This window comes from Streptomyces cylindrosporus (assembly GCF_022698165.1).
Classification (GTDB): domain Bacteria; phylum Actinomycetota; class Actinomycetes; order Streptomycetales; family Streptomycetaceae; genus Streptomyces; species Streptomyces cylindrosporus.
This window is the reverse complement of the sequence record NZ_JALDAY010000015.1, coordinates 114583-166320: the sequence shown is the minus strand read 5'-3', so window position 1 is coordinate 166320 and position 51738 is coordinate 114583. Positions and strand designations below refer to the sequence as shown.

At 71.4% G+C, this 51738-nt stretch carries 66 protein-coding genes, 1 tRNA gene and 1 pseudogene (2 of these 68 cut by a window edge); 13 read left to right on the top strand and 55 right to left on the bottom strand.

Going from position 1 to position 51738, the window contains the following annotated elements:
- From MQP27_RS41160 to MQP27_RS40960, 42 genes are all read right to left on the bottom strand, one after another.
- Positions 1 to 476: the 5' portion of a hypothetical protein gene (locus MQP27_RS41160; RefSeq protein WP_242775265.1), read on the bottom strand. It extends 436 nt beyond the left edge of the window; 476 of the gene's 912 nt are visible here — the first part of the coding sequence; the start codon lies at positions 474 to 476; the stop codon falls past the left edge of the window.
- Positions 476 to 862: a hypothetical protein gene (locus tag MQP27_RS41155; RefSeq protein WP_242775263.1), complete on the bottom strand. Its 387-nt coding sequence runs from the start codon at positions 860 to 862 to the stop codon at positions 476 to 478. Before MQP27_RS41155 ends, MQP27_RS41160 begins: the two co-directional genes overlap by 1 nt.
- A 95-nt stretch (positions 863 to 957) precedes the next feature.
- Positions 958 to 1029, bottom strand: a tRNA-Ile gene (locus MQP27_RS41150).
- A gap of 109 nt (positions 1030 to 1138) precedes the next feature.
- A complete protein-coding gene (locus tag MQP27_RS41145) occupies positions 1139 to 2344 on the bottom strand; it encodes a DUF932 domain-containing protein (RefSeq protein ID WP_242775261.1) in 1206 nt (401 codons plus the stop codon).
- A 125-nt stretch (positions 2345 to 2469) separates the two neighbouring features.
- Complete coding sequence (locus tag MQP27_RS41140) at positions 2470 to 3057, bottom strand: hypothetical protein (RefSeq protein WP_242775259.1); 588 nt, start codon at positions 3055 to 3057, stop codon at positions 2470 to 2472.
- Positions 3044 to 3487 carry a helix-turn-helix domain-containing protein gene (locus MQP27_RS41135; RefSeq protein WP_242775257.1) on the bottom strand — a complete coding sequence of 148 codons (444 nt, stop codon included), beginning with the start codon at positions 3485 to 3487 and terminating at the stop codon, positions 3044 to 3046. The genes MQP27_RS41140 and MQP27_RS41135 overlap by 14 nt, the downstream gene beginning before the upstream one ends.
- A complete protein-coding gene (locus MQP27_RS41130; RefSeq protein WP_242775255.1) occupies positions 3474 to 3842 on the bottom strand; it encodes a DUF6085 family protein in 369 nt (122 codons plus the stop codon). The genes MQP27_RS41135 and MQP27_RS41130 overlap by 14 nt, the downstream gene beginning before the upstream one ends.
- Positions 3843 to 3844: 2 nt before the next feature.
- On the bottom strand, positions 3845 to 4303 hold the full coding sequence (locus tag MQP27_RS41125) for a hypothetical protein (RefSeq protein WP_242775253.1): 459 nt from the start codon (positions 4301 to 4303) through the stop codon (positions 3845 to 3847).
- 5 nt (positions 4304 to 4308) lie between these two features.
- Positions 4309 to 4689: a hypothetical protein gene (locus MQP27_RS41120; protein ID WP_242775251.1), complete on the bottom strand. Its 381-nt coding sequence runs from the start codon at positions 4687 to 4689 to the stop codon at positions 4309 to 4311.
- Positions 4682 to 4861 (bottom strand): hypothetical protein, encoded by a 180-nt coding sequence (locus MQP27_RS41115; RefSeq protein WP_242775250.1) that lies wholly within the window; start codon positions 4859 to 4861, stop codon positions 4682 to 4684. The genes MQP27_RS41120 and MQP27_RS41115 overlap by 8 nt, the downstream gene beginning before the upstream one ends.
- Positions 4851 to 5258, bottom strand: a complete 408-nt coding sequence (locus MQP27_RS41110; RefSeq protein ID WP_242775248.1) for a hypothetical protein — start codon at positions 5256 to 5258, stop codon at positions 4851 to 4853. The genes MQP27_RS41115 and MQP27_RS41110 overlap by 11 nt, the downstream gene beginning before the upstream one ends.
- Positions 5255 to 5551, bottom strand: coding sequence for a hypothetical protein (locus tag MQP27_RS41105; RefSeq protein WP_242775245.1), 297 nt, complete (start codon positions 5549 to 5551; stop codon positions 5255 to 5257). The genes MQP27_RS41110 and MQP27_RS41105 overlap by 4 nt, the downstream gene beginning before the upstream one ends.
- Positions 5548 to 6051 carry a hypothetical protein gene (locus MQP27_RS41100; RefSeq protein ID WP_242775243.1) on the bottom strand — a complete coding sequence of 168 codons (504 nt, stop codon included), beginning with the start codon at positions 6049 to 6051 and terminating at the stop codon, positions 5548 to 5550. Before MQP27_RS41100 ends, MQP27_RS41105 begins: the two co-directional genes overlap by 4 nt.
- A complete protein-coding gene (locus MQP27_RS41095) occupies positions 6048 to 6272 on the bottom strand; it encodes a hypothetical protein (RefSeq protein WP_242775241.1) in 225 nt (74 codons plus the stop codon). The genes MQP27_RS41100 and MQP27_RS41095 overlap by 4 nt, the downstream gene beginning before the upstream one ends.
- Positions 6269 to 6535 (bottom strand): hypothetical protein, encoded by a 267-nt coding sequence (locus MQP27_RS41090; protein WP_242775239.1) that lies wholly within the window; start codon positions 6533 to 6535, stop codon positions 6269 to 6271. Before MQP27_RS41090 ends, MQP27_RS41095 begins: the two co-directional genes overlap by 4 nt.
- Positions 6536 to 6537: 2 nt before the next feature.
- Complete coding sequence (locus MQP27_RS41085) at positions 6538 to 7653, bottom strand: hypothetical protein (protein WP_242775237.1); 1116 nt, start codon at positions 7651 to 7653, stop codon at positions 6538 to 6540.
- Positions 7650 to 8264 carry a hypothetical protein gene (locus MQP27_RS41080; RefSeq protein WP_242775235.1) on the bottom strand — a complete coding sequence of 205 codons (615 nt, stop codon included), beginning with the start codon at positions 8262 to 8264 and terminating at the stop codon, positions 7650 to 7652. The genes MQP27_RS41085 and MQP27_RS41080 overlap by 4 nt, the downstream gene beginning before the upstream one ends.
- The gene (locus MQP27_RS41075; protein ID WP_242775232.1) at positions 8261 to 8617 is read right to left on the bottom strand and encodes a hypothetical protein; all 357 of its coding nucleotides are present in this window, start codon (positions 8615 to 8617) and stop codon (positions 8261 to 8263) included. The genes MQP27_RS41080 and MQP27_RS41075 overlap by 4 nt, the downstream gene beginning before the upstream one ends.
- Positions 8617 to 8862: a hypothetical protein gene (locus tag MQP27_RS41070; RefSeq protein ID WP_242775229.1), complete on the bottom strand. Its 246-nt coding sequence runs from the start codon at positions 8860 to 8862 to the stop codon at positions 8617 to 8619. The genes MQP27_RS41075 and MQP27_RS41070 overlap by 1 nt, the downstream gene beginning before the upstream one ends.
- A gap of 33 nt (positions 8863 to 8895) precedes the next feature.
- Positions 8896 to 9378 (bottom strand): WhiB family transcriptional regulator, encoded by a 483-nt coding sequence (locus MQP27_RS41065; protein WP_242775227.1) that lies wholly within the window; start codon positions 9376 to 9378, stop codon positions 8896 to 8898.
- Between the two features lie 3 nt (positions 9379 to 9381).
- On the bottom strand, positions 9382 to 10050 hold the full coding sequence (locus tag MQP27_RS41060) for a hypothetical protein (RefSeq protein WP_242775225.1): 669 nt from the start codon (positions 10048 to 10050) through the stop codon (positions 9382 to 9384).
- The gene (locus MQP27_RS41055) at positions 10047 to 10412 is read right to left on the bottom strand and encodes an HU family DNA-binding protein (protein ID WP_242775223.1); all 366 of its coding nucleotides are present in this window, start codon (positions 10410 to 10412) and stop codon (positions 10047 to 10049) included. The genes MQP27_RS41060 and MQP27_RS41055 overlap by 4 nt, the downstream gene beginning before the upstream one ends.
- 66 nt (positions 10413 to 10478) lie before the next feature.
- Entirely contained in the window at positions 10479 to 10928 is a 450-nt protein-coding gene (locus tag MQP27_RS41050) for a hypothetical protein (RefSeq protein ID WP_242775221.1), read from the bottom strand.
- Complete coding sequence (locus tag MQP27_RS41045) at positions 10925 to 11173, bottom strand: hypothetical protein (protein ID WP_242775219.1); 249 nt, start codon at positions 11171 to 11173, stop codon at positions 10925 to 10927. Before MQP27_RS41045 ends, MQP27_RS41050 begins: the two co-directional genes overlap by 4 nt.
- On the bottom strand, positions 11173 to 11646 hold the full coding sequence (locus tag MQP27_RS41040) for a hypothetical protein (RefSeq protein WP_242775217.1): 474 nt from the start codon (positions 11644 to 11646) through the stop codon (positions 11173 to 11175). Before MQP27_RS41040 ends, MQP27_RS41045 begins: the two co-directional genes overlap by 1 nt.
- Positions 11646 to 11987, bottom strand: coding sequence for a hypothetical protein (locus MQP27_RS41035; RefSeq protein WP_242775214.1), 342 nt, complete (start codon positions 11985 to 11987; stop codon positions 11646 to 11648). The genes MQP27_RS41040 and MQP27_RS41035 overlap by 1 nt, the downstream gene beginning before the upstream one ends.
- Positions 11984 to 12403 (bottom strand): hypothetical protein, encoded by a 420-nt coding sequence (locus MQP27_RS41030; RefSeq protein WP_242775211.1) that lies wholly within the window; start codon positions 12401 to 12403, stop codon positions 11984 to 11986. The genes MQP27_RS41035 and MQP27_RS41030 overlap by 4 nt, the downstream gene beginning before the upstream one ends.
- A 21-nt stretch (positions 12404 to 12424) precedes the next feature.
- Entirely contained in the window at positions 12425 to 12736 is a 312-nt protein-coding gene (locus tag MQP27_RS41025) for a hypothetical protein (protein WP_242775208.1), read from the bottom strand.
- Positions 12733 to 13971: a hypothetical protein gene (locus tag MQP27_RS41020; protein ID WP_242775205.1), complete on the bottom strand. Its 1239-nt coding sequence runs from the start codon at positions 13969 to 13971 to the stop codon at positions 12733 to 12735. The genes MQP27_RS41025 and MQP27_RS41020 overlap by 4 nt, the downstream gene beginning before the upstream one ends.
- Positions 13972 to 14038: 67 nt before the next feature.
- Entirely contained in the window at positions 14039 to 14548 is a 510-nt protein-coding gene (locus MQP27_RS41015) for a hypothetical protein (RefSeq protein WP_242775202.1), read from the bottom strand.
- A complete protein-coding gene (locus MQP27_RS41010) occupies positions 14545 to 15030 on the bottom strand; it encodes a RusA family crossover junction endodeoxyribonuclease (RefSeq protein ID WP_242775200.1) in 486 nt (161 codons plus the stop codon). Before MQP27_RS41010 ends, MQP27_RS41015 begins: the two co-directional genes overlap by 4 nt.
- Positions 15027 to 15296 carry a hypothetical protein gene (locus MQP27_RS41005; RefSeq protein WP_242775198.1) on the bottom strand — a complete coding sequence of 90 codons (270 nt, stop codon included), beginning with the start codon at positions 15294 to 15296 and terminating at the stop codon, positions 15027 to 15029. Before MQP27_RS41005 ends, MQP27_RS41010 begins: the two co-directional genes overlap by 4 nt.
- Entirely contained in the window at positions 15293 to 15655 is a 363-nt protein-coding gene (locus tag MQP27_RS41000) for a hypothetical protein (RefSeq protein WP_242775196.1), read from the bottom strand. The genes MQP27_RS41005 and MQP27_RS41000 overlap by 4 nt, the downstream gene beginning before the upstream one ends.
- A 425-nt stretch (positions 15656 to 16080) precedes the next feature.
- Complete coding sequence (locus tag MQP27_RS40995; RefSeq protein ID WP_242775194.1) at positions 16081 to 16395, bottom strand: hypothetical protein; 315 nt, start codon at positions 16393 to 16395, stop codon at positions 16081 to 16083.
- Positions 16392 to 16859 carry a hypothetical protein gene (locus MQP27_RS40990; protein WP_242775191.1) on the bottom strand — a complete coding sequence of 156 codons (468 nt, stop codon included), beginning with the start codon at positions 16857 to 16859 and terminating at the stop codon, positions 16392 to 16394. The genes MQP27_RS40995 and MQP27_RS40990 overlap by 4 nt, the downstream gene beginning before the upstream one ends.
- 2 nt (positions 16860 to 16861) lie before the next feature.
- Positions 16862 to 17191, bottom strand: a complete 330-nt coding sequence (locus MQP27_RS40985; RefSeq protein WP_242775188.1) for a hypothetical protein — start codon at positions 17189 to 17191, stop codon at positions 16862 to 16864.
- A complete protein-coding gene (locus MQP27_RS40980; protein ID WP_242775186.1) occupies positions 17188 to 17865 on the bottom strand; it encodes a helix-turn-helix domain-containing protein in 678 nt (225 codons plus the stop codon). The genes MQP27_RS40985 and MQP27_RS40980 overlap by 4 nt, the downstream gene beginning before the upstream one ends.
- A complete protein-coding gene (locus MQP27_RS40975; RefSeq protein ID WP_242775183.1) occupies positions 17855 to 18244 on the bottom strand; it encodes a hypothetical protein in 390 nt (129 codons plus the stop codon). The genes MQP27_RS40980 and MQP27_RS40975 overlap by 11 nt, the downstream gene beginning before the upstream one ends.
- The gene (locus MQP27_RS40970; protein ID WP_242775181.1) at positions 18237 to 18488 is read right to left on the bottom strand and encodes a hypothetical protein; all 252 of its coding nucleotides are present in this window, start codon (positions 18486 to 18488) and stop codon (positions 18237 to 18239) included. Before MQP27_RS40970 ends, MQP27_RS40975 begins: the two co-directional genes overlap by 8 nt.
- Positions 18489 to 18569: 81 nt before the next feature.
- Positions 18570 to 18758, bottom strand: coding sequence for a hypothetical protein (locus MQP27_RS40965; RefSeq protein WP_242775179.1), 189 nt, complete (start codon positions 18756 to 18758; stop codon positions 18570 to 18572).
- Positions 18758 to 18883 (bottom strand): hypothetical protein, encoded by a 126-nt coding sequence (locus MQP27_RS51245; protein ID WP_278197149.1) that lies wholly within the window; start codon positions 18881 to 18883, stop codon positions 18758 to 18760. Before MQP27_RS51245 ends, MQP27_RS40965 begins: the two co-directional genes overlap by 1 nt.
- A complete protein-coding gene (locus tag MQP27_RS40960) occupies positions 18883 to 19122 on the bottom strand; it encodes a helix-turn-helix domain-containing protein (RefSeq protein ID WP_242775177.1) in 240 nt (79 codons plus the stop codon). The genes MQP27_RS51245 and MQP27_RS40960 overlap by 1 nt, the downstream gene beginning before the upstream one ends.
- Before the next feature lie 156 nt (positions 19123 to 19278).
- Between MQP27_RS40960 and MQP27_RS40955 the strand changes: the two genes are divergently transcribed.
- Entirely contained in the window at positions 19279 to 19773 is a 495-nt protein-coding gene (locus tag MQP27_RS40955; RefSeq protein ID WP_242775175.1) for a helix-turn-helix domain-containing protein, read from the top strand.
- Positions 19774 to 19914: 141 nt separating this feature from the next.
- A complete protein-coding gene (locus tag MQP27_RS40950; protein WP_242775173.1) occupies positions 19915 to 20793 on the top strand; it encodes a hypothetical protein in 879 nt (292 codons plus the stop codon).
- Here the strand turns inward: MQP27_RS40950 and MQP27_RS40945 are convergent.
- Together MQP27_RS40945 and MQP27_RS40940 are read right to left on the bottom strand one after the other, a co-directional pair.
- Complete coding sequence (locus MQP27_RS40945) at positions 20779 to 22314, bottom strand: recombinase family protein (RefSeq protein ID WP_242775171.1); 1536 nt, start codon at positions 22312 to 22314, stop codon at positions 20779 to 20781. The two genes, MQP27_RS40950 and MQP27_RS40945, sit on opposite strands and share 15 nt — an antisense overlap.
- 59 nt (positions 22315 to 22373) lie before the next feature.
- Positions 22374 to 22985 (bottom strand): annotated as a pseudogene (locus MQP27_RS40940) (M15 family metallopeptidase); the annotation flags it as partial.
- Between the two features lie 99 nt (positions 22986 to 23084).
- On the opposite strand from MQP27_RS40940, the gene MQP27_RS40935 reads away from it, so the two are divergent.
- From MQP27_RS40935 to glpK, 5 genes are all read left to right on the top strand, one after another.
- On the top strand, positions 23085 to 23510 hold the full coding sequence (locus tag MQP27_RS40935; RefSeq protein WP_242775547.1) for a Zn-ribbon domain-containing OB-fold protein: 426 nt from the start codon (positions 23085 to 23087) through the stop codon (positions 23508 to 23510).
- Entirely contained in the window at positions 23507 to 24697 is a 1191-nt protein-coding gene (locus MQP27_RS40930; protein WP_242775169.1) for a lipid-transfer protein, read from the top strand. Before MQP27_RS40935 ends, MQP27_RS40930 begins: the two co-directional genes overlap by 4 nt.
- A gap of 219 nt (positions 24698 to 24916) precedes the next feature.
- Positions 24917 to 26542: a GGDEF domain-containing protein gene (locus MQP27_RS40925; RefSeq protein WP_242775167.1), complete on the top strand. Its 1626-nt coding sequence runs from the start codon at positions 24917 to 24919 to the stop codon at positions 26540 to 26542.
- A gap of 366 nt (positions 26543 to 26908) precedes the next feature.
- Positions 26909 to 27634 (top strand): MIP/aquaporin family protein, encoded by a 726-nt coding sequence (locus MQP27_RS40920; RefSeq protein ID WP_242775164.1) that lies wholly within the window; start codon positions 26909 to 26911, stop codon positions 27632 to 27634.
- Positions 27635 to 27692: 58 nt separating this feature from the next.
- The gene (gene glpK, locus MQP27_RS40915; protein ID WP_242775161.1) at positions 27693 to 29204 is read left to right on the top strand and encodes a glycerol kinase GlpK; all 1512 of its coding nucleotides are present in this window, start codon (positions 27693 to 27695) and stop codon (positions 29202 to 29204) included.
- A gap of 93 nt (positions 29205 to 29297) precedes the next feature.
- On the opposite strand, the gene MQP27_RS40910 is transcribed toward glpK, so the two are convergent.
- From MQP27_RS40910 to MQP27_RS40890, 5 genes are read right to left on the bottom strand one after another with little or no spacing between them, the layout of a single operon-like run.
- Positions 29298 to 29903, bottom strand: coding sequence for a GTP-binding protein (locus tag MQP27_RS40910; protein ID WP_242775158.1), 606 nt, complete (start codon positions 29901 to 29903; stop codon positions 29298 to 29300).
- The gene (locus MQP27_RS40905; protein WP_242775155.1) at positions 29884 to 33519 is read right to left on the bottom strand and encodes a hydantoinase B/oxoprolinase family protein; all 3636 of its coding nucleotides are present in this window, start codon (positions 33517 to 33519) and stop codon (positions 29884 to 29886) included. The genes MQP27_RS40910 and MQP27_RS40905 overlap by 20 nt, the downstream gene beginning before the upstream one ends.
- 24 nt (positions 33520 to 33543) lie before the next feature.
- Positions 33544 to 33939 carry a DUF742 domain-containing protein gene (locus tag MQP27_RS40900; protein WP_242775152.1) on the bottom strand — a complete coding sequence of 132 codons (396 nt, stop codon included), beginning with the start codon at positions 33937 to 33939 and terminating at the stop codon, positions 33544 to 33546.
- Positions 33940 to 33948: 9 nt separating this feature from the next.
- Positions 33949 to 34386 (bottom strand): roadblock/LC7 domain-containing protein, encoded by a 438-nt coding sequence (locus tag MQP27_RS40895; RefSeq protein ID WP_242775150.1) that lies wholly within the window; start codon positions 34384 to 34386, stop codon positions 33949 to 33951.
- Positions 34383 to 37277 (bottom strand): nitrate- and nitrite sensing domain-containing protein, encoded by a 2895-nt coding sequence (locus tag MQP27_RS40890; RefSeq protein ID WP_242775148.1) that lies wholly within the window; start codon positions 37275 to 37277, stop codon positions 34383 to 34385. The genes MQP27_RS40895 and MQP27_RS40890 overlap by 4 nt, the downstream gene beginning before the upstream one ends.
- 419 nt (positions 37278 to 37696) lie before the next feature.
- On the opposite strand from MQP27_RS40890, the gene MQP27_RS40885 reads away from it, so the two are divergent.
- Positions 37697 to 38227: a hypothetical protein gene (locus MQP27_RS40885; RefSeq protein WP_242775146.1), complete on the top strand. Its 531-nt coding sequence runs from the start codon at positions 37697 to 37699 to the stop codon at positions 38225 to 38227.
- Positions 38228 to 38239: 12 nt separating this feature from the next.
- On the opposite strand, the gene MQP27_RS40880 is transcribed toward MQP27_RS40885, so the two are convergent.
- The 4 genes from MQP27_RS40880 to MQP27_RS40865 form a co-directional block, all read right to left on the bottom strand.
- Positions 38240 to 42868, bottom strand: a complete 4629-nt coding sequence (locus MQP27_RS40880) for a hypothetical protein (RefSeq protein ID WP_242775144.1) — start codon at positions 42866 to 42868, stop codon at positions 38240 to 38242.
- A 37-nt stretch (positions 42869 to 42905) separates the two neighbouring features.
- Positions 42906 to 43796 (bottom strand): hypothetical protein, encoded by an 891-nt coding sequence (locus MQP27_RS40875; protein ID WP_242775142.1) that lies wholly within the window; start codon positions 43794 to 43796, stop codon positions 42906 to 42908.
- Positions 43797 to 43827: 31 nt separating this feature from the next.
- Positions 43828 to 45357, bottom strand: a complete 1530-nt coding sequence (locus MQP27_RS40870; protein ID WP_242775140.1) for a hypothetical protein — start codon at positions 45355 to 45357, stop codon at positions 43828 to 43830.
- Between the two features lie 84 nt (positions 45358 to 45441).
- Positions 45442 to 46191 carry a GntR family transcriptional regulator gene (locus tag MQP27_RS40865; protein ID WP_242775137.1) on the bottom strand — a complete coding sequence of 250 codons (750 nt, stop codon included), beginning with the start codon at positions 46189 to 46191 and terminating at the stop codon, positions 45442 to 45444.
- A 128-nt stretch (positions 46192 to 46319) separates the two neighbouring features.
- Between MQP27_RS40865 and MQP27_RS40860 the strand changes: the two genes are divergently transcribed.
- From MQP27_RS40860 to MQP27_RS40840, 5 genes are read left to right on the top strand one after another with little or no spacing between them, the layout of a single operon-like run.
- A complete protein-coding gene (locus MQP27_RS40860; RefSeq protein ID WP_242775134.1) occupies positions 46320 to 47615 on the top strand; it encodes an MFS transporter in 1296 nt (431 codons plus the stop codon).
- Positions 47612 to 48451 (top strand): putative hydro-lyase, encoded by an 840-nt coding sequence (locus MQP27_RS40855; protein ID WP_372511433.1) that lies wholly within the window; start codon positions 47612 to 47614, stop codon positions 48449 to 48451. The genes MQP27_RS40860 and MQP27_RS40855 overlap by 4 nt, the downstream gene beginning before the upstream one ends.
- Before the next feature lie 51 nt (positions 48452 to 48502).
- Positions 48503 to 49261 carry a LamB/YcsF family protein gene (locus tag MQP27_RS40850; protein WP_242775131.1) on the top strand — a complete coding sequence of 253 codons (759 nt, stop codon included), beginning with the start codon at positions 48503 to 48505 and terminating at the stop codon, positions 49259 to 49261.
- A complete protein-coding gene (gene pxpB / locus MQP27_RS40845; protein ID WP_242775128.1) occupies positions 49258 to 49875 on the top strand; it encodes a 5-oxoprolinase subunit PxpB in 618 nt (205 codons plus the stop codon). The genes MQP27_RS40850 and pxpB overlap by 4 nt, the downstream gene beginning before the upstream one ends.
- A complete protein-coding gene (locus MQP27_RS40840; protein WP_242775125.1) occupies positions 49872 to 50741 on the top strand; it encodes a 5-oxoprolinase subunit C family protein in 870 nt (289 codons plus the stop codon). Before pxpB ends, MQP27_RS40840 begins: the two co-directional genes overlap by 4 nt.
- A 53-nt stretch (positions 50742 to 50794) precedes the next feature.
- Here MQP27_RS40840 and MQP27_RS40835 read toward each other — a convergent pair whose 3' ends face one another.
- Entirely contained in the window at positions 50795 to 51637 is an 843-nt protein-coding gene (locus tag MQP27_RS40835; protein WP_242775122.1) for an SGNH/GDSL hydrolase family protein, read from the bottom strand.
- On the bottom strand, positions 51634 to 51738 hold the final stretch of the coding sequence (locus MQP27_RS40830; protein WP_242775119.1) for a glycosyltransferase. 1053 nt of this gene lie beyond the right edge of the window; 105 of the gene's 1158 nt are visible here — the last part of the coding sequence; the start codon falls outside the window, past its right edge; its stop codon occupies positions 51634 to 51636. The genes MQP27_RS40835 and MQP27_RS40830 overlap by 4 nt, the downstream gene beginning before the upstream one ends.

Sequence of the window (51738 nt, the reverse complement as noted above, 5' to 3'; positions counted from 1 at the left end):
TGGGCGGCTCCCCACAGTTCGGACTGTGAGGTGTAGCCGCGGCAGGAGAAGTAGTCGACGTCGTACCTATTGCAGACTCCGGCGATCACGCCGACGAGCGCGTCCTTCTCGATCCACACCTCGACGCGGTGCGGCTGGTCGGCCCATCGCTCGGTGCGGTAGCTGGACGCCGCGGACCGGATGACCGAGTGGGGGTTGTCCCAGTGCGGCAGGCCGCGCAGGTTGCGGGTGCGGTCGACGATGTAGTCCCAGTCGAGCAGTCCCGCCAGGCGCGCGTCGTTGATGATGCCGCCGAGGCGCTTGTACTCGGTCTGCTTGTTCGCGATCACATCGCGCGCGACGAACTGGTAGTACAACTGTCGCAGCGTCAGGTCGAATCCCTGCGCGGCGTACTCGCGGCAGATCCGGTCGGCCATCTCGATCAGCCGCTGGTGAGCGGCGGTGAACGTCTTCGGGACGTAGGCCTCGCGCGGCATCAGACCTCACCGTCCTCGGCGAACTCCGGCATGCCACGGGTGTCGAGGCCGAGTGGGGAGACGGCTGCGTGCATCTGGTCCATGGACCGGCTCAGCGACCGCGCGAGGCCGGCGGCGGTGGCGACGGCCGCACCCAGCTCGGTGACGGCCCTCTCGGGATCGCCGCCGCCGTCGACTGCGACGCGACCGTGTTCGTGGGTCCGCTTCACGGGCAGCAGGGTCTGCTCAATGGCCTGGGGCAGCATGCCCACCAGGTAGGCGAGGGAGCCGATCGCGTCGTACGCGTGCGGCGGGTACTGCCAGCCGTCGCCGGTGGTGATCGTGTCGTGGTTGAACTGGCGGATGAGGTCGCCGGCCTTCGAGGCGGTCCGGCCGGGTGTCGTCACGGCGTTCTCCAGGGGTGGGATAGGCCCGGCGGCCGGAAGCGAGTCTGTGCGCCGTGGCGCTGGTCGCGTGTCCGGCCGCCGGACGTTGGGCGAAGTGGCGGCGACGGGACTCGAACCCGCGACCCAGGACTTATAAGATCCGCGCTCTACCAACTGAGCTACGCCGCTTCGGTGTTGAGTTGTGGGGTGGGCCGCGCCCCGCTCGGGGGAAGCACGGGGCGCGGCCCCGGGGTGGCGACTGGGCTGGGGGGAGTCAGTCCGGCCGCCGGTCTGTGGTCAGCGGCGAGTGAGGAGCATCAGCCGCTTGTGGGCGCGAGACTTGAGGTCGTCGTCGGCTCCTTCGAAGGCAGCCGTGGCGCGCGCGATCTCCTCGGTCATGGACTTGGCGGGACGGCGGGGCGCGAGGTGGTCGACGTAGCCGGTGATGGCGCGCTCGGCGGCGTAGGCGGTGAAGCCGAGGCGCTCGCCCTCGGCGCGGAATCCGGCGTCCAGGAGGCCGAGCCGTGCCGCGAAGTTGTTCTTCTTGGCGTCGGTGGCGTCGTCGTCGAGCGGGTAGAGGTCGCCGATCACCTTGTGGAACTCGCTGATGGCGAGGTCGGTGCGGGCGAGGGCGGTCTCCTCTTCGGCGAAGCGCTCGAAGTACTGGGCCGACAGGCCGAGAGTGCGGCGCGCCTCCCTGATCTGGGAGGTGGCGCCCGCCGTGTGCCGGACGGCCCAGCGGGTGACGGCGTCGCGGACGGCGAAGCGTTCGGTGTTGGCGCAGACGGGGCGCCAGGGGGTGACGACGCACTGGAACTGGCCGTTGCCGGAGTGGTCGTTCATGACGGCCACGTATGGCACCACGATGTCGTTGATGCCGTCCGCGTCGACGGTGACGGTCTCGGGCAGGCGGATGGAGACGAAGACGCGCTTGCCGCCCCGGATGACTCCGGCGGATTCCCAGATGACGTCGAAGCGGCCGACGAGTTCCTGGAGGAACTCGAATGCCTGCCGGTTCTGGATGGGCTGGTAGCGGCGGCCGACGACGCCGAGCGGGGCGCCGGTGTCCGTGCGGACGGTGTGGAACTGGTCCTCGTGCTGGCGCAGTTCGCCGTTCCACTCGTAGAGGGCGGGGACGGTGGTGACGGTGAAGTCGAGGCCCCCTGCGCCGAGCACGGTGTCGATGTCGGTGGTGCCGCCGGGGATGATCTGCCCGAGGTCGTGCCAGGCCGGAGAGGCCGCGTAGAGGGCGATCGTGCCGTCCGCGCGGGAGTCCAGTCCGTGGTTGGCGATGATGGCGTCGATCTCGCCCTTGGTGTTGCGGGTGACGGTGAAGACCTCGCCCCGGTCCCAGCCGGTGAGGACCTCGTACCGGTCGCCGCCGATCATGCGGATCTCGCCCCGGTCGATGCGGCTCTTGAACGCGCGGTCCCGGCTGCGGGCGGCCTCGATCTGGCTGGTCTTCTCGGCGGCGAACGCGATGTTCACGTCGGCGGTCGGCATGGCACCCCCTCGGAGTTCGGTGGGGCTTTGTGCCCCGACCTCTGTAACCAGAGTACGAGAAAGTACTAGTTGCCACAAGTGGTTAGTCGTACTTTCTCGCCGAACTTCCTGGGTTCCCGTCCCCTTCACACCTGGGCTTCAGGCGCTCCAGACGTCCGGTTCTCCGTCAGCAGGTACAGCCGCGGCCCCTCGTAGCGCGCGGGCTGCCCGGTGTCGCCGTCGTCGCACGCGTCGTTGATGCACCAGGCGCGCGGCCGGTCGTCGTCCGCCCGGCCGTACACGGTGCGCTCCCCGCAGGCCAGGCAGAGAGCGTGCCGGAAGTGCACGCTGGGCCCGCGCAGCCCGAGAACGGTGAGCACCGTCCCGTGCCAGCGACCTACCGTCCGGATCACCTCGGGCACACGGCCAGCGGCCTCGGCTCCGGGCGGGATCGCCTTGAGCGCCCGGTACCAGGCCTGTGTGCGCGCCGAGCCGCGCAGCCGCATGTCCAAGTCGATGGCTTCGATCTTGATGCGCTGCGACCACGACGCGGCGTCCAGGGGCATCGGGGGCCGGGAGCCGGGCGGAGCGTGTCCGCCGTCGCTCGGCTGCCGGGAGCGCAGGCCGAGGGTGTCGAGGCGGTGGATGAGGCCGGGGCCGCCGTCGCCCGGGTGCTCCTTGTCGCCGGTATAGCGGTCGACGAGGTCGGCGACCAGCTCGTCAAGCGTCTGCATCGGTGGTCTCCTTGGCTTTCCTGACCTGGCTGCGCTTGGTGGCAACTGCCGTGTACGAACGGCCGAGTTGGACGGCGATCTCGCTGTTCGTCAGCGCATCGCTGAGCAACAGACGCGTCTCCTGCGGGGTCCACCGGGTGTACCGATTCGGCGCCTCGGTGCCGGGGTGTTTCGCTGCGAACCGCTGGACGGCCCCGCGGCCGGCCGCAGTGTTGGCCTTTGTGCAGACGGGGCATCGGCAGCCCCAGTTCTTGTAGCCGCTGGCCCCGTGCTCGAAGTCGGCGTCAGCGGCTTTCGCGACGCGACGTTCGTGTCCCTGCTGGCATTTCGCGGTGTTCGCGGCCCGGCACCCCTGGCACCGGCACCCCCGCCGGTAGGCGGAGATGCCGGGCTGCGCGCACGGGGCCGGGTTGTCCTCAGACGCCGTCATGGGTGGACCGTCGGACTTCAAGCAGATGAAAGATCCAGTGCCCGTCGTCCGAGAGCACGGCCCGGTATCGGCCTGGAGGATCCAGCGGCCCGGACATGTGGGAACAGTGGCTGTGCAGGCCGCACCGCATCAGCTCGTCGTCCAGGCGCTCGCGGAGGGGGTGCCGGATGGTGAAGCCTGCCGTGTCGAACTGGACGACGTGCTCGGTCTCACGGTCGGCCAGGAGGTCGCGGACGGCGTACGGCCTGGGGCAGTTCGTCGCCTGGCACAGGATCGCCCCGTCGGTGCCGCGGCACTCCAGAGTCCGGCCGCAGCCCATCGGGCAGTAGCCGGGCACGCGCAAGTTGTCGGGCATGATCAGAGGTCCTCCCCTACGTTCCAGCGCACGTTCCGGATGCCGTGCGCGAGGACCTCCATGCCGAAACGATCCGGGGGTAGCTGCACCCGGGCGCGCGGGTATGTACGGAAGCGCTCCAGGTCGAAGGTGCAGACGGCGTCGGTGCCGCGGCCGTCCGGGTCGGGCTCGTAGCGGACCGGCCAGCGGGCGACCAAGCGGCGCGCATACCAGCGTTGGGCGTGACGTTTTTTCCATATCTGCCAGGTGGAGGCCGGCACCTCGTACGTGACCCTGGTCCGCTGGGTGAGCTGCTGGGGTGGAAGGTCGTCGGCCAGGATCTTCGTGCGCAGTTGGAAGAGGTACTGGCCGAATATCTCGCGCTGCACCGAGACGTCGAGGTCGAGCATGAGTTCCTCGCCGACCAGGAATTGCTGTGCGTACCGCTTGAAGACGAGTACGACACGGTCCTCGTTGAGCAACGTGCTTAGGCCTTTCCGTGGGTGAGGATCCGTTCCGCAGCCGACCATGTGGCGCACGGCCACGCGACGATGGAGCCGTGGACGGAGCAGGCCGCACACAGGGCCCCGGGTTTCGTGGGGTCGGCGTGCGGCTGCGGCCGGTGGCCATCGCGGAGCACCGTGAGCTCGCCGCGTATGCGGGTGACCTCGGAGCAGGCGGCGGAGCCGGCCGTGAGGGCACCTCGCAGGCTCTCCATGAACGCTCGCCCATCTGCCGCGCTCGGGAGGGTTCCGGGCTCCCGGAACGTCAGCTTGACGAGCCTCAAGGTGGCTTCGCCGATGGCGTTCGAGGCGGTGTCCAGGTCGAAGGATTGCGGGTCCGTGGCGGGGAAAGGCAGTTCAGGCATCGGTGGCCTCCGTCTGCTGGTCGTCGTCGAGTTCGAAGCCGTGCCAGCTCGCGCCGGTGAGTCGCTCGACCACCTCGGCGACGACGATTTCGACCACGCGGGCGCCGACGGCGGCCGGGTCTGCGTCGGTGACGAAGTCGAGGCTGACGTTTACGTGCCTCTCAGTGCTCATGGGACTGCTCCGTTCCTTCGGCTGCCTCGGCGGCCAGCCGGGCGCGGATGCGCTGCTGGACGTCGGTGGGCAGGGTGTTAAGGATTTCCTCGGCGTCCGGGTCGCGGGGGTAGTCGAACTCCGGCATCGCGACGGCGCGCGGTTCGACGCTTCCGGGTTCGATGGCGAGGTCGCGGTGTCCCCAGTCCGGCGCGCCGCCGTGGGTGACCTTGTCCCAGCCGGAGCCGTCCTCGTCGTCGAGGTAGAAGGTGTGGTCGCCGTACTCGACCTCGACCGCTTTGCGGCGGGTGCCGACGAACTCCCGGGCCCAATAGGCGGGGAAGAATCCGTTGTCAGCGACGGTGACAGTGACTTGCGTGGCCGTGCACGGCTCGCCGTTCCACTGGGTGTTGGTCATGATCGGTCCTTGTTTCGTCGTGCACGCCAGACGCGGCAGCACCAGCCGCACACGTCGCCGGCGTCGGGGTACAGGGCGCCGCTGCCCTGCTGTGGGTCGGCTCCGCGGAGGGAGCGGAGCAGGTGCGGGCAGTTCGGGTAGATGTGGTCGGTGGGGCCGAGGGGCGCCATGTACCAGGGCTCGACGCCGTTCTCGGGCCCGTACCGGTCGCGAAGGTCGGCGTCCGCCAGGGCGAGCGCCGTCTCCACGACGGTCGGGTGCTCGACGATCACGTCGCCGGGGTGCGCGCTCACCGGTGCGACTCCCCCGGCTCCCGGCCGCGGCAGGTCACCTGCTCCGGGTTCGAGGTCACCCGGTTCGTGGTCGGGACCTCTCGACGCGTACGCCCGCAACAAGGCATCGGAGCGTCCTCGTTGGAGACCCACGCGTGCACCGCGTACACGGCAGCGTCCAGCGCGTCAGCGGCGCGCCCGACCACGTCGTAGCCGAGGTACGTGGTCAGCCGACCGAGGACGTTCCTGGCGCGTCGAGGGTCGGCCATGGCCCCCGACTGGGCCATGGCGGCGATTTCGACGAGCTCCTGGAAGAGCATGGTGGGCACGAGCAGGTCGCCGGGCCACTCGACGCGTGCACCGTGGTAGCTCTTCAGCAGGTCTTCCAGCGACAGCGCGGCCGTCCCGAGCCCGTACTGAGGGTCGTCGGCGACGATGACCTCCCCGTCGGGGAGCTCGGCGCCGTGGATGATCCGGCCGTTGTGGTGCAGGCGGAAACCGCGAGTGAAGGTCGGTCTCACAGTGCTTCCTGCTCGTACACGGAGTCGATGGGCGAGCCACATACGGGGCAGGCCTCGAAATCGAGGCAGACGACGCAGTCGATAGGCACGTCTTCGGTGACGTAAGGCTCACCGCTTACGTCGGTACCGCAGAGGGCGATGTCCTCCTTGCAGCAGACGAGGTGCGTGATGCCGTCATCGACGGTGTCTGTCGATATGGGTTCGGGCGCGAGCATGGTCACGGCCGGGTCACCTCCAGGCGCCGACGCCCACTGCGGTCCTGCTGGGTGGCGACCACGTGATACCCGGCGGCGCGGAGCTCCGTGGTGATGGCTTCGAGCTGTTCGGCCTCGCCGGGACCGTCGTAGAAGACGAACACGTAGCGGGTGCCGCCCTGGGCAACGCGGAACCCGGGGTCCCACTCCCCTCCCTCGAACTCGGAGAACTTGTGGCCCTGGTCGATGAGGAGCCGCTCGACCGACGCAGCCTTGATACGGCGTGCCACGATCAGGCCTCCATCTCGTGCGGGCAGCCGCAACAGCCGCCGGGCTTCGCGCAGTTGACGGGCACGCCGTCGAGGGCTGCGCGCCACCGGTTGAAGTTGCTGGGATGGATGCCGTAGGAGGCCTCGTGCACGATGACGGTGCCGCTGAGCCCGGTCTTCACTTCGTGGAAGGCGGCGAGGGCTTCTCGGAGTGCCTGAGCTAGTGCATCGCGCTGCCGCTGTGCTGGCTCGGCGCGGTCGACGCCCCCCTCGTCCGACGAGGATGCGACGTGATGCTTGTAGTCGTACATGCCGCAGCGGGCGCACAGGCCGGTCTCGGCGGCTGTGGCGGGCGTCCGGTAAGCCTCGCAGGTGGGAGGCTCCGTCGGTGCCGAACTGCCGTTCTCGTGGCTGGCGATGGCCACGTCCGGATGGTGCTCGCGCACGTGATCGTCCAACAGCGTGCGCGGAATGAGCGGGCAGCTCTCGCAGTACGGGCACGGATCCCGTACCTCGATGCCTGTCAACAGGCCCTGGTTCGTCGGCTGCTGGTCATCGACGACGGGGTAGGCGGCCACCGTGTCGGACCAGTGGAAGCCATGCTCGTCGATGTGGTCGCCGTGGTGTTGGGCCGCTCGGATGCACTGACGCGCGGGGCCGAAGTTGGCCTTGTAGTACTGGGCGGAACACTCGGCCGCGACCGGCATTTCGTCCACCCTGTGCAGCTGGCTGGCCTGGCCGTTCGGCTCGGGGTGGACAACTCCCCGCTCTTGGGCGCCGGAGTCGTCCAGTACGTCGAGCAGCTCGGCGCCGGCGGCCCGGACGAGGAACATCGCTGAGCCGTGGGCGCGCTGCCATGTGCGGGCCAGTCCGTACGCGCGGCCGTTGGGGCGCAGGGCCGAGTCGCGCTGCTCCTGGAGCTGGCCGACGATGGGCATGACCGCATCGACGATGTCCGAGCGGGCCTTCTTCGCCAGCTGGTGTGTCTCCGCACCCTTCTTCCACGCCTCGGCGACGGCCTGAGTGAGCCAGTGGTGCAGGTACACCCGTTCGCTCTCGGTGCCGAGCAGGGCCACCGGGACGTCGTACGCCTCGGCGACGTCGGCGAGGACCTTGCGGCGCTGCTCGTCGGCGCTCACTTCGTCACCGGCCCGTACTCGGCTTCGAGCGCGATGAACTTGTCGCGCATCGCGGTGTACTCCGCGACGTAGCCCGGGTTGGAGAGCTCCGTCCACGTGTCGATGTCGTCCTGGGCCTGCTTGGCGCAGCTCTTCGCAGCCGCGGTGAGGGCCTCGCGGGTGGCCCAGTTGTCGTCGGGCACAACCGGCTGGCCGCGCTGCACGCAGCCGTATACGTAGCTGAAGTGGCTGGTCAGCGTCATGTGTGCGCTGCGGTCGTAGTACGCGGCCTTGTAGAAGATGGACACGCGCTGCCGGCCGTGCTCGTCGACGATGTACGAGCCCATCGGGTGATCGGACGCCTGGCGCGTCCACCCGTCGGGCAACGTCGCCTCCATGAAGAGATGGTCGCCCGGCGTGGGTTCGCCGAACTGGAAGCCGACGGCCTCGAAGTCCTCGCGGCTGCCTCCGCGCAGGTCGGTGGGCAGCTGTGTGGAGTTGACGAGCTGGGCCTGGCCAGCGCGCTCCTGTTCGTCGACGGCCTGGGCGACCCCGCCGGGGCCCATGCTGGCGGCGAGGAAGAGCATGCTGTCGCCCGGGTTCTGCGCGTCGTGAGTGGTGTTCCGGATCATCGGAGGGTTCCTTCGGACATGACCGGGCCAGTGCGCTGGCGCGGTAGCGGCGTGCTGAGGGTGGTCTCGGTGTCGGGGTCGAGCAACTTCGCGACGGGGAGGCGCGGGATCTGGACGGTGTCGTGGTCGATGTCCGGGGCATCAGCCGAAGCCTCAATGCGCGCCGGGTCGGATCGGGTTGCCCGGTGCCTGCCGGTACCCCTCCAGGGAAGGAGTGCGAGCGCCAGGCAGGCCATCGCCGCATTGGCGCAGATCCCGATGACGGTGAGGACGGAGACGCTGTCCCCGGTATGAACAGGGCCGATGTTCACGGGTTGGTCCTTGAGGTCTTCGATGGTGGAAAAGGTGGCCATCAGCTGCCGCTTTCGTGGGCGGCCGTGTTGGCGAAGAGGGCGTGGAAAGCCGCGCCGGCGAAGAAGGCTGCGGCCACGAGGCAGCCGAGGGTGGGAAAGCGGTGTTCCTGGTAGGCCTCGCTGGCTCCCTGAAGAAGGCAGGCGAGGGACAGCAGGGCGTAGAACCAGGAGGCCCGTGCGCCGAGCAGCAGTGCGAGCGCGGCAAGGGCGGCGACCGCGAGCACGGCGGGGCCGATGTGGTGCATCAAGGTCCTTGCGGGGATTCGTAGTTGTCGAGGTCACGAAGCAGCCTTCAGCGGTTCTTCGCCTGGTCCGTCTTCCTCGTCCCTGCGCGCGGCTGTGACCCGGTCCAGGCGGTCGCGGCGCACCTCCGCGCTCCAGCACTCGGGGTCGATGCGCTCGCCCCTCCAGAGGTGGCCCAAGAGCGCGTTGTGCGTGCCGCAGGGTTCGGTGCCGTCGAGGATGAGGGGGGCTGGGTCGTCCTTGCCGCGGGTGGCGTCGAGGTCGAGTCGCCAGCGTTCGTTGTGGGCGAGGCCGGCGGCGACGCCGTCGCGATAGGCCCTGGGGGTGCCTCGCTCCGCTGCTTTCACGTTGGCCAGGCACTCGGCCCGGACGGTGCAGCGCACGGCGCACACGAGGCGCGCCTCATGCGTCTTGGTCTTGTCGAAGAACAGGTCGGGGTCCTCGTCACGGCAGGCCATGCGCGCCATCCAGTCGAGGGGGCGCGCGGCCGTGTCGGGGGTGGATCCGGTGTAGGTCATGGCTCACTCCGCGGCCGTCTCGGCGGGAAGCAGTTCGAGGGCGCGCGCGTACTGGCTGTCGAGGTGGGCGAGCGCGGCTTCCGGGTCGGTGTCGGCGTCGGCGGCCTCGCGCAGGATCGGCATGCCGGAGTCGATGGCGGCCAGGGCCTCGTCGCGGGTCGCGGGTCGGCCCTCGCGGAACCACAAGGCGGTCGCCGGCTCGCCGATGTTGAACAGCTGGTGGCCGGCCACCATGCGCCAGGTGTTCGTCACCCACACCAGGGCGACGCCCGGATTGCGGAGGATCATCTCCCCGTCCGGCTTCACGAGGTCCGGTAGGTCGATGGGCCGCCGCTGCATGTGCGGCGTCGTCAGGAACGGGCAGGCCAAGGCCGCGTAGATGGCGCAGTCGCGGTGGGCGGGCGGCTCGGAGCTGACCCGGTTCACGGCGCACATGGGTCCGACCACGTACGCGCACTGGGTGGCGGCCGGGCCGAGCGTGAAGTTCCGGAGCGTGTGGCCGCAGAGCCAGCAGCAGCGGAAGGCGATCGCGTCGTGGAGCTTGCGGGTGTCGGCCAGGCGGAAGTCGGGCTGTCCGTTCACGTAGTCCACGAACCAGGGGATCGGCCTGCCGTGCCGGTCGCGCGGGAGCCGGGCCATGCGGGGCGGCGGGGCAAGCAGGGTGCTGGTCACTTCGCACCGCCCGCGGTGCCCTTGGCCGCCTTACTGATGGTGACCTTGCGGTCCTGGCGCCGGACGGCGTCGGCGAGGTGGTCGGACACCCTGAACCGGACGACCTGGTGCGCGGGCGACATGATCATCTCGCCGGTCCGCGGGTTGCGGCGCTTGGCGCGCTTCAGCTTGCGGGAGAAGAACGTGACGAAGTTGGTGATGGCCACGTCGTAGCCGGAGGCGTTGGCGCGGGCGATGGCGTTGAAGGTGGCCATCACCATCGGCCGTACGGCGGCCGGGGTGGTGTCGAGGTCGGCGGCCACGACCTCGATCAGCTTGGTCGTGTTCAGGCGCTCGGTGATGCGGGTGGGCTTCTTCTTCAAGATGGTTCTCCTTGATCTGCCGCCCGCCGCCCGGCCGGTGACATCCGGGCGGCGAGCGGGGCTCTTTCAGGCGGTGGCGCGCCAGGCGGAAGCGGTCTGGTCGACGAAGTCCTGGAGCTCGTCGGGGAGCGCGCTCGCGTCGTCGGCCGGGCTGGGACCGGGCAGCATCTGACGCACGGCGGTCGCGTTGGCGAGGCGGGCCCGCAGTTCCGTGTTCTCGGCACACAGCGCGTCGAAGGCCTTCAGCTGCTCTTCGAGGTCCGCGACCTGCTGCTCGGCCTTCTCCTTGCCGGTCAGCGCTTCGCGCAGCTCTTCGTAGGCGCCGTCCACCTCCGCAGCGAGGCCAATCAGCTTGCACACGAGCTCGTCGTTCTCGTTATCGCAGAAGACGATCTGCGCGCGCAGCTGGGAGCGGGGCACGACGTACCGGTGCAGGCCTCGCCCGGTGGGTGCCACGCAGTAGGCGACGGCCGCCGTGCCGGCCGAGCCGATCGCGAGGAAGACGTAGCCGATCACGGGCGGCTGCCCTTCATGAAGAGCGTGCCGAGCTTCCGCTTCGGGTCGGTGCCGAACGGCTGCGCGGGGTCGAAGCGCGGGCCCCCGGTCGCGATCGAAAGTTCCTTGTAGGCGCCCTCGTTGGCCGTCTGGAGCATGTCGAGCCGGTCCGTGAGCTTGGCGACGAGCTCGCGCAGGTCCCGGTTCTCGGCTTGGAGTTCCTTCTCCCTCGACGAGGGGACGGCGCACTCAGAGGTGTTCAGCATCAGGGCCTCCGTGTGGTGTCGGCTGCGGTGACACGGCGCTCGAAGGCGTCGAAGTCCTCGGTCAGGCCGGACTCGATGGACGCGGCGAAGTCGCGGCCCCCGCGGTCTTGCCAGTTGAGCGGTGTGAGGACGCGGTGGCCCTCGTACGGCTCGCGGGGTACGAGCTCGCCCTGGCCGTCCGGGGTGGGCACGGGGTGCGGCTCCGGGTCGGAGTCGTTCTCGTCGCGGAACTCGGTGCAGGTGTAGTCGGCGTGGACTTCCTGCTGCTCGGTCTGCGTGAGCCACTCGGCCGGGCGTCTGCCCTCCAGGGCGATCAGGATCAGCGGGCAGCCGTTCGCGGCGTCGCCCTGGCGGCCCGGCTCGTCGTGGACGCAGCGGTCGCAGTTCTTCGCCGACCAGACCTCCCACTGGGAGCTGTTCGAGAACGTTCCCTCGGGGAGCGCCTCCTTGGAGGCTTCCTCATACGTGCGCATCAGGTGTTCCGCGCCTTCCTCGCGCTGGCGGGCTGCCGTACGACGTGCTCGCGCAGGACCCCGGTGGTGACGTCGTAGTTCTGGCCGCGGCCCCAGTTCGCCTGCGGGAAGGCCTCCTTGAGGACGAGGGCCGCCTGGACGTGCAGGCCGCTCCCTCGCACGGGGGGGACCTCCTTGTCGCCGGGGCCGAGCACCATGGCCACCCAGCGGTGTCCCTCGGGCCAGGTGACGCGGGTGATGCGGACCTCGCTCACGCGGCGCCCGAACAGCGTGTAGAGCCGCTGGTGCAGCAGGGACCGTGTGGTCGCGTCCGCCTGGAATTCCTTCGCCGCGGCGCTCATGAGTCGCCGCCGGGGTGGAAGCAGGCGTGGACGTCGGCGATCAGGCGCTGATGGGCGGCGACGACCTCCGGGGACCAGCCGTGTTCCGGCGTCGGGTGGGCCTCGCGGAACGCGTGGTCGCGCAGCGCGATGAGCAGCTGCTCGCGGTCGGCCTCGCGGGCCGCGCTGCCGCCGTCGGCCGGGGTGACCGTGTCGGGGTGGTCGGCGGCCAGGTCCGCGAAGGCGCTCTCAAGGGCCGGGGCGTCCAGCGCGTGCCGGTCCATGTTGTCCAGGGGCAGCGCGTCGTGGAGCCGCTGAAAGGTGGCGGTCTGCACGCGGCGGGAGCGCTTCAACTGGAAGGTCTCCCAGCGGGCGCGCAGGCCGGTGAGCGGGTGGTGCGGGGTGGTGCGACGGCCGATGTGCAGCGTTGCGGTCATCGCCATCGCCTCCCTTCGGGTTCAGTCGGTTTCGGTGTGGTGCAGGGCCGCGCGTACGGCGGCGGCTCCGCGGTGGTAGGTCTCGGGTCCGGGCGGGCGCCGACGGTGGCGCCACGGCTCCGGCAACTCGGCGAGCAGGTCCCCGGGTTGGGCCATGGGGTCGGCGATCATCTGCGCGACGACGACCAGGGCGCGGCCGAAGGTCATGCCGGCCGTGCGGGCCTGGGCGATCGCGTCGCGCAGCTGGTCCAGGGGCCAGTCCGGTCGAGCGGCGGTGGCGAGGGCCAGGAGCTGGCCGGTGGCCGGGCGGGGCAGCTCGGAGTCGTCGTTCATCTCCGCCTCCCCATCGGGAGCGCGGAGGGCTGCGGGCGCCCCGGGGGAAGCTGGTACGGGGTGCGGATGCCCATGTCGCGCTCGCGCTGGTCGAGTTCGCGTTCGATGCGGCGCAACCGCTCCGCGGACGACCAGGTGGCGACGCAGCTGGAGCACAGGCGGCCGGTGTGCCAGATCAGGCCGGACTCGCACGCGGCCAGCCCGCAGCCGCGGCGGACGATGCCTGCGCCGAGCAGCCACCGGCCGGGGTCGCGGATCGTGTCGGTGGACGCGAAGCGGAACTCCAGTCGGCTGCGCAGCCGTTCAACCTCCTGGCCCTCGTCCAGCTGGCGGCCGATCTCCCTGGCGAGCTCCCGCACGACGTACGGCGACAGGCCGGGCAGCAGCGTCTTCACCGGTTCGAGGACTCGCCAGATCCGCGGAGCGAGACTCAGCTGAGGCCCCCCGTACGGGCGGCGAACTGCGGCGGGAAGCGGAGGGTTTTCCACAGGGCCGCCCGCTACTACCTGCTCTCGCCTACGGCGGAAGTCCAAGGCGGCAGTGGGCGGTTGATCATCGGGTGAGTCAGTCTGGTGGTGATCCACTGTTAGCGATCCCTCACCAAGATCCCCACCCGATCCCTCTCCAGAGTCCGCAGTGAGCACGGCCTGGACCGGCTCGTCGTGGACGGTGTAGATGTGGCGGCCGCGGTACCCGGCGCGCGGCTCGACGGTGATCCAGCCGAGCTGCTCCAGGTCGCGCAGGATGCGGCGCACCGAGCGCACGGCCAGGGGCTGGCCGGCCTTCTGTCCGGAGCGGTGGCGCAGCACGCGCGCCAGCTCGGCGAGCGTGGCGTGCACGCCGGTCGCGGTGGCGTACGCCAGAGCCGCGTAGCAGCGCAGCTGGCGCGGGCTGAGACTCTCGGCGGCGCGCGACGGAACCCAAGCCCCGTGCTCACGCTGCGGGTTGGTGGCGCGGACCCGGCGCACAGCCGTCCAGCCCTCGCCGCCCTGCCGGGTGCGCCGCTGGCTCGTCAGCTCCACTATGTCGTCGTCCGGCGCAGGCCTCATCAGCTGCGTCAGCGCGCGTTCGACCGTGGAGCGCGCCAGGCCGAGCAGGCCGGAGAGATAGGCGACCCCTGCCTCGCAGCCGCTGTCGCGCCGGTCGAGCGCGGCGATCTTCACGTACACGCTGACGGTCGCGTCGGCGTAGTGGCCGACGACGACGCGCAGGGGTACACGGACGCGTTGAGGCATAGGGGTCACCTCCCTTCAGGGCCTGGTCGGGTTGAGTCACGCGCGCCTCATGGGCGCGTGATGGGTGTCAGGAGTCGTCGTCTCCGAGCGCGCCGTCGAGGGCCGCCGTGAGTCCGTCGGCGACGGTCTTGATCTCGTGCATGGCCTCGGTGACGGTGATGTTCGAGGTGTGCAGGACGCGTCGGGCGTACGCCGCCCAGTGCATGAGGCCGGCCCGCAGGCGTGCGGTCTCCATGTAGGCGAGTTGGCCGCCGGTCAGGCGCAGCGTGCTCTCGTCGAGCTCCAGCTGGCCGTCGTCGTCGAGGGTTCCGCGGGCCGTGCGCTGGAGGTGCAGGAAGCGCAGGGCCTCGCGGACGTAGCCCTCCTGGGACTCGTTCGGCAGCTCCAGGGCGACGATGCGGACCTTGACGGACGCCTCCTTCTCCGAGCCCGGTGCGGGCTCGGTCCGCTCGATCGCCGCGAACTCCCCGATGAACAACCGGCGGGAGGCGGGCGTGGCGTACACGGGCCGGACGTGCGGCTCCAGGGCCTCCTGTGCCGACGCGGAGACTTTCGGGTCGAACTTCAACTGGGTCACGGCGTGGGCTCCTTGGGCTCGTTCAGGCGCCACACGCGGATGACGGCGCCGGGGTGCGAGAGGGTGTCGTCGGTGGTGAGCACGTAGCGCTTGGCGGCGACCGTGTCGGTCACGACGGAGTCGTCCAGGAGCACGCCCGCGTCCTTCAGGGCGTCCTGGGTGGAACGGAGCAGCTTGTCCGTGTCGGGCTTCCCGGTGGGGAAGCGCGGAGCGGACGGCTTCACCAGGCCAGCGTTCTTGCCCGTGCCGAAGTGGCTCTTCGGACGCCCGAGGGTGAACACGACCTCCAGCCGGACCGCTTCGCGAAGCGGCTGCCACTCTGTGTCGAGGACGAGCTTGTCGAGGGCGGCCGACTTGACTGCCTCGCGCCACGGCTTGACCTTCGCGGACGACTCGTAGAGCGCTCCGGCGGCGTTCCGGGTCTTCGATCCCTGCGGGCCCGGGGTGCCATGCACGGTGATCGTCAGGGCGAGTCGGGTCATGGCTTCTCACCGCCGTCTCCGCGCGAGCCCTTCTGGGCCTGCCACTCGGCCTCGGTGAGGTAGCCGGTGCGTCCGTAGCGGCGCTGGTCGTAGGCGTCTCGTACGGCCTGGCGGCAGCGGGGGCACAGCCGTTCCTCGCGGTGGCGGTGCTGAAGGGCACCCTTTTCTGTGCCGTGCTCGATGGCCCCGTGTTCGAGGTCCTCATCAGGCCTTTTCAGGCCGATGTCCTCGATCAGCTGGTCCAGTTCAGCGTCGGTGAGCGTCATCCCTGACCGCCCTCGGTGGCACGCCGGTCCAGTTCCGCGCCAGTCACCTGGAGGATCTCGGAGATGACCGGGCCGGGTAGGGAGTGCATCAGGGCGAGGGCACCGACCGACGCGCCGGCCGCCAGGAGCACGGTGGCCATGTCCGCTGCGGGTACGTCCACGTACTTGGTGAGGCGATCCGCAAGCCTGGAAGCGATCTCGTCCAGGCTTCGGACGCGCGGATCGTCGGCGTTCCGTCGCCGCTGCTCACGGATGACGTCGAGGGCGCCTTGGCGGCTCCACTGCTCGGTCGTCATGGTCCGGTAGCCACGCGCGCTGAGCGCTTGCGCGATGGCCTCTTCGGTCAGTCGTTCGTTCATGTCTGCTCACTGGTCTCGGCTGGCATCGGCGGCCAGCGGCAGCCGTGCGGTGGGGTGCTCGCCCGGAGCAGGTCGGGTCATCGGCGCCGGATCTGTCAGCGGCGCCTCCCCGGCCTTGGCTCCCGATCGGGGCAATCCGGACTCGTCGGGTGACGTTGACTCCGGGCGAGCGGTCTGGGACCCGTTCCGCGCAGGGAGGGTCTCCGGCGCCCAGGTAAGTCGCGGCCCCTCGCCTCCCTTCGCTCCCGATGCGGCTGAACGGAGACCGCGGGTGGGTGACGTTGACGCGGAACGGGTGGTCTGGGGCCCGCCCGGCGCAGGCAGCGTCACAGGAGCGGCACGGTGCACCTCTTCTGCCTTGGCTGCTGCCGGGGCCGCCATCCAGTCGGCGGGGGCAGTCGACTTTGACGCCGGGCGGGTGGTCTTCATGCGGGCGGCACCTCGCTGGTCGCGGCCTCGGCGGCGTCGCCCATGTAGCGGACGTAGACGCGGTGCTCCCCGATGACGGTCTTGCAGTCGGTCTCGAAGAGGCTGCCGGGCAGATAGGTCCAGGGGCTCAGCGAGTTCCGAAGGGCGTAGGCCGCCTGCCGTGCCGCCCCTGGCGACCGGTTCTGGCCTATGAGGGCCCACTCCCCGGGACGCGTGCGCAGGGCGGCGATGAAGGCGTCGCGCATCTCCGCTGACGGCAGCGGCAGGTGAGGCGCCGGGGACTCGAAGCGGATGTGGTCGGCGGCCGTCACAGTTTCACCGCCCGGATCGTGATGCCCTGCGTGGGCGCGGTGCGGGCGTGCTCGGCGATCTCGCGCATCTGCTCCGCCCAGCTCGGGGTGAAGTCCCGCGGCGTCTGGCCGTCGAGGGCCTTGAGCACGGCGCCGTGCACCATGTCGAGGGCTTCCACGGGCTGCGGCAGGGGCTCGATCTCCGACAGGCCGAGCCCGGTGTTGGCCGGGTTCCAGCCGGTGAACACGATCGGTCCGGCGTACGGCTGCACGCGGGCGCCGAAAGCGGCGAGCACGCACGATGCGGTGATGTTGCGCGGGTACCGCTTCGGGAAGAGCAGTCCGACGTCGGACGCCCAGGCGGCCACGGCGAGGCCGGGAAGGTGAACGCGCGACTTTCCCTCGGGGCCGATGAGGGCGTCCCAGTCGGGCTCGTCGGCCGCGTGTGTGAGCTGGCCGTCGGTGGCGATGATCGCGTAGCGCATGCTCAGTACCTCCGCCCGCAGGTGCGGATGCGGCGGGCGGGGACCCAGCAGCGCAACGGGAAGGCGCCGCCCGGGTTCCAGACGACGGACACCCAGGTGTGGCCCTCGAAGTCGAGGCACACGCGGCGGGGCTTGCCGTCGAACAGGAAGGGCACGTTGGCGCAGCTGTCGCTACGGACGACGCCGTACGTGCCGTACCGCCGGTGGAGAACCGGCTGGTAGTCCGGCCAGCCCTCCTCGGCCGCGTCCAGGAACGCGGTCATCTGCTCGCTGCTGTCCACCTTGGCGGTCGGCTTATAGTCCAGACGCCTGGTGGGCGTGTCGAAGGTCATGAGACGGCTTTCTGGGGAGTGGAGGCGGTTCCGACGTAGCGGGCCCGGACGGCCCACAGGCCGGCCTCGGTGTACGCGGTGGCCTCGAAGGAACCGGCGGGCCGGAAGTCGTCGAGGAGGCCCAGTTGGATCCGGTGCACCGCCCTGCGGGCGCCGTCGAAGCTGAAGTAGGGGCCGACGGTGACGAACTCGCCCGGCCGGGCGCGCAGTTGCTGGGCGCGCTCGCGGTAGTGCGCCTTCCAGGCCTGCGGGCTCATGCGCTGCACGACGATGGGCTGCGGGATGTTGAGCTTGTCGGTGGGCAGCCATCGGTAGTGCTGTGCGGTGGCGACGGCGTGGGCCGCGTTCTGGACGCCCAGGCGCAGGTACATCCGGGCCAACAGGGCGCGAACGGCGTCCTCGCTCATGCTGACCTTGCGGGCGGCACCCAGCCGTGTGTGTCCGTTGGCCAGGCAGACGAGGACTTCGATGTCGCGGGCGTCCAGCGGGCACTCGACCGGGGCTTCCTCGGGCTCGGGCTCGGGGCGGTGCGCGGCGATAACGCGCTCGATGGCGTCGAGGGTCTCCAGGTCGTTGTCGCCCGAGGCGGCGCCCCACAGGTCCTCGACGAAGGCGGCGAGTTGGTCCGCGTCGTACGAGCGGGCCCACGGGAAGGTGAGGTTGTCATCGGCCATTGCGGGCACCGCCCTTGGCGCGGTCCATGGCCTCGACGAGCTGGTTCGCGTAGTGCACGGACACGCCGTGCGGGGAGCAGAAGTTCCGCATCTCTTCCGCGAATCGGCGGGCCGCGGCCACCTCGGCTCGGAGGCGCTTGTTCTCGTCTTGCTGCCGAGCGTTCTCGCCGACGTACCGGGGAAGGGCTTCGCGGGCGAAGGCGACGAACTCGACGACGGGCAGCCGGTCGCTGTCGACCCAGGTCTCCAGGAAGGCGATGGGGCCCACCTGGTCGGGAAGCCCGTGCTCGTTCGGCTCGACCTTCCAGGGGCCCTTCGGGACGGCAGCGATGATCCGCTGCGTCTCCTTCAGATAGGCGTCGGTGAGGGGCTCAGGCATCGCGGCCGTCCTCCGCGTCGAGCGCGGCCAGCACCTGGCGAAGGCTCTCCTGAAGGGCTCCGCGCTGGCCGTAGACCTCGCCGACGGTGGCCGTGTCCAGGTCCAGTTCCTGTGCCTCGGTCAGGACACGGCGCGCGTTGTCGCGGGCGATGTCGAGCGGCGGAACGAACGTCGGCTCTCCGGCTGCCGTGTGTCGCGGCTTGGGGGCCGCGCCGTGGGCGGCGTGTGCGATGCTGGTGCGCATCGGGTCCACCTCATTCCTCTCAAGGTGATGGGCTGGTGGGCCGAGGGCTCGTCGGGGGCATCCGACGGGCCCTCAGTGCGTTCAGGCGGCCCGCTGGAGCGGGGCCGGGAGCAGGTGGGGCCGGTGCAGCACGGCCAGGCGCGCGATCTCGGCATCGGTGAGGCGGCAGCGGGGGCAGTCGTTCGGGTCGGGCACGTGGTGCTCGCAGGGCGCCTCGTATCCGGCCTGGAACGCTTCCTCCGCCGTGCGGCAGATGCGCGGCCCGGACATCAGGCCACGCCCGCTTTGAACTCGCGGTCGGCGCCGCAGACGCGGCACTGGGCGCGGAGGATGCCGTTCCGGTGACCGCAGTTGGTGCACACCCACCGGCACACGGCGTCGATCCGGGCGCGCATCAGGCCACGCTCTTGGCGGGTGCGCCGGCCGCGTGTTCCGGCTCCGGAAGCAGCAGGTCGTGGATCGCGCAGCCGAGGACGTCGGCGATGGCCTTGAGGTTCTTGGGAGAGAAGCCGGCGCGCCCGTTCTCCACGTCCGAGATGTGGCTCGGCGCGACCCCGGCTCGCATGGCGAGGTCGGTCTGGCTCAGACCGGCCTCGATCCGCCGACGGCGGAACTGTCGGGGGTCTTCGTTCATGCGTCCGACTGTACGACTCACCACTAGTTTCCACAAGTGACAAGTCCTGAATACTCCTGCCGCTTGTGAAGGAGTCGTGCACGCACTCGCGCTACCTGCTGATCTTCAATAAATTTCGAGAAAGTACGAGTCCCTACGAGGGGGAGAAGAGACAGCATGGCGACACGAGATCTAGGGCCGCCCGGCTACGGAGCACTCATCCGCCTGGCCCGGGAAGCGCAGGGCATCAGCCCGGAAACCGCGGCAGCACGTATGCCGTTCACCTTCAGCGGCAGCAGCTGGCGGCAGATCGAGGCCGGCTATCGGGGCACCGGCGCGAACCGCAAGCAGGTGTCCGGCAAGCCATCGACCGTGGCAGCGATGGCGCGCACTGTCGGAGTGACCGCCGACCGACTGCAAGAGCATCACGAGGAAGCCGCCGCGATTCTGCGGGAGATGGAGCTCCAGGAAGCGCAGCAGACCCGGGCGGCGGAGGACGCGCTGCGCTCCGCGCCGGCGCACGTGCGCCGGATGATCGACGCCGCCCTGGAAGACGTGGACCCCGAGGATCGCGCAGAGGTACTGCGGCAGATGGCCACCGACTACGACGCCGTCACCAAGAGGCGGGGCACGCAGTCGCCGCCGGCACGGCGGCCGCGACGGACCGGATAGCTTCAGGCCAAAGCTTTGTAACGAGTACGTCACGTTCCGCGCATATATGCACGTTCACCTGTCACATGCGACGCACGATGCATTCCTCGTACATACACCGACATGTACGAGGTCCGATGCGCACACAGACAGGGGAGCGGCATGACCGCGGTCATCGTCGCGGGTGCGCTCGGCGTCATCATCATCACTGGGGGTCTGTTCTTGCGGCGCCTCCTCGGCCAACTGGCCGAGCTGAGGCGACAGATCACAGGGATCGACAGGCAGATGCGCGCCCAGCGAGCCCACGTGACTTTTCTGAGATACCTACTCACTGACAGTGAGGACGAAGAACCACCAGAGCAGGCGGCGGTCGTCAACGGCAACCCCGAGCCGGCGCCTGCTGTGTCGGAAACCGAACCCGTACGCCGGAAGAAGCACCTGCGCCTCTACATCGGCGGCCTGGCAGCCGCCGTGGCCATGGTCGGCACCGTTTGCCGCGACGCGCTGCGGTACCACCGCGGCCAGTTCATCGGCGCCATCACGGGGGCGGCCGTCACCGCGGCGACCGTCACCATGGTCACGGTCCAGCCGTGGTCGGACGACGCCGACGGCGGGGCGCGGTCCTCCGCACCAACCGCGGCCCCGTCGGCGACGTTCTGGCCGCCGCCGACCATTCAGCCGCCACAGCCCGGCCTGGCGACCAGGTCCCCGTCGCCGTCCGCATCAGGGCCAGAGCCGAGCCTGAGCGCGAGCGCCACACCGAGCCAGTCCAACTTGCCGAGCCCGATGGACACCAGCTCGCTCGTGCCTGTGGGCGACGCATCACCCGTCGAGTCGGCATCCACTCCGGGGCAGGGCGAGGCTTCAGGCGGATCAAGCCCCACCGTGACCCCCGGCGGCAGTACGCCGCCGACGGAAAGCCCGCCCGTAGCTCCGCCGGCCGAATCCCCGCCGCCTGAGCAGACGGCCAACAGCGCGCTGTGCCTGATCGCCGACGTCGCGCCGGTGCTCGATGTGGAGGCCTGCCTACTCCGCCTGTAGCGGCTTGCGGAGCATGTTCACGGAAGCGGGGTCGAATCCAGGGCCCCGCTTCTGTGTTGGCAGGACGACCACTTCGAACAAGGACCTGACGGTGTCTGCCCGCACGTCGATGGGCTCGACGTCCCAGTCGTCCTTGCTGATGCCGACCATGCGGGTCAGCAGTCGTTGCCGGGACGTGAGCGCCATCTGGTTGCGCAGTTCGCCGATCTTCTTGTCGAAGGAGGCCAGGGACAGCAGTGCCAGGGCCGGGTCGACATCCGGATGGTCAGCGAGCTCTTCGATCTGTTGCTTCGTCTGCGCCTTGCGGGTCTCCAGCGCAGCAATCTTCGCGGCTACGTCCGGCGAGCCATCCGTGCCGGCGGACTGGAGCTCCCGGAGGAAACGAGGCGAGTTGAGCAGCCGAAGCACGCGGCCTGTGACATACGCGTCCAGGTGCTCGACGTTGCGCGCGACGTTGCACTGCTTGCAGTGGTAGACGCGGTAGGCGTTGTAGCCCGGCTTCTTGTTCCGCCCCTTGCCGCCCATGGGCTTGCTGCGCCACGTCGTCCCGTCGCACCTCCCGCACTTGAGTGCCCCCGGCAGAAGATGGACCCGAGCGGGGCCCGGGTTGGGGTTCTCCTTGCGGTGCTGCTCGCGCAGGGCGATGAGTGCCTGTCGGTCCTCCTCGGGGATCACCTCGTCCCAGACGGCCTCGTAGAGCACCCCATCGACCTCGATGAGGCCGGAGATCCGCGGCGAGGTCAGCACCGACCAGAGGACTCGGGATTCCCAGGGATTGCCTTCGGTCGTCGTGGACACCGAGTTCATGTACCGCAGGGCACCGTTCATGGAAGCGCCGGCCAGCAGCCGCGCCGCGGCCTCCGCCAGGTGCTTGGTCTCCTCCGGGACCGGCTTGTCGTAGTCGAGGATCTCGACCTCGTACGACTCGCCGGTCTCCTTGTCCCTGCGTGTCTTGAAGCGGCCGGTCGGCTCACCCCAGCCGTACGGCCGCTTGCCGCCCTGCTGGCTCGTGCCGTGCCTGACGACGTCCTTCTTGTAGCCGTTAGTGCGCCGACGGGACAAGTTGGCGGACTCACGGCAGGCCTGCGCGGCCTCGATGCGCAGGACGAACCGGTCGTCCTCGCTCGCGAGGTTCCTGACACCGGAGACCGATGCGAGGGGGATCTGTCTCTGATCCGCGAGGCGCAGCAGCAGTTCCAGGTCGTACGGCTGCCGGATGAGCCGGTCGCCGTGGTAGACCATGATGCCGTCGTGGTGGTGGTTGGCCTTCGGGTCGCTCGGGATGAAGGTCTGCCCCGTGGCGTCGAAGGTGACGAGCATGCGCTCCCAGTCGGGACGCTTCCGGTTGCGCTGCCAGGCCGAGCGGGAGTTGTCGATGTAGACGCAGCAGAACTCGGGCCAGTTCAGCCGCCCCCTGGTGGCCTCGCCGTCCTCCTGCTGCCGTTCCACCTTCTCCAGCGTGCCGTCCGGTGCGTAGGACAGGCGCGCGTAGAAGCACGGCCGTTGCGGGGTCAGGAGCACGCTCTTCCTCCTTCTGGAGCCGCCCAGGGACTAGCTCAGTGTATTGGTGTTATCCCGGGGTCGAAGCAGTCGAAGCCGGTGCCCATGTCGACGGAGTTGTCCGGGAAGCGCTCCGCCTGGGGCGCGTAGCAGGGCACGAGCGGCTCTCCGGGGTGGTACGGGCGGGTCGGCGCGGCGGGGAGTTTCACGATGGTCAGGTCCATGGTCGAGCCTCGACTGTGGCCGGATTTCTCCGCGATGTAGCCGTCCTCGAACAGCCGGGTCTTGTCGACGTTCGGGTAGAACTCGCTCTTCATCGCCTGGTCGTCGAGATCCTCGGCCCAGCGGACGAAGTGGTTCACGGCACGCTGCGGCCGGTAGCAGTCGTAAACCTTGAGGGTGTATCCCTCGCTCAGCAGCTTCAGTTGGGCCTCGTGGAGGGCTTCGGCGGCCGGGCGGGTGAGGATGCAGATCGGCTGCTTGTAGCCGTCGATGCGCTCGCCGACGAAGTTGTGCGGGGTGAAGTAGCGCATCTCCTGGATGATCGTCGGGTCCACGGTTCTCAGGGCCACGAAGTCCGCCGGCGCCTTGGGTCCGGAGTCCGCCCGGGCGGTGGCCGAGGCCGCGGTCACCGCCAGCAGGGCGGCGAGGGCGGTGATCAGCCCGCGTACTGCACTCGTGAGTCGTGTCATGTCTCCTGCCCTGCCCAATTCCGCATGCCCGTGACACACTTTCTGACGTCCCGTCAGAGGATGCGGCATGGAGGGGTTGTGTCTCGCACACGCACGCCTGTGGTCGACGGCTGGTTCACCGGCGAGGGGGACGACTTCAGACTCCTCGGCACCCGCTGCGCGGCATGCAGCTCGGTCTTCTTCCCCCGCGAGGACATGCACTGCCGCAATCCCGGGTGTCCCGGCGGGGATCTGGAGGAGGTGCCGCTGTCCCGGCGCGGGCGCGTCTGGTCGTACACGGACAGCCGGTACCGGCCGCCGTCACCCTATGTGACGAATCCGGAACTTCCGTGGGAGCCGTACGCGTTGATCGCCGTAGAGCTGGAGGCGGAGCGGCTGGTGGTGCTGGGGCAGGCGGCTCCCGGGATCACCGTCGCCGAGCTGGCGGTGGGCATGGAGGTGGAGGTCGTCCCCGGTGTGATGAACGAGGACGGGGACACGACCTGGACGACCTGGCACTGGAGGCCGACGGGAGTGGGGGCATGACGGGTGAGGTGGCGGTGCTCGGCGCGGGCATGCACCCGTGGGGCAAGTGGGGGCGCGGCTTCGTCGAGTACGGGGTGGCGGCGGCGCGCGCCGCGCTCGCGGACGCGGGACTGGAGTGGCGCGAGGTCGGGTCGGTGGTCGGCGCGGACACGGTGCGTGGCGGCTATCCGGGCTATGTGGCCGGCGCGACGTTCGCGAAGGCGCTGGGGTGGCAGGGCGCCCGGGTGGCGAGCGTGTACGCGGCGTGCGCGTCCGGCGCGCAGGCGGTCAACACGGCGCGGGCGCAGATACTTTCGGGGCTCACGGACGTGGTGCTGGTGGTGGGCGCCGACGCCGCGCCCAAGGGGTTCTTCCGGCCCGCCGGCGGGGACCGCCCCGACGACCCGGACTGGCTGCGCTTCCGTGTGCTGGGCGCGACCAATCCGACGTATTTCGGGCTGTACGCCCGCCGCCGCATGGCCGTGCACGGGGACACCCCGGAGGACTTCGCGCAGGTCAAGGTGAAGAACTCGGCCCTGGGGGCGCTCAATCCCAACGCCCGCTACCGCAAGCGGGTCACGGTCGAGGAGGTCGCGGCCTCCGCCGTGGTCGCGGATCCGCTGCGGCTGCTCGACATCTGCGCGACGTCGGACGGCGGGGCGGCACTGGTGCTCTCCAGCATGGAGTTCGCCCGGCGGCACGGGGTCGTGGAGCCGGTGCGGATCCGGGCCGTGTCGACGGTGACCCCGAGGTATCCGAGCACCGTGCTCGATCTGCCGGACATCGCGACGGACTCCGCGGTGGCGGTGGAGCCCGCCGACGAGACGTTCCGGGCGTCCATCGCGCGGGCGGCGTACGAGGAGGCCGGCATCGGGCCCGAGGATCTCTCCCTCGCGGAGGTCTACGACCTGTCCACGGCGCTGGAGTTGCAGTGGTACGAGGATCTGGGGCTGTGCGGGGAGGGCGAGGGCGCCAAGCTGCTGCGGGAGGGCGCGACGACGCTCGGTGGGCGAATACCGGTCAACGCGAGCGGCGGGCTGGCCTCCTTCGGGGAGGCCGTTCCGGCCCAGGCGATCGCCCAAGTGTGTGAGCTGACATGGCAGTTGAGGGGGGAGGCGGGTGGCCGGCAAGTGGCGGGAGCGCGCGTGGGGATAACGGCGAACCAGGGCTTGTTCGGGCACGGGTCGGCGGTGATCGCGGTGCGGTGAGGGGCGGGGGCGTTCGCATCGGGCGGACGCACGGGCTCGGGCGGACGCGCGCGGCACTGTGGCGCGCGACCGGGCCTCAGCCCCTCGGCCCCGGCGCGCACCCCCGCGTCGCGACACGGCGCAAGCCCTTTCTCGTACGCTGTGTGATCGCCCCGGAATCCTGCGTGAACGTCTCATGAACCGCGCCCGGGCGTGCGCCCGCGGGGTCATCATGCTCCCGTGCACTCCTGGACGGATACTCTCCGCTTCGCCTTCCAGCCGGTGGTCAATCTGACCACCGGAGGGGTGGCAGGGCTGGAGATACTCGCCCGCCCGGAGGCCGGCGACATCCTGGCCGAGGCCCGCCGGGATCCCGAACTCGACGGCAGGCTGGCGGTGTTGGCGCTCCGCGCGGCCGCGCGCAAGGAGACGCTGCTGCCCCTGCACATCAACGTGTTCGCGGGCACGCTCGCCGACCTCGGCGGGCTCACCCCGCTGCACGACGCCGTGCGCGAGGCTGGACGGCTGCCCTGGGAGGTGACGATCGATGTCGGGCCCCCGTACACGCACGTGCCCCAGCAGGCGCTCCTGGAGGCTGTGGGCGGGCTTCGGGCGCAGGGCTTCCGGATCAGCGCGGACGGCATCGGGGACGGGGACGTACCGCTGCGGCTGCTCACCGATATGGCGCCCGACCTGGTGAAACTCGACGCCTCGCTGCTGGCGCGGCCGGCGGCGGTGCGGGCGATGCGGACCCTGTGCGAGCAGCTGGGGGCACTGCTGTCCGTCGAGGGCGTGGAGACGGAGCTGCAGTACGCGGCCGCGGTGGCGGCCGGTGCCCAGCTGGCCCAGGGCGAGCTGTTCGCGCCACCGGCCCGGCTGCCCGCGGCGGACGTATACATTCCGCCCCGTTTCCCGGCTACCGCGGCGATTCCGAAGTCGGGGCCGTCGGTGCGCGAGTTCGTGCGGCCGGCCGCCCTGCTGCCCGTGACCGCGTCCGCGGCGCAGGTCCGGGCCCTGCTGACGGGCTCGCCCGAGGTGTCCGGGGTGCTGCTCGTGGACGTGAACGGGGCGCCGGTCAGGTCGGTGCACCGCTCGCGCTTCCTGCTGTCGATGTCCGGCCGCTACGGGCACGCCCTGTACGCCGACCGGCCCGCCGCCAAGCTCGGTGATCCGCCGCGGACGGTGGGCGTCGACGCCACCGCCTGGGAGGTCCTGGACGTGGTGGCCGTCGGCGGCAGCGACCGCACCTCGGACGACGTGGCGGTGGTGGACCGGTACGGGCGGTGCGTGGGCGTCGTACGGCTCGCGGACCTCGTACGGGCGCTGGCCGAGAGCCGGGTCGAGGAGGCGGCCGGGCTCAATCCGCTGACGCGGCTGCCCGGCTCGGACGCGATCACGGCGGAGGTCGACCGGCGCATCGCGGACGGGCGGATCTTCGCCCTGAGCTGGCTGGACGTGGACCACTTCAAGCAGGTCAACGACGGGGCCGGGTTCGCCGCCGGCGACGAGCTGATCAGGTCCGTCGGGCGGGCGCTGCAGCACTCGGCGTCGGGGAGCACACGCGTGGGCCACATCGGCGGGGACGACTTCCTCGTGCTGGCCGATCCGGAGCGGCTGGATCCGCTGGCCGTCTCGGTGCTGGACGCGCCCTGGTCGGCGGGCGGGCTACCGGTCACGCTGTCCCTGGCGACGGTCCTGTGCCCGCCGGGCAGCGTGACGGACCACCGGCAGGCCGCCGCCTGTCTGGCGCCCCTGAAGAAGGCCGCCAAGGCCCTGCAGGGGGCCAGCTGGGTGCTGGGCCGGGCAGGGCTGCCCGGGCACGAGATCCTGCGGGGCGTGCACGCGGCCCCCGCCCAGGCCGGCTGAACCGCCGGAGAACCCGGGACGAGCTCATCGTCGTACCCCCATCGGCCCTGCTTCCTGGGCGGGGGCCGTCCCGCCTGCTGTCACCGTTGCGGTCCGCGACCTTGACGCTCCCTGGGCGCCGGGGAACACTTCCGGTGTCAGTCGACATCGCCGTACATACACGGTGTATCCAGGCACACGCCGCGCGGGCCCCGCCTGAAGAACAGGCCCACTCCCCCACGGGCGATTCGGCTGCGACGGCACGCTCGTCACGGACGCCGGGCGGGGCGCGGGACTTCCCTGCCCTTCGGCTGAAGTCGCCATGGGAAACGCACCCTGCACGGAGGACCGGGGTCGAACACCCCGGGCCAGGGCCTAGGAGCCGCCATGAGCAACGGAGACATATTCGTCGGTGAGGTCATCGGTACCGCGATTCTGATCCTCTTCGGCGCCGGTGTGGTCGCCGCGGTCGTACTCAACTACTCGAAGGCGCAGAACGCCGGCTGGGTCGTCATCGCGTTCGGCTGGGGTTTCGGCGTGATGGCCGGGGCCTACACGGCCGCGCCGCTGTCCGGCGGGCAGCTCAACCCCGCGGTGACGGTCGGTATCGCCATCGACACGGGGAAGTGGGACAAGGTTCCGCTCTACATCGCCGGGCAGATGGTGGGCGCGATGCTCGGGGCGGTGCTGTGCTGGCTGGTCTACTACGCTCAGTTCCAGGCCAACGCCGAGGAGGAGATCGCCCAGCCGACGCTCGGGATCTTCTCCACGGCGCCCGCGATCCGCAATCCGGTGGCGAACCTCATGACCGAGATCATCGCAACGATCGGCCTGGTGCTCCCCATCCTCGCCTTCGGCCTGACCAAGGGGCTCGGCGAGTCCGGCACGGCGGTGCTCGTCGTGTCGTTCCTGGTGGTCGGCATCGGTCTGTCGCTCGGTGGGCCGACGGGATACGCCATCAACCCGGCCCGGGACCTGGGCCCCCGCATCGTCCACGCCCTGCTCCCGATCCCCAACAAGGGGACCTCGGACTGGAGCTACTCGTGGATCCCGGTGGTCGGACCGCTGATCGGCGGGGTGCTTTCCGGGCTCATCTTCAAGGCAGCCTTCTGATCTTCACAGCAGCCTCCTGACCCAGGCAGCCTCTCGCAGGAACGACGAAGGGGACGTCATGACGGACAAGTTCGTCGCCGCTATCGACCAGGGCACCACCTCCAGCCGCTGCATCGTCTTCAACCAGGACGGCGCGATCGTCGCCGTCGACCAGCGTGAGCATCGCCAGATCTTCCCCAAGCCGGGCTGGGTGGAGCACGACGCCACCGAGATCTGGTCCAAGGTGCAGGCGGTGGTCGCGGGCGCGATCGCCAAGGCGGGACTGCGCGCCGACCAGCTCAGCGCGCTCGGCATCACCAACCAGCGCGAGACGACGGTCCTGTGGGACCGCGCGACGGGCAAGCCCGTGCACAACGCGATCGTCTGGCAGGACACCCGCACCGCGGGGCTGGTCAACCAGCTCGGCGGCTCCGACGGCCAGGACCGCTTCCGCGAGCAGACCGGGCTGCCGCTGGCCACCTACTTCTCCGGCCCGAAGGCCGCCTGGCTGCTCGACAACGTGCCCGGTCTGCGGGCCCGCGCCGAGAACGGCGAGATCGCCTTCGGCACCATCGACTCCTGGCTCATCTGGAACCTGACGGGCGGCACCGACGGCGGACAGCACGTCACCGACGTGACCAACGCCGGCCGCACCATGCTGATGAACCTGGAGACCCTGCAGTGGGACCCGTCCATCCTCTCGGCGATGAACGTCCCCGAGGCCCTGCTCCCCGAGATCAGGTCGTCCGCCGAGGTGTACGGTACGGCCGTGGGCCAGCTGGCCGGGGTGCCGGTGGCGTCGGCGCTCGGCGACCAGCAGGCGGCCGTGTTCGGGCAGGCCTGCTACGACGTGGGCACGGCGAAGAACACGTACGGCACGGGCTCCTTCCTGCTGCTCAACACGGGCAACCGGCCGGTGCCGTCGAAGAGCGGGCTGCTGACGACGATGGGCTACAAGATCGGCAGTGAGGCTCCCGTCTACTGCCTGGAGGGTTCGATCGCCATAACGGGCGCGCTCGTCCAGTGGTTCCGGGACCAGCTCGGCATCATCCGCACCGCCGACGAGATCGAGCCGCTCGCGGAGAGCGTCGAGGACAACGGCGGCGCGTACATCGTGCCCGCGTTCTCGGGCCTGTTCGCGCCGTACTGGCGCTCCGACGCGCGCGGGGTCGTCACGGGCCTGACCCGGTACGTCACCAAGGCACACCTCGCCCGGGCCGTGCTGGAGGCGACCAGCTGGCAGACCCGTGAGGTCGTGGACGCCATGTACCAGGACTCCGGGGTGCACATCACCACCCTGAAGGTGGACGGCGGCATGACCAAGAACAACCTGCTCATGCAGCACCAGGCGGACGTGCTCGACGTTCCGGTGGTCCGCCCGAAGGTCTCCGAGACCACCTGCCTGGGCGCCGCCTACGCCGCCGGTCTGGCCACCGGGGTGTGGAACGACCTCGACGAGCTGAAGTCGCACTGGCAGAAGGACGTCGAGTGGACGCCGTCCATGGAGGCGTCGGTGCGCGACCGTGAGTACCACAACTGGCGCAAGGCCGTGGAGAAGAGCTTCGGCTGGGCGGAGGACACGGAGAGCTAGGCACGCGCGCGTGCGCGGAACCGGGCACGCGCGCGTGCGCGCATGACCGCGGCCCGTACCCCGGTCGGCGGGGGTACGGGCCGTGCGCGTGCCTCAGGTCGTGATGGTCTGCCGGCGTTCGGCGGCGTACGCCATCGCGTGCTCGACCACTCCGATGAGCACCTCCTTGACGGAGGCCCGGTCGCGGGCGTCGCAGAGCAGGACCGGTACGTCCTCGTCGAGGTCGAGGGCCTGGCGGACGGCGTCCTGCGGGTAACGGACCGCTCCCTCGAAGCAGTTGACGCCGACGACGAAGGGTATGGAGCGCCGCTCGAAGTAGTCGACGGCGGCGAAGCAGTCCTCCAGGCGGCGGGTGTCGGCGAGCACGACGGCGCCGAGGGCGCCTTCGGAGAGCTCGTCCCACATGAACCAGAACCGCTCCTGCCCGGGCGTGCCGAACAGGTAGAGCACCAGGTCCTCGCGGAGCGTGATGCGGCCGAAGTCCATGGCCACGGTGGTGGTGTGCTTGCCCTCCACGCCGCTCGTGTCGTCGACGGGACGCCCGGCCTCGGTGAGCAGTTCCTCGGTGCGCAGCGGCCGGATCTCGCTGACCGCGCCGACCAGGGTGGTCTTGCCGACGCCGAAGCCGCCGGCCACAAGGATCTTGAGCGTGACGGGCTCGACCGGAGGCTTCCCGCGCTCAGAACGCCCGAAGATCATCGATCTCTTCTCCTGCTCGATGGGCTTGTTGGGGGTGCGGCGACGGTGGGCCGTAGCCTCCGCCGCCTGGGGTCTCGATGACGAGTACGTCGCCGGGGCCGACGTCCGCCGCGTCGCTGCCGGCGAGCGCGGTGACCGTCCCGTCGGCGCGTTCCACGCGGTTGGCGCCCAGCGCGCCGGGCTCGCCGCCCGCCATGCCGTACGGCGGGACCCTGCGGTGCTGGGACAGCGTGGAGACCGTCATGGGCTCCAGGAAGCGGATACGGCGTACGGCGCCGTCCCCGCCCGGCCAGCGCCCGGCGCCGCCGCTGCCGCGCCGTACGGCGAACTCGTCGAGCCGTACCGGCAGCCGCCACTCCAGGACCTCGGGGTCGGTCAGGCGGGAGTTGGTCATATGGGTCTGGACGACGGGCGCGCCGGGGAAGCCGTCGCCCGCGCCGGATCCGGAGGCGACCGTCTCGTAGTACTGGTGGCGTTCGTTGCCGAAGGTGACGTTGTTCATCGTTCCGGAGCCCTCGGCCTGGACGCCGAGCGCCGCGTACAGGGCGCCGGTGATGGCCTGGGAGGTCTCGACGTTGCCCGCGACGACGGCGGCCGGCGGTTCGGGACCGAGCATGGAACCGGGCGGCACGACGATCTTCAGGGGGCGCAGACAGCCGTCGTTGAGCGGGATGTCGTCGGCGACGAGGGTGCGGAAGACGTACAGGACGGCCGCGTTGACCACCGCGAAGGGGGCGTTGAAGTTGCTGGTGAGCTGGGGTGACGTGCCGGTGAAGTCGACGGTGGCGGAGCGGTTCTCGCGGTCCACGCGCACGCGTACCCGGATGACGGCGCCCGAGTCGGTCTCGTAGGCGTACTCGCCGTCCTCTAGGGCGTCGACGACCCGGCGTACGGCTTCTTCGGCGTTGTCCTGGACGTGCTTCATGTACGCCTGGACGACGTCGAGGCCGAAGTTCTCGATCATGCGGCCGACTTCGTCGACGCCCTTCTGGTTGGCCGCGATCTGGGCGCGCAGGTCGGCCAGGTTGGTCTTCGGGTTGCGGGAGGGGTAAGGCGCCTCGGTGAGCAGGCGGAGGGTCTCCGCCTCGCGGAAGCGCCCGTCCTCGGCGAGCAGCCAGTTGTCGAAGAGGATGCCCTCCTCCTCGATGGTGCGGCTGTTCGCGGGCATGGAGCCCGGGGCGATGCCGCCGATCTCGGCGTGGTGGCCGCGGGAGGCGACGTAGAACAGGATCCGGTCACCCTGCGTGTCCGCGGTGTCGAAGACGGGGGTGATCACCGTGACGTCGGGCAGATGGGTGCCGCCGTGGTAAGGGTCGTTGACGGCATAGGTGTCGCCGGGGCGCATCGAGGAGCCGCGGCGCCGGATGACCTCCTTGACGCTCGTGCCCATCGAGCCCAGGTGGACGGGGATGTGCGGGGCGTTGGCCACCAGGTTCCCGTCCGGGTCGAAGAGCGCGCAGGAGAAGTCGAGCCGTTCCTTGATGTTGACGGACTGGGCCGTGGACTCCAGCCGGGCGCCCATCTGTTCGGCGATGGACATGAAGAGGTTGTTGAAGACCTCCAGCAGAACCGGGTCGGCTTCTGTGCCGAGATCGGAACTCTGCGTAATCGCCGCGCGTTCCATGACCAGATGCCCGTCGTCTCGTGCCACGGCCCGCCAGCCGTCGTCGACGACGGTCGTCGCACTGGCCTCGGTGATGATCGCGGGGCCGGTGACGGTGTCGCCGGGAGGGAGGTCCTCTCGGCGGTGGAGGGGTACGTCGCGCCAGGTGCCGCCGGTGTGGAGGCGGACGGTGTCCGGGGTGGCGCAGCGGCCTTCGTACGGAGCGAGGGCCGAGAGATCGGGGGGTTCGGTGATGCCGGTGGCTTCCACGGAGAGGGCTTCGACGACGATCGGGCGGTCGAGCGTGAAGGAGTACGTGGCGCGATGACGTTCTTCGAAGGCGTGACGCATCGTGTCCGGCTCGGTCAGCTCGACGGTGAGGGTGGTGTCGGTGCCGTCGTAGCGGAGCTGGGCGCGGCGGGTGACCCGGACGCGGTCCTCGGGGATGTCCTCGGCGAGGAGTTCGGCGCGGGCCGCTCCTTCGAGGTCGTCGGCTGTCTTGAGGACGGCCGGCATCGAGGCGGGCTCCAGGGGTGCCTCGACGGACTGTTCGCGCATGGCGGTGGTGTCGGCGAGGCCGATGCCGAGGGCGGACAGGACGCCGGCCATGGGCGGGACGAGGACGGTGCGGATGCCGAGCGAGTCGGCGACCATGCACGCGTGCTGGCCGCCGGCCCCGCCGAAGGTGGTCAGGGCGTAGCGGGTGACGTCGTGGCCCTTCTGGACGGAGATGCGCTTGACGGCGTTGGCGATGTTGGCGACGGCGATCTGCAGGTAGCCCTCGGCGACCTGCTCGGGCGTGCGGTCGTCGCCGGTCTTCTCGCGGATCTCGCGCGCGAGGGCGGCGAAGCGTTCGCGGACGAGGTGCTCGTCGAGGGGCTGGTCGCCGTCGGGGCCGAACACCCTGGGGAAGTGGGCGGGTTGGATGCGGCCGAGCATGACGTTGGCGTCGGTGACGGCGAGCGGGCCGCCGCCGCGGTAGCAGGCGGGCCCCGGATCCGCGCCCGCCGAGTCCGGCCCTACGCGGTAGCGGCTGCCGTCGAAGTGCAGGACCGAGCCGCCGCCGGCCGCCACGGTATGGATGTCCAGCATGGGGGCGCGCAGCCGGACACCGGCGATCTGGGTGGTGAAGACGCGCTCGTACTCGCCGGCGAAGTGCGAGACATCGGTGGAGGTGCCGCCCATGTCGAAGCCGATGACCCGGTCGAAGCCGGCGAGCTGCGACATGCGGGCCATGCCGACGATGCCGCCGGCGGGCCCGGAGAGGATGGCGTCCTTGCCGCGGAACTGCCCGGCCTCGGCGAGGCCGCCGTTGGACTGCATGAACATCAGCCGGACACCCGTGAGTTGGTCGGCGACGTGCTCGACGTAACGGCGCAGCACGGGCGACAGGTAGGCGTCGACGACCGCGGTGTCCCCGCGCGGCACGAGCTTCATCAGCGGGCTGACCTCGCTGGACAGCGAGATCTGCGGGAAGCCGATACGGGCGGCCAGCTCGCCGATCGCCTGTTCGTGGGCCGGGTGGAGGTGGCTGTGCATGCAGACGACGGCGACGGCGCGGATCCCGTCGTCGTAGGCCTCCTGGAGCGGCCCGGCCAGGGCGTCCAGGTCGGGGGCGGTGAGGACGGTGCCGTCGGCGGCGATGCGCTCGTCGGCCTCCACCACGCGCTCGTGGAGCAGTCCGGGCAGCTCGATGCGGCGGGCGAAGATGTGCGGGCGGTTCTGGTAGGCGATGCGCAGGGCGTCACGGAAGCCGCGCGTGACGACCAGGAGCGTGCGCTCGCCCTTGCGCTCCAGCAGGGCGTTGGTGGCGACCGTCGTCCCCATGCGGACGGCCTCGACGGGGTCACGGGAGCCGTCCAGCAGCGCGTGGACGCCCGCGACGGCCGCGTCGGAGTAGCGCGCCGGATTCTCCGACAGCAGCTTGTGCGTGAGCAGACGGCCGTCCGGGCGTCGCGCGACGATGTCCGTGAAGGTGCCGCCTCGGTCGACCCAGAACTGCCAGCCTGTCACGTCGCTACCCCGCTTCCGCGCCGCTCACAGCGCCCTGAGGCCGCTGATCACGTCGCGCAGAATACTCTCGTCCACCAGCTCCGCAGGTGGCACGGGCCGGGTGACATGGACGAATTCTCCGGCCACGAGATCCATGATGAGGACCCGTACCACTCCGATGGGCAGATCGAGTTCGGCGGAGAGCTCGGCGACGGACTGCGGGGCGTCCCGGCAGAGGTCGACGATGTCCACGTGCTCCGGCGAGAGCGTCGAGTCGGTGTCCGGATCGTCCGCGTCGGGTTCGGTGACGACCACCGCGATCAGGTCGAGGCGGTGCTGGCCCGGACTGCTGGTCCGGCCGCGCGTCATCGCGAACGGACGGACGACCGGACCGGCCTCGTCGTCGAACCAGTGGCTTCTTCCCTGACCGTCAGCGCTCATGACATCCCACTACCCGCCCGCGGGCAGATCGGTGCGCGGAGTGGCGCCCAGATGCACGCCGACCCGCTTGACCAGGAGCGTCATCTCGTAGGCGACCTGGCCGACGTCCGAGTCGGCGTCCGAGAGGACGGCGAGGCAGCTGCCGTCGCCCGCGGCCGTCACGAACAGGAAGGCGTCGTCGAGCTCGACGACGGTCTGCCGGACATTGCCCGCCTCGAAATGCCGGCCCACGCCCTTGGCCAGGCTGTGGAACCCGGAGGCGACGGCGGCGAGGTGCTCGCTGTCCTCGCGGGACAGGTCCTTGGACACGCCGGTCGGCAGGCCGTCGCCGGAGAGCACGATGGCCTTGCGGATGCTCGCGACGCGATCCACCAGCTCGTCCAGGAGCCAGTTCAGCTCCCCGGCCTTGTTGGTCGCGCTGTGGCCGGTCGCCTTCGGTGCGGTCATCGACCGTCCCCCTTAGTCGTTCCTCGTGGTGCTGTGCCGCTGTGGGCATTGTCGCCCGCGGCGTTCTCCTCGCGGCCACGCTGCCAGCCGCGCTGGAGCGAGGCCATACGGCTGCGTACCTCGTCGGCGTCCCGCTCCGCCGGCTCGGCGCTGGTCTCGGGGCGCCGCGGTGGGCTCTGCTTCAGCTGCGGGGCCAGGCTGGCCTGGCGCACGCGCCGGGGCAGCGGGGCCGCGCCGGGGTGCTGGGCCGCGCCGTCCCCGCTGCCCGGTGCGATCTGGGCGGGGCCGGTGCGCGCGGGAAGGCCGGGCGCCTGCGAGCCGGCGCCGGGAGCCTGTTTCTCGGGCATCGGGCCTGTGGCGTGTCCGCCGAGCCGGTCGGTTCCTCCGGGGCGCAGCGACGAGGCGCCGCGCCGGCGGGTCGGCAGGGGCGGTGCGTCCTCCGGGGCCGACCGGTCCGGGCCGCCGCCCATGAGCGGCTCCTCGCCTCTGCGACGCGCGGGCAGCGGGGCGATGGCGTCCGCTTCGGGCCGGCCGGGGCCCGTCGACGGCACGTCGTCGGTGTCCGCGCGCCGCGACCGCTGCTCGGTGACCGGCCGCCCGTGCGAGCTGACCAGCTTGGGCGTACGGCGGCGGGGCAGCGCCACCGGGGCGCCCGGCTGGTCGTCCGGGCCGCCGTGGGCCGGTTCGTGGCCGTCGTCCGCGTACGGGAGGTGATCGCCGTGGTGTGGCGCGGTGTCGTCCTGGGCGAGGGCTATGGAGCGGCGCGGGCGGAAGATCCCGCCGCGTTCGCCGTCCTCGTCGTCGAGCGCGCCCGGCAAGTCCTCGATGGCGTCGAGGTCGACGGGGGCCTCCAGCTCCACCGGGCCGTCCAGGACGGAGGCGGGCAGCCCGGGCAGTTGCACGGGCACGTGGGAGAGCGCGGCGCGGTGGCTCTCCTCGAGCTCGGCCTCCTTCGAGGGGTGCGGCCGGTCGAGGCGGAAGCCGATGCCGTTGGTGTCCGGGACGTCGTCCGTGAGCAGGGCGTCGGGGATGAAGACCACGGCGGTGGTGCCGCCGTACGGGGAGGGCTGCAGGGAGACCCGGACGTTCTGCCGCTGGGCGAGCCGGCTGACCACGAACAGGCCGAGCCGGTCGGTGTCGGACAGCTCGAACTCGGGTGTCTCGGCGAGCCGCAGGTTGGCGTCCAGGAGAGCGTCGGCGGCCATGCCGAGGCCGCGGTCGTGGATCTCCAGGGTAAAGCCGTTGGCGACCCGCTCGCCCAGGACCTGGACGGCGGTGTGCGGCGGGGAGAACACCGTGGCGTTCTCCAGGAGTTCGGCCACGAGGTGGGTGAGGTCGGCGACGGCCGGGCCGGTGACGGCGACCCGGGGCAGCCGGCGGACCTCGATGCGCTCGTAGTCCTCGACCTCGGCGACGGCGGCCCGGACGACGTCCATGAGCTGGACGGGTTTGCGCCACTGCCGGGAGGGGGCGGCGCCGGAGAGGATCACCAGGCCCTCGGCGTGCCGGCGCATACGGGTGGTCAGGTGGTCGAGGCGGAAGAGGTCGGCGAGTTCGTCGGTGTCCTCGGTCCGGCGCTCCATGGTGTCGAGGAGGGTGAGCTGCTTGTGCAGCAGGACCTGGCTGCGGCGCGCGAGGTTGACGAAGACCTCGGAGACGCCGGCGCGCAACTCGGCCTGCTTGACGGCCGCTTCGACGGCCGCGCGCTGCAGGGTGTTGAGGGCCTGGCCGACCTCGCCGATCTCGTTCTTGTCGTACTCCAGGCGCGGGACCTCGGTCTCCACGTCGACCTGTTCGCCCGCCGACAGACGCCGCATGACGCTGGGCAGCCGTACACCGGACGCCTCGTGGGCCTCCAGGCGCAGCTGGCGCAGGTCGCGGATGAGGGCGCGGCCGACGCGCACGGACAGGAAGAGCGAGAACAGCAGGGCGAACAGCCCGAGGACGCCGGCGACGGCCGCCTTGGCGATGACGTTCAGGGCCACCGGCCGGACACGGTCCTGATACCGGTCACCGGCCTGGTCGTTGAGGGTGCCGAGCTTGTCGAGCACGCTTCCGGCCGCCGTGTCCCAGCTCTGCGCGGTGACCTCTCCGGTGCCGCTCGTGGCGGAGACGGCGGACTGTTCGGCCACGCGCAGCGGGGCGGTGGCGGCGTTCTTCCAGAACCGCTCGTAGCGGTCGCGCTCCGAGGAGGGCAGCAGCGGCAGGTTGATGTCGTACAGGAGGCTGCGCTGGGCCACCAGGTCGGTGACTTCGCGGTCCTCGTCGCGCGAGAGCTTGCCGACGATCAGGGCGGAGCCGAGGAGGGCGTCCTCGCGGGAGAGCAGCTCCCGGGCGCGGGCGAGGTTGACCAGGGCGCGGTACTGCTTGTCCATCTCCACGTTGTCGACGACATGGAGGTTGGCGAGCAGGACGTAGCAGGGGTCGACCAGGCGGTTGTAGAGGTCGAGGGCCTGGGCGCGGCTGACGGTGCCGTCCTCCACGCTGCGGCGCAGCGACTCGATGCCGTCGAAGGAGTCCATCACGGCGGTCAGCCGCTCGCCCGCGTCCGTGCCCATGGCGTCGCGGACATCGGGGTCCTTGGCGTTCTTGCGGATCTCGGCGACGGCCTTGTCCGTGGCGGTCCGGCTGCGCCGGAGATCGACCAGCCCGTCGGAGGCCCGCGGATCGGCGAGGTAGACCAGGGACTGACGGCGTTCCTGCTGCACGACCCGGACGGTGTCCTCGATCGGATAGGCGATCTTCTCCACCACGTCGGACACGTTGAACAGCTGTTCCGCCTGGCGTCCCGTCAGTACCGTGGCGAAACCCCAGATGGCTGTCAGGGACACCAGCGGCACGAGAAGCAGCGCCACGATCTTCCGGCGGATCGACTTCCCGCGAAAGCGCATGGCCTCCCCCAGCTCGTCCCCCGCCGGCCGGGGGTACACATGTACGTCAACAAACGGCGCGAGCCTACTACTGACACACAGGTAACTCGAAGAGCGGTCCGGAAGCTGAACTTCCGCGCGGGCGACGAGACATGGGGAGTTGTCCGCTCATGAGGGGAGATCGCCTCCCCGTTTCCCGAAGTGGCGGCCGGGCCCCATCCGGCGGGCCCGCCAGGACAGTTGGCCGAAATTTTTCGTTGCTTGGGAATCTTCAGGACGCGCCGTTCGTCCTTCTCTATGGGAAATGGGGGCGGAATCGGCCACAGGAGCCGCATCCCGCACCCCGGCGGCGTAAAACAGCGCAAGCCGGGCAACCACTGGGGAGCCGTGCCGTCCGGCACGGGGCGAGCGGTCTGCTGGCGGTGGGGAGTGACACGGTGATGGGCACGGCGGAGCGGCGCAGGGCGTCCGGGGATGGGGCGGGAGCGCACGTGACGGTGCAGCAGCGGAGCCTTGAGGCACCGGATCGCGACATTCCGGCGGACGCGTACGAGGCGGTGGGCGGTGCGGGGCAGGTTCAGGCCCGACCGCTGTGGGTCGAGGAGCCGGCGCGGCGGCGCCGGATGCCGGATCCGGTGCGTACGGCGGCGGTGCGCGCGGTGATCATCATCGCCGTGACGATGATCCAGGCGATGGTGGCCTTCTTCTGCACCATGGCCGGATCGTGGCTGGCCTTCCCCATGGTCATCAGCAGTGTCGTCAGCACGGTGGTGGCCACCTGGGGCGCGCTGGACGTGTGGGTGACCCGCCAGGTGTGGAACCAGCGCAACGGCGTGGTCTCCACGCCCAGCAGCACGGCCCGTGCCCTGCGCCGCGAGCGTCGCCGGGCGCGGCGGCAGGGACGGGCCGCGGAGCGGGCACAGGAGCGGATACGCGGGCAGGGCGGCGCCGGCCGGCTGTCGCACTCCTGACGCGCGCCTCCGTCAGCCGGCCGCCGGTGCGGGCCGCTTGAACATGCGGGTCGCCGTGATCTCGCTGTGCACGGCCTCGTCCTCGCCGGCCGACTGCTGGGGAAGCCCGGGCCTCAGGTGCTCCTCCACGCTGATGTACTTCAGACCGGCCCTGAGGTCCGCGTCGTTGCGCAGCCGGATGACGAGCGGGAACTCCGCCAGTGCCGTGGTGTCGAACAGGCCCGTGGTGTACAGGAGTTGGACACCGAGCGCGTCCGACACAGCCCGCTGGAGCTCCAGCAGATAGGTGGCGTTGGCGCGGCCGATGGGGTTGTCGAGGAACAGCGTGCCCGCGTGACGGTGCCGGTCGCGGCCCCGGTCGTTCGACCGCAGGGCGGCCATCGTGCAGTACAGGGCGATGGCGGCGGTGAGCAGCTGGCCGCCCGAGAAGACGTCGCCCATCTGGCCGACGGGCACCCGCTCGGCGCGCAGCACGGCGTCCGGCTTGAGGATCTCGACGGCGACGCCCCTGGGCTGGAGTGCCGCGCCCACGCCCCGCAGCAGCAGGGACATGCCGTCGCGGCGCAGGTCGGAGTTCTTCTTCACGGCGGCCCGGGTCGCCTCGTCGATGACCTCGCCGAGCCGCTCGGTGAGGGTGGCCTGGTCGGGCTCCTCGAAGCGGATGCGCAGGAACTCCTGCCCGGACCACTCGCCGAGCCCCTCGGGCAGCCGGGACAGCCGCTGGGCGGAGCGCAGGGTCGCGAGCGCGGACTCGACCAGTCCGCGCAGGCGGTCCACGATCGAGTCGCGGTTCCGCTCCAGCTGGGCCAACTCGTCGGTGAGCACCCGCAGTCGGGGCGCGAAGGCGTCCGCCCACTTCTGGGCGTGCTCGGGCAGCGCGGAGGCGGGCAGCTCGCGGATCTGCTGCCGGGCGGGGGTGCGGACCTGTTCGTAGCGCGTGGAGTTGGCGTGCCGGACGAGGACGTCGCTCGCTTCCCGTACGGCTGTCTCGGCGGCGGACAGGTCGGCGGCGCAGCCGCGCAGGGAACGCCGGGCCTCGGCGGCGGCGTGCCGGGCCTCCTCGAGGCTGCCGGGGTACGGCTCCGGCTCTTCCGGCTCCTCCTCGAAAGTGTGCTCGCGCAGCAGGTCCCGCAGCATCGCGGCGGTCTCGTCGAAGCCGCCGGCGCCGTCCTCGGCCGCGCGGTGGGCGTCGAGCAGCTCGGCGTGGGCCTCCCGGGCCTGGGTCAACGCCTCGGTGCGCGAGGCCAGTTCGGCGGTGGCCGTGCGCAGCAGGGCCTGGGCGTGCTCGGCGTCGCGCGGCTCCAGCTCCTCGGGCAGCTCGGTGTGGGCCTCGCCGTCCTCGGGCGCGTGCCGCTCGGCCTCGCCACGCAGCCGGCCGAGCTGCTCGCTGGCGGTGGACATCCGGGTCTCCAGGAGCTGCACCAGCTCCTCGGCGCGGGCGGCGGCGGCCTGCCGGGACGGTCCGTCGGAGCCGTCCGGCGACTGGAGCAGCTGCTCGGCGCGGGTGCGGACCTTGTTGCTGAGCCGGTCCAGCTCGGCGCGGGCCGCGCTCTCGTCACTCTCCGCCCGGGCCTGTTCGGCGCGCAGGTCGGCACCGACGCCGACCTTCTCGTAGACCTGGGAGGCGGCCCGGTAGGCCTCGCGGAGGGCCGGCAGGGAGGCCTTGGGGGCACCCGCGTCGGCATCCGTGTCCGGTACGTCGTCGGGGGCGCCCGCGATCTCGGAGCGCTCGGCACGCAGCGCGCGGGCGGTGCGGCGGGCGTCGTCGGCGGCCCGCTGGGCGGCGCGCCGGTCCTCGTCGGCGGCGCGGGCGCGCTCCAGACAGGCCTGGGCGCGGGCCTCCGACTCGGCGCCCTCGTCGGCCAGTTCGCGCACCTTGACCTGCCAGCCGGCCCGCTCGCGCAGCCGGAAGGCGAGCCCGGCGAGGGCGTCGGCGGCGCGCCGGGCCTTCTGCGCGGCCTCCTGCCGTTCGTCCCGCACCTGTGCGGCCTCGGCGGCGGCCTCGTCCGCCTCCGCGCGGACGGTGCGCGCCTCGGCCAGTTCGGCCTCCGCCTCCTCGGCGAACGCGCCCGCGTCGTGCGCGGCCTGCGCCAGTTCGACGAGCCGCCCCGCCGGGCAGCCGGTGCGCCAGGAGGCGAGCCGTGCCGCGAGCTCCCGGTCCTTGCCGAGCCGCGCGGCGAGCGTGCGGATCTCCTCGTCCCGCTCGCCGGCCCGCGCCCGCAGCGCCTGGCGCTCCTCGTCGGCGGCGTGTTCGTCGTGCATGGCCGGGTTCGGCGGTACGAGGAACACCTCGCCGGGCTGGTCGTCCGGGGCGGGTGTCGGTGCGAGCAGGGCGGCCGCCGTGCCCACGGCCACCGCGGACCGTGGGAGCAGTGCGGCGTCGGCGAGTGCGTCGCGGGCACGCGCGTGCGTGTCGGGGTCGGTGATGATCACGCCGTCGACCAGTTCGGGCCGGGCAGCGAGTACGCGCGCGTGGTCGGCGGGGTCGACGGCCTGCGCGAGGTAGCGCCAGCCCGGCAGCGCCGGGATGCCGTGCTCACCCAGGAACTCCACCGTGGCGAGCACGTCCGGGCCGGGCGGCAGCAGCCCGCCGTCGCCGAGCGCGCCGAGGATGCGCGCGTCGTCGGCCGCGGCGGTGCGCAGCTCGAAGAGCTGCCGCTCGGCGGAGGAGACGGAGTCGTCGAGCAGTTCGCGCAGTTCGTCGGCGAAGCGGTCCAGTTCCTCCGGGGTGAGGACTCCCTCGTCGCCCTCCGCCTCCTGGCGGGGCTGCGGGACCGCGGACCGGGCGGGGCCGCTGCCGAAGAGGCTGAGCAGTTCGGCGAGCCGCTCCTCCGCCGCCAGGGCCTCGGCGATGCGGCGCTCGGCCTCGTACGCCCGTCGGCTCGCCGTGGCGGCGTCGGCCGCGCGGGCCGCGGTCAGTTCCGCGCGGGATTCGGCCGAGGCCGCCTCGCGCGCGTGCTCGGCGGTCTTGCGCGCGGCCTCGCGGGCCGTGTCCCAGGCGGCGACCGCGCTCTTCTCGGCGTCGCTGGCCGCGAGGGCGGCGCGGGCCGGGTCGGCGTCGGGTGCGCTGTCGTCGAGCCAGCCGGCCCGTACCGCCTCGGCGGTCTCCTGCTCGACCTCGCTGAGGCGCTGGCGCAGATGGCCGACCTCGCTGCGGGCCCGCTGCGCCTCCGTGGCGGCGGCGGTCGAGTCCCGGTAGGCGGCCTCGCCCGTCTCCTGGAGCGCGGCGGACCGCTCCTCCTCCTCGTTGGCGAGGGCCTCGGCGCTCTCCGCGGCCGCGTGCAGGGCCCGTACGAGGTCCACGGCGGCCTTGGCGCGGGCGGCGAGGGCGGGGGCCGCGTCACGCTCGGCCTCCTGGATGGCGGCGGCCACCCGGGCGACGCGGTCGGCGGCGGCGCGGTGGCGCAGCGCGGCCTCGGCGGCCTGCCAGGCGGAGTGCAGGGTGCGCGCGTCGGCGAGTTCGCGCTTCTGTGCGGCGGCCGACTTCTCGGCGCGGGCGAGCGCCAGCGAGGCGTTGCGGTAGGCGAGTTCGGCCGCGATCAGGGCGCTGCGCTCCCGCGCCGCCTCGGCGTGCGTGACGGCGTAGGCGGCCGCCGTGACGCGCTGGGCGAGGTCGGCGGCCCGCGCCCGCTCCTGCACGCCCCGCGCGGACAGCCGCCGCGCCAAGGTGCGCGTACGGCGTTCGGCGCCCGCGTGGATGTCACGCGCACGCGCACGGCTCTCGGCGGCCTCGACGATCCGCCCGAGGAGGTCCACCGACCCGGCGGTGAAGTCCCGTTCGGCGATCAGCTCGGCGCGGCGGCCCAGCTTGTTGCCGAAGCCGCTGACCAGGTCGGCGAGTCCGTCGGTGTCCCGGGTGTCGGTGACCGCGCGCAGCAGCAGGTCGGTGAAGTCGGAGTCCTTCTTGACCGCGAAGAGGCCTGCGGCCTCGCCCTCGTCGGCGTTCATCTCCCGCTGGTAGCGGAAGAGTTCCGGGTCGAGGCCGAGGTCGCCGAGGTGCTCGATCCAGCGGTCGTGGATCTCCTCCCAGTGCACCTCCAGGTGCGGATACGCCTTGCCCGCCTCGGTGATGGCGTCCCGGAAGCCCTTCATGGTGCGGCGGCGGCCCTGGGCACCCGACTGGCCCTCGGCGGGCGGCCGTACCGAAGTGGCCTCGGCGACCGGCAGGTTGTCCAGCGACAGGCCCGGTCCGGGCCGGAAGGAGTACCAGGCCTCGGCGAACTTCCGCGGGTCGTTGGAGACCTGACGCCCCCGCCATTCGCTGACCTTGCCGACCACGACGCACTCGCCGGTCAGTGTGTGCTGCCACTCCAGTGCGACATGCCCGCAGTCGTCGGCGAGCAGGAACTTGCGCAGCACGCCGGAGCTGGCGCCGCCGAGGGTGTTGCGGTGGCCCGGCAGCATGACCGAGAAGATCAGCTTGAGCAGCACCGACTTGCCGCCGCCGTTCTCCAGGAAGAGCACACCGGCGGGCGCGGGGCGGCGCGGCGGGCCGACCGGCTCGTCCTCGAAGAACTCCGCCTGCGTCGGCGCGGGGTCGGGGACGGGCTCGCCGACGCCCCGCAGGTCAAGCACGGTGTCGGCGTAGCGCGCACCGGCGGGGCCGATGGAGTAGAGGCGGACCCGGGACAGCTCGTACATGGCGGACTCTCGTAAGTCTTCGGCAGGTCGGGAAGGTTCAGGAGGCGGACGAGGCGTGGAACGGCAGTCCGGCGTCGGCCGCCAGCTCCAGGTCCTCGGTGTCCTCGGGGGGCAGCAGGGTGGGCGTGCCGTCGGTCACCGGGACGACACCGAGCTCCAGCAGCTCGGCCATGGCGGCGCTGCCGGCCATGTCCCGCACCTGGAGCTGGTAGCGGGCCGTCGTCCGGTAGGTCCCGCCGTTGTCGTCACCGGTGCGCTGCAGGAACCCGGAGTCGGTGAGGAAGGCGACCGCCTTGCCGATGATGCCGGTCGTCGAACCGGCGAGTCTGCGAGCGTCCTTGGTGGCACCGGCGGCGCTGCGTCTCACCCAGATCCGCCAGGCGGCCTCCAGACCGGGCGCGTCGGAGGCCGGGTCGGTGTTCTCGCCCTGCTCCTCGGCCCGCTCCTCCAGTCGCCGGCAGGCCTGCCGTACGAAGGCGTCGACGCCGTTGACCGTGACGCGCCCGATGTATCCGTCGTCGGCCAGGTCCTCGGGGCGCGGGAACGCCATCGCGGCGACGGCGAGATGAGCCAGGCCGTGCAGGAAGCGGTCGCCGCCGTCGGCGGACGTACGACGCGCGTAGTCGCCCATGCGGACGGCGAACACCGAGTCCTCGGCGGCCGTCACGGCCATCCCCGCGCGCGGGGACACCTCGAGGACGACGAGCCCGAGCCCGGCGGCAACGGCGTCCGCGAGCCGGGCGAACGACGGGTCCTCCCGGTAGCGCCGGAGCAGTTCGGCGTACTCCTGGTCGCGCGCGGGCTGCAGCTTGGGCTGCAGCCCGAAGGCGACGAGCCGGGCCGCGTCGGCGGCGTCGGCGGGCGTGACGGCGGCGGTCGCCGACGGGGCCGGGGTCTCCGGGTCGCTCCATTCGACGTGCTCGGTCACTGCTCGGGCTCCTTGTCCATCACGTGCTCGCTCATGCTGCTTCCGTCCGGTCCGCCGCCATCCCCGCCGCGTCCAGCAGGGCGGTCCCCACGATCAGGTCGGCCCCGCCGAACTCGGGGTCGTCCAGCTCGGTCCCGTCGTCCACGGCGAACAGCAGCTTCTCCTCGCCCTGCCGATAGGCGGTGCCCACGGCCGGGCTCGCCGCATGGACCGACAACAGCGCCACCAGGTACGGCAGTTCGAGGTCGCCGGTGCGGCGCGCCTCGGCGAGCAGGCCCGACAGGCGGCGCGGCGCGTCGGCCGGCAGGTCGAGCAACTCCTTGGCCGCAGCCAGCTGCTCCTCGCTGAAGCGGCTGTCGTCCGGGGTGGCGATCAGGTCCGGCTCCGGCATCTCGGCGCCGAGGTGCTCCCGCTCGACGGGCGGCGTCAGCAGTATGTCGACGAGGTCCGAGACCCGCACCGCCACCGGCGTACGCATCCCGGTCCCGTGCGCGAAGAACGCGTCCGTGACCCGGACCGCCTGCTCCAGCGGCAGCGGCAGCACGGGCGAGACCAGGTGGCCGTACAGGTCTATCCCCGAGGACGTCATCGGTGTGGCGAAGGCCTGCCGGTCCTGCTCCGCGCGGAACAGCGGTCCGGCCTCCAGCAGTCGGGACTGGAGCTGCGTGTGCCGGCGGATGCAGTCCTTGACGATGTCGACGAGCTCGGCGGCCCGCCGCTTGTGCTCGGCGTCCTCCGTCTCGTCCCGGGCCTTGCGGATGTTGGTGAGGATCGCGTTCTCGTGGCGGTAGCGGTCGGCCACGTGGTCCAGGGCCTCGGCGATCATGTCGGGCACGGAGTTCAGCCAGTCCACCGCCCGCACGTTGCGCCGCGTCGCGTCCAGGGCGCGGCGCAGCGTCTCCGAGTACTGCACGGTCCGGTACCGGGCCTGCTCGGCGGCGAGCTGGGCGTCGGCCAGGCGGCCCCGGTTGATCAGGACCTCCAGCTTGACCTCGGCGGCGATCTGGGCGCTGGTGACGTCGGTGTCGAGGGCGCCGACCAGGACGTTGACCGCCTCGTCGGTGGTCCGCAGGTAGACCGTGCCGCCGGGGCCCGGCACCTCCTCGATCAGCTTGAAGTCGTAGTCGCGGCGGACATAGCTGCCGTCCGTCGAGAACGTGCCGTACACCGCCCGGAAGCCGCGGTCGACGCTGCCGACGTTGATCAGGTTCTCCAGCACCCAGCGCGCCACGCGCTCGTGCTCGGCGACCGGGCGCTGCGGGGCCTGGGCGGCGATGCGCGGGATGAGCCGGGCCACTATCTGGTCGTGGTCGGCGCCCGTGTCGAAGTCCATGTTCAGGGTGACCAGGTCGATGGCGGCGAGGGCGACCTCCGCCATGCCGTACACCGAGTACTCGCCGGCGAGGTTGGCCTTGCGTGCGTCGAGGTCGTGCAGCGGCGCGGTGCAGGCGAGCGCGCGCAGCCGCCGCGCCAGTCCCTCGTCGGCGGCCGGGCCCGGCGCGGGGCGCGGCCCCGCGCTGAGCTGGGGCGGAACACGGTCCGTCGATGCAGGCGAAGTCACGGTGCACAGACTAGGTCCTCGGTCTGACAACGGCCCAAACGACGCGGAACGCTCCGCTGGTAGGGCCGGGTGACTGCGGGTTGTCTAAACCGTGCGGGCCGGTGGGGGTTGATCGCGCAGTTCCCCGCGCCCCTGAAAGACCCCCTCGTCGCCGACCCTTCGGCGGTAGACGTCGACCACCCGCTCCAAGGAGTCGTCAAGGTAGACCGAAAGCAACCTCTCGGCCTCCGCCCGTTCTCCCGCCTCCAAAGCCCCCAGAATCTGGCGATTTCTGGCCAAATACGGCTCATGCAGGGCCTTTGGGTCGTCCACGATGTGGAAAGCCAGGCGGAGTTCGGCGAAGACGCTGCGCATCAGTTCGTCGGTGCGGGCGCTGCCGGCCAGGGAGACCAGTTCGCGGTGGAAGTGGATGTTGGCCGTACCCACTGCTTTCCAGTCACCTTCGCGGGCGGCCCGCAGGCCCTCCGCGACGGCCGCGGTGAGGGCTTCGAGGCCGTACGGCGGAGCGCCGAGGCCGCGGACGACGGCGCACTCGACGAGGCTGCGGGTGCGGTAGATGTCCTCGACGTCCTCGACGGTCAGGACCCGTACGAACACGCCCCGGTTGAGCTCGTGGACGAGCAGCCGTTCGTGCGTGAGCAGCCGGAACGCCTCGCGCAGGGTGTTGCGGGAGACACCGAGCGCGCCGCCGATGCTGTCCTCGGACAGGCGGGTTCCGGGCGGGAAGTAGCCCTCGGCGATACGGCTCCTGAGGATGTCGGAGACGCGTTCGGCGGTGCTGGTACGGCCCAGGAGGGCGCGGTCGTCGGCCAGTCCGCTCAGCTGCTCTGCCATGCCGGAATTCAATCGCAGACACGAGAACGAAACAACACGGGTATTGAAGGATCGTTGAACGATCCTCTACCTTGCTGCTCATTGCACCGCTCAGCTCCGCACCCTCCGTCTCCCTCTGCGAGGTGCCCATGAGCACGACCCCTCCACCGCAGGCCCTGGTCACCGGCTCACAGACCGGTGAACTCTCCGATCACGACGGCGCGTTGGGCTGGCTGCGCGCGCTGGGTCCGCGCGGCCAGCGCGCCTTCGCCGGCGCGTTCGGCGGCTATGCCCTCGACTCGTACGACTACTTCACGCTGCCGTTGAGCATGGTGGCTCTGGCCGCCTACTTCGGCCTGGACAGCGGTCAGACCGGCCTCTTCACGACCGTCACGCTGGTCGTCTCGGCGGTCGGCGGCGCCCTCGCGGGGGTGGTGGCCGACCGGGTGGGCCGGGTCAAGGCGCTGATGATCACGGTGGTCACCTACGCGGTGTTCACCGTGGCCTGCGGCTTCGCGCCCAACTACGAGACGCTGCTGGTCTTCCGGGCGCTCCAGGGCCTCGGTTTCGGCGGCGAGTGGGCGGTCGGGGCGATCCTGGTCGCCGAGTACGCGAGCGCGAAGCACCGGGGGCGCACGCTCGGCGCGATCCAGAGCTCCTGGGCCGTGGGCTGGGCGCTGGCCGCGATCGTGTACACCCTGGTGTTCTCGTTCGCCGGCGACGACCTGGCCTGGCGGATCATGTTCTGGACGGGCGCGTTGCCCGCGCTGCTGGTGATCTGGATGCGGCGCCGGGTGCACGACGCCCCGAAGGCGGTCGCCGTACGTGAACACAGCGCCGAGAGGGGCTCGTTCACGGCGATCTTCAAGCCCGGCCTGCTGCGCACGACGATCTTCGCCGGTCTGCTCTCCACCGGCGTCCAGGGCGGCTACTACACGCTGGCCACCTGGGTGCCGACGTACCTGAAGAGCGACCGCGGGCTGTCGGTGGTCGGAACCGGCGGCTATCTGACGTTCCTGATCTCCGGGGCCTTCCTCGGCTATCTGACCGGCGGCTATCTCACCGACCGGCTCGGCCGCCGCCGCAACATCTGGCTGTTCGCCCTGCTGTCGGCGGTCTGCATCCTGGCGTACGCGAACATCCCGCACGGCGCCAACACCCTGCTGCTGGTGCTCGGCTTCCCGCTGGGGTTCTGCATGTCGGCCATCTTCAGCGGCTTCGGGTCCTACCTGAGCGAGCTGTACCCGACCGCGGTGCGGGGCACGGGTCAGGGCTTCACGTACAACACCGGGCGGGCCGTCGGTGCCGTCTTCCCCACCACGGTCGGCTTCCTGGCCGACAGCTGGGGCGTGGGCGGCGCGCTGGTGTTCGGTGCGATCGGCTACGGCATCGCCGCGCTGGCGCTGTTCGGGCTGCCGGAGACGCGCGGGAAGGAGCTCGCGTGAACCGGACCGACGACCGGATCGTCACCGACGACCGCCCCGTGACCCTCGTTGACGAGCACGCGCACGCGTGGAGCCCGAAAACGGCGAGGATCCGCTTCCGCGACGGCCTCACGGGCCCCACCGCCGGGGTCGCGGCCGGCCACACCCAGGCCAACCTGATCACCGTGCCCGCCGACTGGGCGTACGACATGCTGCTGTTCTGCCAGCGCAACCCCAAGCCCTGTCCGGTGCTCGACGTCACGGACGCGGGCGACTGGACGACCGTCCTCGCCGAGGGCGCGGACCTGCGCACCGATCTGCCGCGCTACCGGGTGTGGCGGGACGGCGAGCTGGTGGACGAGCCGACGGACGTGCGCGCGTACTGGCGCGACGACCTGGTGTCGTTCCTGATCGGCTGCAGCTTCACCTTCGAGTCGGCGCTGGCCCGGGCGGGCGTCCCCATCCGCCATCTCGAACAGGGCCGCAACGTGCCGATGTACGTCACCGATCGCCAGTGCCGTCCGGCGGGGCGGCTGCGCGGGCCCATGGTGGTGTCCATGCGGCCCGTGCCACCGCGGCACCTGGCGGCGGCGATCGACGAGAGCGCGCTGCTCCCGGCGGTGCACGGCAGCCCAGTCCACTGCGGCGATCCCTCGGGGCTCGGCATCGACGACCTCGGCCGCCCCGACTTCGGCGACCCGGTGGACGCCGCGCCGGACGACATCCCGGTGTTCTGGGCGTGCGGTGTGACCCCGCAGGCCGCGGTGATGGCGTCCCGCCCGCCCTTCGCCATCACGCACGCCCCGGGCCAGATGTTCCTGACCGATGCCCGCGACGAGCAGTACCGCGTGGCCTGAGAAGAGACACCCCCGAGAAAACGCACTCCCGAGAAGAGACACGAAGGATCCATGACCTCGATCGATCTCAACGCCGACCTCGGCGAGGGCTTCGGCCGCTGGCGCCTGACCGACGACGAACGGCTGCTGTCCGTCGTCACCAGCGCCAACGTGGCCTGCGGCTTCCACGCCGGGGACGCGGCCACCATGCGGCGGGTGTGCGAGCTGGCGGCCGAGCGCGGCGTCCGCGTCGGCGCCCAGGTCTCCTACCGCGACCTGGCGGGCTTCGGGCGGCGCGCGATGGACGTGCCGCCCGCCGAGCTCGCCGCCGAGGTGGCGTACCAGATCGGCGCCCTGGAGGTCTTCGCGCGTGCGGCGGGCACGCGCGTGTCGTACGTCAAACCGCACGGCGCGCTCTACAACCGCGTCGTGCACGACGAGGAGCAGGCCGGCGCGGTCGTGGACGGCGTACGCCTCGCCGACGCCGCCCTGCCGGTGCTCGGCCTGCCCGGCTCCCGGCTCCTGGAGTACGCCGACAAGGCGGGCCTCCCGGCCGTCACGGAGGCGTTCGCGGACCGCGCGTACACCGAGGAGGGCACGCTCGTGCCGCGCGGCCGGGACGGCGCCGTCGTCACCGACCCCGAGGCGGTCGTGGAGCGTTCGGTGGGCCTGGCGCGCGACGGCGTGGTCAGCTCCCACTCCGGGGCGCGGGTCGAGGTACGCGCGCGTTCCCTGTGCCTGCACGGGGACACGCCGGGCGCCGTCGAACTGGCCCGCCTGGTGCGAACCCGTCTGCAGGAGTCCGGGGTCCGGGTGGAGGCCTTCGCATGAGGGCGCTGCCCGTCGGCGACCGGGCCCTGCTCGTCGAGGTGTCCTCCGGCGAAGAAGCCCAAGCCCTGCACGCCGAGTTGCTGCGCCGTCGCGCGGAGGGCGCCCTGTCGGTCCGCGAGATCGTCCCCGCGGCCCGCACGGTGCTCCTCGACGGCCTGGACGACCCGGCCCGCCTCGCCGACGAGCTCACCGCCTCCGACGTACCCCCCGCTCCCCCACGCGCGCGTGCCGCGATCGAGATCCCGGTGCACTACGACGGCCCGGACCTCACCGAGGTCGCCGCGCACTGGGGCGTGACCGAGCGCGAAGCCGCCCGCATCCACGCGGACACCGAATTCAGCGTCGCCTTCTGCGGATTCGCACCCGGCTTCGGCTACCTCACCGGACTGCCCGCCCGCTACGACGTCCCGCGCCGATCCACCCCGCGCACGGCCGTCCCGGCGGGTTCGGTGGCGCTGGCGGGCCCGTACACGGGCGTGTACCCGCGTTCCTCTCCCGGCGGCTGGCAGCTGATCGGCCGCACCGACACCGTCCTGTGGGACCACGCGCGCGTACCGGCCGCCCTGCTCTCACCCGGCACGCGCGTGCGCTTCGTCCCGGTGGCCCCCTCATGACGGACCGCGCGCTCGTCGTCGTACGGGCCGGAGCCCTCACCACCGTCCAGGACCAAGGCCGCCCCGGCCACGCCCACCTGGGCGTCCCCCGCTCCGGCGCCCTGGACGCCCCGGCGGCGGCCCTGGCCAACCGCCTGGTCGGCAACCCCACCGACGCGGCAGTCCTGGAGACCACCGTCAACGGCTGCGCCGTACGCCCGCGTTCGACGGTCACGGCGGCCGTCACCGGCGCGCCCTGCCCGGTCACGGTGGACGGCCGCCCGGTCGCCTGGGGAGCCTCGATCCGGGTCCCCGCGGGCGCACTCCTGGACGTCGGCACGGCCGCCTCCGGTGTACGCAGCTATGTGGCCGTCTCCGGCGGCGTAGCCGTGGAGCCGATCCTGGGCAGCCGCTCCACGGACCTCCTGTCCGGCCTGGGCCCGGCGCCACTGACGGACGGCATGGTCCTCCCCGTGGGAACGCCGACCACACACCACGCGCGCGTGGACGTGGCCCCCCAGCCCGCGCCCCCGTCCGAACTGGTCCTACGCGTAACCCTCGGCCCACGGGACGACTGGTTCACCCCGGAGGCACAACACACCTTCACGACGAGCACGTACCGCGTCTCCCCCGCCAGCAACCGCATCGGCCTACGCACGGAGGGCCCCACGCTGGCCCGAGCCGTGCGGGGTGAACTCCCCAGCGAGGGCATGGTCCTGGGCGCAGTCCAGGTACCGCCCGACGGCCGACCGGTGATCTTCCTCGCCGACCACCCGACCACAGGCGGCTACCCGGTGATCGCGGTGGTGCACCCCCAGGACCTCCCGGCCACGGCCCAGGCCACACCGGGAACGCCGATCCGCTTCATAGAAGTACGGAGGCGTTGACGCGCCCCAAAGGGGCGCGGGGAACTGCGCGACCAGCCCCCACGCACCCGCAGCTACACCACGTCGGCCTCCACAGACAACGCGGCCAAAGCCGCCGACACAGCCGCCGAAGCCCGCAGATCAAGCCGCGCACTGGTCCCCCGGGCCCGATGCCGCATCTCGTCCGCGGCAAGGCGCAACAGCTGCGGCAGCAGGTCGGTGCACCGCCGAGCCACCCACCCCGTCCCCGCCGTGGCCAGCCACAACAGACTCGCCGACTTGGTCGGTTCGGGAAACTCCGGCTCGGCCAGGGGCGCCGGCCCGGAAGCCCGCCCGGCCTCCGCCAGCAACGCATGGAACCGCACCGCCAGTTGACGATGCCCCCGCTCCCCCGGATGCAGCCGGTCCGCGCTCCACATCCCGCGGTCCATGATCCAGTCCTCCTCGGCGGCGTGCAGATGCACGGCCCCGTACCGCTCGGAGAGGGCGTGGACCACCCGGTTCACCGCCCGCTGCCGCCGGGCCAGCGGACGCGCCAGCGCCCCCGGCAGACCGAGCATCGAGCCGGGGTCGGGCAGACACGCCGTGAGCAGCGTCGCCCCCTGCCGGGTGAAGGCCGCGTACACCTTGTCGAGGCGTTCGGCGACGGCATGGATGTCGAACGTGCAGCGCAGGGTGTCGTTCACGCCGATCACCACGGATGCGAAGTCCGGCTTCAGGGCGAGCCCGGCCAGCGTCTGGATCTCCAGCACCTCCCGGGTCTGCGCCCCGCTCACCGCGAGGTTGGTGAACTCGACGGAGTCCTCGGCCAGCCCGGCGGCGAGCAGCGCGGCCCAGCCGCGCCACCCGTCGCCGACGCGGTCGCCCACCCCTTCGGTGAGCGAGTCGCCGAGAGCCACGAAACGTACCGGTCTCATGCCACGCCCCCGGGCACGTAACGACGCACCGGTACCGTCGCTTCGTGGGCGGCGAGGAACGCGTCGACCGCCGTGTTCCACCCGAAGCACTCCGCACGCGC

Excerpts from the sequence above, each read along its gene's own strand:
- MQP27_RS41145 (WP_242775261.1), bottom strand. The coding sequence starts at position 2,344 with ATGCCGACCGCCGACGTGAACATCGCGTTCGCCGCCGAGAAGACCAGC.
- MQP27_RS41140 (WP_242775259.1), bottom strand. The coding sequence starts at position 3,057 with ATGCAGACGCTTGACGAGCTGGTCGCCGACCTCGTCGACCGCTATACC.
- MQP27_RS41135 (WP_242775257.1), bottom strand. The coding sequence starts at position 3,487 with ATGACGGCGTCTGAGGACAACCCGGCCCCGTGCGCGCAGCCCGGCATC.
- MQP27_RS41130 (WP_242775255.1), bottom strand. The coding sequence starts at position 3,842 with ATGCCCGACAACTTGCGCGTGCCCGGCTACTGCCCGATGGGCTGCGGC.
- MQP27_RS41120 (WP_242775251.1), bottom strand. The coding sequence starts at position 4,689 with ATGCCTGAACTGCCTTTCCCCGCCACGGACCCGCAATCCTTCGACCTG.
- MQP27_RS41115 (WP_242775250.1), bottom strand. The coding sequence starts at position 4,861 with ATGAGCACTGAGAGGCACGTAAACGTCAGCCTCGACTTCGTCACCGAC.
- MQP27_RS41110 (WP_242775248.1), bottom strand. The coding sequence starts at position 5,258 with ATGACCAACACCCAGTGGAACGGCGAGCCGTGCACGGCCACGCAAGTC.
- MQP27_RS41080 (WP_242775235.1), bottom strand. The coding sequence starts at position 8,264 with ATGATCCGGAACACCACTCACGACGCGCAGAACCCGGGCGACAGCATG.
- MQP27_RS41075 (WP_242775232.1), bottom strand. The coding sequence starts at position 8,617 with ATGGCCACCTTTTCCACCATCGAAGACCTCAAGGACCAACCCGTGAAC.
- MQP27_RS41070 (WP_242775229.1), bottom strand. The coding sequence starts at position 8,862 with ATGCACCACATCGGCCCCGCCGTGCTCGCGGTCGCCGCCCTTGCCGCG.
- MQP27_RS41065 (WP_242775227.1), bottom strand. The coding sequence starts at position 9,378 with ATGACCTACACCGGATCCACCCCCGACACGGCCGCGCGCCCCCTCGAC.
- MQP27_RS41045 (WP_242775219.1), bottom strand. The coding sequence starts at position 11,173 with ATGCTGAACACCTCTGAGTGCGCCGTCCCCTCGTCGAGGGAGAAGGAA.
- MQP27_RS41040 (WP_242775217.1), bottom strand. The coding sequence starts at position 11,646 with ATGCGCACGTATGAGGAAGCCTCCAAGGAGGCGCTCCCCGAGGGAACG.
- MQP27_RS41035 (WP_242775214.1), bottom strand. The coding sequence starts at position 11,987 with ATGAGCGCCGCGGCGAAGGAATTCCAGGCGGACGCGACCACACGGTCC.
- MQP27_RS41030 (WP_242775211.1), bottom strand. The coding sequence starts at position 12,403 with ATGACCGCAACGCTGCACATCGGCCGTCGCACCACCCCGCACCACCCG.
- MQP27_RS41025 (WP_242775208.1), bottom strand. The coding sequence starts at position 12,736 with ATGAACGACGACTCCGAGCTGCCCCGCCCGGCCACCGGCCAGCTCCTG.
- MQP27_RS41020 (WP_242775205.1), bottom strand. The coding sequence starts at position 13,971 with ATGCCTCAACGCGTCCGTGTACCCCTGCGCGTCGTCGTCGGCCACTAC.
- MQP27_RS41010 (WP_242775200.1), bottom strand. The coding sequence starts at position 15,030 with ATGACCCGACTCGCCCTGACGATCACCGTGCATGGCACCCCGGGCCCG.
- MQP27_RS41005 (WP_242775198.1), bottom strand. The coding sequence starts at position 15,296 with ATGACGCTCACCGACGCTGAACTGGACCAGCTGATCGAGGACATCGGC.
- MQP27_RS41000 (WP_242775196.1), bottom strand. The coding sequence starts at position 15,655 with ATGAACGAACGACTGACCGAAGAGGCCATCGCGCAAGCGCTCAGCGCG.
- MQP27_RS40990 (WP_242775191.1), bottom strand. The coding sequence starts at position 16,859 with ATGCGCTACGCGATCATCGCCACCGACGGCCAGCTCACACACGCGGCC.
- MQP27_RS40985 (WP_242775188.1), bottom strand. The coding sequence starts at position 17,191 with ATGACCTTCGACACGCCCACCAGGCGTCTGGACTATAAGCCGACCGCC.
- MQP27_RS40980 (WP_242775186.1), bottom strand. The coding sequence starts at position 17,865 with ATGGCCGATGACAACCTCACCTTCCCGTGGGCCCGCTCGTACGACGCG.
- MQP27_RS40975 (WP_242775183.1), bottom strand. The coding sequence starts at position 18,244 with ATGCCTGAGCCCCTCACCGACGCCTATCTGAAGGAGACGCAGCGGATC.
- MQP27_RS40970 (WP_242775181.1), bottom strand. The coding sequence starts at position 18,488 with ATGCGCACCAGCATCGCACACGCCGCCCACGGCGCGGCCCCCAAGCCG.
- MQP27_RS40965 (WP_242775179.1), bottom strand. The coding sequence starts at position 18,758 with ATGTCCGGGCCGCGCATCTGCCGCACGGCGGAGGAAGCGTTCCAGGCC.
- MQP27_RS51245 (WP_278197149.1), bottom strand. The coding sequence starts at position 18,883 with ATGCGCGCCCGGATCGACGCCGTGTGCCGGTGGGTGTGCACCAACTGC.
- MQP27_RS40960 (WP_242775177.1), bottom strand. The coding sequence starts at position 19,122 with ATGAACGAAGACCCCCGACAGTTCCGCCGTCGGCGGATCGAGGCCGGT.
- MQP27_RS40955 (WP_242775175.1), top strand. The coding sequence starts at position 19,279 with ATGGCGACACGAGATCTAGGGCCGCCCGGCTACGGAGCACTCATCCGC.
- MQP27_RS40950 (WP_242775173.1), top strand. The coding sequence starts at position 19,915 with ATGACCGCGGTCATCGTCGCGGGTGCGCTCGGCGTCATCATCATCACT.
- MQP27_RS40930 (WP_242775169.1), top strand. The coding sequence starts at position 23,507 with ATGACGGGTGAGGTGGCGGTGCTCGGCGCGGGCATGCACCCGTGGGGC.
- MQP27_RS40920 (WP_242775164.1), top strand. The coding sequence starts at position 26,909 with ATGAGCAACGGAGACATATTCGTCGGTGAGGTCATCGGTACCGCGATT.
- glpK (WP_242775161.1), top strand. The coding sequence starts at position 27,693 with ATGACGGACAAGTTCGTCGCCGCTATCGACCAGGGCACCACCTCCAGC.
- MQP27_RS40910 (WP_242775158.1), bottom strand. The coding sequence starts at position 29,903 with ATGATCTTCGGGCGTTCTGAGCGCGGGAAGCCTCCGGTCGAGCCCGTC.
- MQP27_RS40900 (WP_242775152.1), bottom strand. The coding sequence starts at position 33,939 with ATGAGCGCTGACGGTCAGGGAAGAAGCCACTGGTTCGACGACGAGGCC.
- MQP27_RS40895 (WP_242775150.1), bottom strand. The coding sequence starts at position 34,386 with ATGACCGCACCGAAGGCGACCGGCCACAGCGCGACCAACAAGGCCGGG.
- MQP27_RS40890 (WP_242775148.1), bottom strand. The coding sequence starts at position 37,277 with ATGCGCTTTCGCGGGAAGTCGATCCGCCGGAAGATCGTGGCGCTGCTT.
- MQP27_RS40885 (WP_242775146.1), top strand. The coding sequence starts at position 37,697 with ATGGGCACGGCGGAGCGGCGCAGGGCGTCCGGGGATGGGGCGGGAGCG.
- MQP27_RS40880 (WP_242775144.1), bottom strand. The coding sequence starts at position 42,868 with ATGTACGAGCTGTCCCGGGTCCGCCTCTACTCCATCGGCCCCGCCGGT.
- MQP27_RS40865 (WP_242775137.1), bottom strand. The coding sequence starts at position 46,191 with ATGGCAGAGCAGCTGAGCGGACTGGCCGACGACCGCGCCCTCCTGGGC.
- MQP27_RS40860 (WP_242775134.1), top strand. The coding sequence starts at position 46,320 with ATGAGCACGACCCCTCCACCGCAGGCCCTGGTCACCGGCTCACAGACC.
- MQP27_RS40850 (WP_242775131.1), top strand. The coding sequence starts at position 48,503 with ATGACCTCGATCGATCTCAACGCCGACCTCGGCGAGGGCTTCGGCCGC.
- pxpB (WP_242775128.1), top strand. The coding sequence starts at position 49,258 with ATGAGGGCGCTGCCCGTCGGCGACCGGGCCCTGCTCGTCGAGGTGTCC.
- MQP27_RS40840 (WP_242775125.1), top strand. The coding sequence starts at position 49,872 with ATGACGGACCGCGCGCTCGTCGTCGTACGGGCCGGAGCCCTCACCACC.
- MQP27_RS40835 (WP_242775122.1), bottom strand. The coding sequence starts at position 51,637 with ATGAGACCGGTACGTTTCGTGGCTCTCGGCGACTCGCTCACCGAAGGG.